This window comes from Acetobacter tropicalis, assembly GCF_001580915.1.
Taxonomy (GTDB): domain Bacteria; phylum Pseudomonadota; class Alphaproteobacteria; order Acetobacterales; family Acetobacteraceae; genus Acetobacter; species Acetobacter tropicalis.
On the sequence record NZ_LHZQ01000220.1, the window covers coordinates 57,049 to 114,719 of the forward strand.

The 57,671-nt window shown below is 58.0% G+C and carries 47 protein-coding genes (1 of these 47 running past the window's edge); 22 read left to right on the forward strand and 25 right to left on the reverse strand.

All coding sequences use genetic code 11. The annotated features are described in order from the left end of the window. Positions 1 to 268 precede the first annotated feature (268 nt). Complete coding sequence (mfd, locus tag AD944_RS13805; RefSeq protein WP_045541898.1) at positions 269 to 3,751, reverse strand: transcription-repair coupling factor; 3,483 nt, start codon at positions 3,749 to 3,751, stop codon at positions 269 to 271. Then, the gene (locus AD944_RS13810; protein WP_035381754.1) at positions 3,748 to 4,071 is read right to left on the reverse strand and encodes an FAD assembly factor SdhE; all 324 of its coding nucleotides are present in this window, start codon (positions 4,069 to 4,071) and stop codon (positions 3,748 to 3,750) included. Before AD944_RS13810 ends, mfd begins: the two co-directional genes overlap by 4 nt. A 68-nt stretch (positions 4,072 to 4,139) precedes the next feature. Between AD944_RS13810 and recG the strand changes: the two genes are divergently transcribed. Then, positions 4,140 to 6,281, forward strand: a complete 2,142-nt coding sequence (recG, locus tag AD944_RS13815; protein WP_045541985.1) for an ATP-dependent DNA helicase RecG — start codon at positions 4,140 to 4,142, stop codon at positions 6,279 to 6,281. 298 nt (positions 6,282 to 6,579) lie between these two features. Here recG and AD944_RS13820 read toward each other — a convergent pair whose 3' ends face one another. The 5 genes from AD944_RS13820 to AD944_RS13840 all read right to left on the reverse strand — a co-directional run bounded on the left by AD944_RS13820 (position 6,580) and on the right by AD944_RS13840 (position 9,970). After that, positions 6,580 to 7,203, reverse strand: coding sequence for a thiamine phosphate synthase (locus AD944_RS13820; RefSeq protein WP_045541897.1), 624 nt, complete (start codon positions 7,201 to 7,203; stop codon positions 6,580 to 6,582). Then, on the reverse strand, positions 7,200 to 7,976 hold the full coding sequence (locus AD944_RS13825) for a thiazole synthase (RefSeq protein ID WP_035381749.1): 777 nt from the start codon (positions 7,974 to 7,976) through the stop codon (positions 7,200 to 7,202). Before AD944_RS13825 ends, AD944_RS13820 begins: the two co-directional genes overlap by 4 nt. Positions 7,977 to 7,979: 3 nt before the next feature. Further along, complete coding sequence (gene thiS, locus AD944_RS13830; protein WP_006559437.1) at positions 7,980 to 8,177, reverse strand: sulfur carrier protein ThiS; 198 nt, start codon at positions 8,175 to 8,177, stop codon at positions 7,980 to 7,982. Between the two features lie 207 nt (positions 8,178 to 8,384). Then, entirely contained in the window at positions 8,385 to 9,377 is a 993-nt protein-coding gene (gene thiO / locus AD944_RS13835) for a glycine oxidase ThiO (protein WP_045541896.1), read from the reverse strand. A 116-nt stretch (positions 9,378 to 9,493) separates the two neighbouring features. Further along, a complete protein-coding gene (locus AD944_RS13840; protein ID WP_045541984.1) occupies positions 9,494 to 9,970 on the reverse strand; it encodes a DUF3429 domain-containing protein in 477 nt (158 codons plus the stop codon). A 182-nt stretch (positions 9,971 to 10,152) separates the two neighbouring features. On the opposite strand from AD944_RS13840, the gene eno reads away from it, so the two are divergent. After that, a complete protein-coding gene (gene eno / locus AD944_RS13845) occupies positions 10,153 to 11,430 on the forward strand; it encodes a phosphopyruvate hydratase (protein ID WP_045541983.1) in 1,278 nt (425 codons plus the stop codon). A 170-nt stretch (positions 11,431 to 11,600) separates the two neighbouring features. Beyond that, positions 11,601 to 11,930 carry an FtsB family cell division protein gene (locus AD944_RS13850; RefSeq protein WP_045541982.1) on the forward strand — a complete coding sequence of 110 codons (330 nt, stop codon included), beginning with the start codon at positions 11,601 to 11,603 and terminating at the stop codon, positions 11,928 to 11,930. A 52-nt stretch (positions 11,931 to 11,982) separates the two neighbouring features. On the opposite strand, the gene AD944_RS13855 is transcribed toward AD944_RS13850, so the two are convergent. Together AD944_RS13855 and rpmG are read right to left on the reverse strand one after the other, a co-directional pair. Then, positions 11,983 to 12,873 (reverse strand): AraC family transcriptional regulator, encoded by an 891-nt coding sequence (locus tag AD944_RS13855; protein ID WP_236709168.1) that lies wholly within the window; start codon positions 12,871 to 12,873, stop codon positions 11,983 to 11,985. Positions 12,874 to 13,312: 439 nt separating this feature from the next. After that, complete coding sequence (gene rpmG / locus AD944_RS13860; protein WP_003623017.1) at positions 13,313 to 13,480, reverse strand: 50S ribosomal protein L33; 168 nt, start codon at positions 13,478 to 13,480, stop codon at positions 13,313 to 13,315. A 141-nt stretch (positions 13,481 to 13,621) separates the two neighbouring features. Here rpmG and AD944_RS13865 point away from each other — a divergent pair, with 141 nt between their 5' ends. Further along, positions 13,622 to 14,821, forward strand: coding sequence for a molybdopterin molybdotransferase MoeA (locus tag AD944_RS13865; protein WP_045541894.1), 1,200 nt, complete (start codon positions 13,622 to 13,624; stop codon positions 14,819 to 14,821). A gap of 20 nt (positions 14,822 to 14,841) precedes the next feature. On the opposite strand, the gene AD944_RS13870 is transcribed toward AD944_RS13865, so the two are convergent. Then, positions 14,842 to 16,008 (reverse strand): carbohydrate porin, encoded by a 1,167-nt coding sequence (locus tag AD944_RS13870; RefSeq protein WP_248845822.1) that lies wholly within the window; start codon positions 16,006 to 16,008, stop codon positions 14,842 to 14,844. Positions 16,009 to 16,462: 454 nt separating this feature from the next. Here AD944_RS13870 and lexA point away from each other — a divergent pair, with 454 nt between their 5' ends. Next, positions 16,463 to 17,134 carry a transcriptional repressor LexA gene (lexA, locus tag AD944_RS13875; protein WP_045541892.1) on the forward strand — a complete coding sequence of 224 codons (672 nt, stop codon included), beginning with the start codon at positions 16,463 to 16,465 and terminating at the stop codon, positions 17,132 to 17,134. A gap of 215 nt (positions 17,135 to 17,349) precedes the next feature. Here the strand turns inward: lexA and bioD are convergent, their stop codons facing one another. Genes bioD through AD944_RS13890 form a run of 3 tightly spaced genes read right to left on the reverse strand, consistent with a single transcriptional unit; the run spans position 17,350 to position 20,634 of the window. Then, complete coding sequence (gene bioD / locus AD944_RS13880) at positions 17,350 to 18,759, reverse strand: dethiobiotin synthase (protein WP_045541891.1); 1,410 nt, start codon at positions 18,757 to 18,759, stop codon at positions 17,350 to 17,352. Position 18,760: 1 nt separating this feature from the next. Beyond that, positions 18,761 to 19,450, reverse strand: a complete 690-nt coding sequence (locus AD944_RS13885; RefSeq protein WP_045541890.1) for an alpha/beta fold hydrolase — start codon at positions 19,448 to 19,450, stop codon at positions 18,761 to 18,763. After that, positions 19,447 to 20,634 (reverse strand): aminotransferase class I/II-fold pyridoxal phosphate-dependent enzyme, encoded by a 1,188-nt coding sequence (locus AD944_RS13890; RefSeq protein ID WP_045541981.1) that lies wholly within the window; start codon positions 20,632 to 20,634, stop codon positions 19,447 to 19,449. The genes AD944_RS13885 and AD944_RS13890 overlap by 4 nt, the downstream gene beginning before the upstream one ends. A 60-nt stretch (positions 20,635 to 20,694) precedes the next feature. On the opposite strand from AD944_RS13890, the gene AD944_RS13895 reads away from it, so the two are divergent. Beyond that, complete coding sequence (locus AD944_RS13895) at positions 20,695 to 21,990, forward strand: adenosylmethionine--8-amino-7-oxononanoate transaminase (RefSeq protein WP_236709167.1); 1,296 nt, start codon at positions 20,695 to 20,697, stop codon at positions 21,988 to 21,990. Positions 21,991 to 22,438: 448 nt separating this feature from the next. Here the strand turns inward: AD944_RS13895 and AD944_RS13900 are convergent, their stop codons facing one another. From AD944_RS13900 to AD944_RS13925, 6 genes are all read right to left on the reverse strand, one after another. Then, complete coding sequence (locus AD944_RS13900) at positions 22,439 to 22,891, reverse strand: molybdenum cofactor biosynthesis protein MoaE (protein WP_045541889.1); 453 nt, start codon at positions 22,889 to 22,891, stop codon at positions 22,439 to 22,441. Between the two features lie 3 nt (positions 22,892 to 22,894). Further along, positions 22,895 to 23,155, reverse strand: a complete 261-nt coding sequence (gene moaD, locus AD944_RS13905; RefSeq protein WP_035381733.1) for a molybdopterin converting factor subunit 1 — start codon at positions 23,153 to 23,155, stop codon at positions 22,895 to 22,897. 46 nt (positions 23,156 to 23,201) lie between these two features. Beyond that, complete coding sequence (locus AD944_RS13910) at positions 23,202 to 23,729, reverse strand: hypothetical protein (protein ID WP_045541979.1); 528 nt, start codon at positions 23,727 to 23,729, stop codon at positions 23,202 to 23,204. A 180-nt stretch (positions 23,730 to 23,909) separates the two neighbouring features. Beyond that, entirely contained in the window at positions 23,910 to 24,479 is a 570-nt protein-coding gene (gene pgsA / locus AD944_RS13915) for a CDP-diacylglycerol--glycerol-3-phosphate 3-phosphatidyltransferase (RefSeq protein WP_006558424.1), read from the reverse strand. Between the two features lie 98 nt (positions 24,480 to 24,577). Further along, entirely contained in the window at positions 24,578 to 26,500 is a 1,923-nt protein-coding gene (gene uvrC, locus AD944_RS13920; RefSeq protein ID WP_081473554.1) for an excinuclease ABC subunit UvrC, read from the reverse strand. 265 nt (positions 26,501 to 26,765) lie between these two features. Next, entirely contained in the window at positions 26,766 to 27,848 is a 1,083-nt protein-coding gene (locus AD944_RS13925; protein ID WP_045541888.1) for a dipeptidase, read from the reverse strand. Between the two features lie 269 nt (positions 27,849 to 28,117). Between AD944_RS13925 and AD944_RS13930 the strand changes: the two genes are divergently transcribed. After that, complete coding sequence (locus tag AD944_RS13930; protein ID WP_045541887.1) at positions 28,118 to 28,924, forward strand: exodeoxyribonuclease III; 807 nt, start codon at positions 28,118 to 28,120, stop codon at positions 28,922 to 28,924. Between the two features lie 435 nt (positions 28,925 to 29,359). On the opposite strand, the gene AD944_RS13935 is transcribed toward AD944_RS13930, so the two are convergent. Together AD944_RS13935 and AD944_RS13940 are read right to left on the reverse strand one after the other, a co-directional pair. Then, positions 29,360 to 33,733 carry a translocation/assembly module TamB domain-containing protein gene (locus AD944_RS13935; protein WP_236709166.1) on the reverse strand — a complete coding sequence of 1,458 codons (4,374 nt, stop codon included), beginning with the start codon at positions 33,731 to 33,733 and terminating at the stop codon, positions 29,360 to 29,362. 20 nt (positions 33,734 to 33,753) lie between these two features. Beyond that, positions 33,754 to 35,679, reverse strand: a complete 1,926-nt coding sequence (locus AD944_RS13940) for an autotransporter assembly complex protein TamA (protein WP_045541978.1) — start codon at positions 35,677 to 35,679, stop codon at positions 33,754 to 33,756. A gap of 295 nt (positions 35,680 to 35,974) precedes the next feature. On the opposite strand from AD944_RS13940, the gene AD944_RS13945 reads away from it, so the two are divergent. The 8 genes from AD944_RS13945 to AD944_RS13980 all read left to right on the forward strand — a co-directional run bounded on the left by AD944_RS13945 (position 35,975) and on the right by AD944_RS13980 (position 47,245). Beyond that, positions 35,975 to 37,054: a lysophospholipid acyltransferase family protein gene (locus AD944_RS13945; protein ID WP_045541885.1), complete on the forward strand. Its 1,080-nt coding sequence runs from the start codon at positions 35,975 to 35,977 to the stop codon at positions 37,052 to 37,054. Between the two features lie 163 nt (positions 37,055 to 37,217). Then, positions 37,218 to 38,639, forward strand: a complete 1,422-nt coding sequence (miaB, locus tag AD944_RS13950; protein ID WP_045541884.1) for a tRNA (N6-isopentenyl adenosine(37)-C2)-methylthiotransferase MiaB — start codon at positions 37,218 to 37,220, stop codon at positions 38,637 to 38,639. Next, the gene (locus AD944_RS13955) at positions 38,636 to 39,745 is read left to right on the forward strand and encodes a PhoH family protein (RefSeq protein WP_006558436.1); all 1,110 of its coding nucleotides are present in this window, start codon (positions 38,636 to 38,638) and stop codon (positions 39,743 to 39,745) included. The genes miaB and AD944_RS13955 overlap by 4 nt, the downstream gene beginning before the upstream one ends. Continuing rightward, positions 39,729 to 40,268, forward strand: a complete 540-nt coding sequence (ybeY, locus tag AD944_RS13960) for an rRNA maturation RNase YbeY (RefSeq protein WP_045541883.1) — start codon at positions 39,729 to 39,731, stop codon at positions 40,266 to 40,268. Before AD944_RS13955 ends, ybeY begins: the two co-directional genes overlap by 17 nt. Continuing rightward, positions 40,265 to 41,197, forward strand: a complete 933-nt coding sequence (locus AD944_RS13965; protein WP_045541882.1) for a hemolysin family protein — start codon at positions 40,265 to 40,267, stop codon at positions 41,195 to 41,197. Before ybeY ends, AD944_RS13965 begins: the two co-directional genes overlap by 4 nt. Positions 41,198 to 41,281: 84 nt before the next feature. Next, a complete protein-coding gene (locus tag AD944_RS13970; RefSeq protein WP_039904184.1) occupies positions 41,282 to 41,905 on the forward strand; it encodes a thioredoxin domain-containing protein in 624 nt (207 codons plus the stop codon). Positions 41,906 to 41,946: 41 nt separating this feature from the next. Then, positions 41,947 to 46,500, forward strand: a complete 4,554-nt coding sequence (locus AD944_RS13975) for an AAA family ATPase (RefSeq protein WP_045541881.1) — start codon at positions 41,947 to 41,949, stop codon at positions 46,498 to 46,500. Next, a complete protein-coding gene (locus AD944_RS13980; protein ID WP_045541880.1) occupies positions 46,487 to 47,245 on the forward strand; it encodes a hypothetical protein in 759 nt (252 codons plus the stop codon). The genes AD944_RS13975 and AD944_RS13980 overlap by 14 nt, the downstream gene beginning before the upstream one ends. 449 nt (positions 47,246 to 47,694) lie before the next feature. Here AD944_RS13980 and AD944_RS13985 read toward each other — a convergent pair whose 3' ends face one another. Further along, complete coding sequence (locus AD944_RS13985) at positions 47,695 to 49,212, reverse strand: acetyl-CoA hydrolase/transferase family protein (protein ID WP_045541879.1); 1,518 nt, start codon at positions 49,210 to 49,212, stop codon at positions 47,695 to 47,697. Positions 49,213 to 49,498: 286 nt separating this feature from the next. Here AD944_RS13985 and AD944_RS13990 point away from each other — a divergent pair, with 286 nt between their 5' ends. The 4 genes from AD944_RS13990 to gltA all read left to right on the forward strand — a co-directional run bounded on the left by AD944_RS13990 (position 49,499) and on the right by gltA (position 52,599). Continuing rightward, a complete protein-coding gene (locus tag AD944_RS13990; protein WP_045541977.1) occupies positions 49,499 to 50,227 on the forward strand; it encodes a metallophosphoesterase in 729 nt (242 codons plus the stop codon). A 69-nt stretch (positions 50,228 to 50,296) separates the two neighbouring features. Next, complete coding sequence (locus AD944_RS13995; protein WP_006558973.1) at positions 50,297 to 50,614, forward strand: chorismate mutase; 318 nt, start codon at positions 50,297 to 50,299, stop codon at positions 50,612 to 50,614. After that, positions 50,611 to 51,138 carry a SixA phosphatase family protein gene (locus AD944_RS14000; protein WP_045541878.1) on the forward strand — a complete coding sequence of 176 codons (528 nt, stop codon included), beginning with the start codon at positions 50,611 to 50,613 and terminating at the stop codon, positions 51,136 to 51,138. The genes AD944_RS13995 and AD944_RS14000 overlap by 4 nt, the downstream gene beginning before the upstream one ends. 150 nt (positions 51,139 to 51,288) lie before the next feature. Further along, positions 51,289 to 52,599 (forward strand): citrate synthase, encoded by a 1,311-nt coding sequence (gene gltA, locus AD944_RS14005; protein ID WP_006558971.1) that lies wholly within the window; start codon positions 51,289 to 51,291, stop codon positions 52,597 to 52,599. Positions 52,600 to 52,783: 184 nt separating this feature from the next. On the opposite strand, the gene AD944_RS14010 is transcribed toward gltA, so the two are convergent. The 3 genes from AD944_RS14010 to AD944_RS14020 all read right to left on the reverse strand — a co-directional run bounded on the left by AD944_RS14010 (position 52,784) and on the right by AD944_RS14020 (position 54,553). Next, positions 52,784 to 53,182 carry a hypothetical protein gene (locus AD944_RS14010; RefSeq protein WP_045541877.1) on the reverse strand — a complete coding sequence of 133 codons (399 nt, stop codon included), beginning with the start codon at positions 53,180 to 53,182 and terminating at the stop codon, positions 52,784 to 52,786. Between the two features lie 94 nt (positions 53,183 to 53,276). Next, on the reverse strand, positions 53,277 to 53,513 hold the full coding sequence (locus tag AD944_RS14015) for a hypothetical protein (protein WP_035381706.1): 237 nt from the start codon (positions 53,511 to 53,513) through the stop codon (positions 53,277 to 53,279). Positions 53,514 to 53,629: 116 nt separating this feature from the next. Beyond that, positions 53,630 to 54,553 (reverse strand): ELM1/GtrOC1 family putative glycosyltransferase, encoded by a 924-nt coding sequence (locus AD944_RS14020; RefSeq protein ID WP_157765210.1) that lies wholly within the window; start codon positions 54,551 to 54,553, stop codon positions 53,630 to 53,632. A 101-nt stretch (positions 54,554 to 54,654) separates the two neighbouring features. Here AD944_RS14020 and AD944_RS14025 point away from each other — a divergent pair, with 101 nt between their 5' ends. The 3 genes from AD944_RS14025 to AD944_RS14035 all read left to right on the forward strand — a co-directional run. Continuing rightward, a complete protein-coding gene (locus AD944_RS14025) occupies positions 54,655 to 55,407 on the forward strand; it encodes an orotate phosphoribosyltransferase (RefSeq protein WP_006558967.1) in 753 nt (250 codons plus the stop codon). Between the two features lie 13 nt (positions 55,408 to 55,420). Next, a complete protein-coding gene (locus tag AD944_RS14030) occupies positions 55,421 to 56,272 on the forward strand; it encodes a glutamate racemase (protein WP_045541876.1) in 852 nt (283 codons plus the stop codon). Between the two features lie 563 nt (positions 56,273 to 56,835). Continuing rightward, positions 56,836 to 57,671 carry the 5' portion of an MFS transporter gene (locus AD944_RS14035; protein ID WP_045541875.1) on the forward strand. Its footprint extends 397 nt past the window's final position, so only the first 836 of its 1,233 coding nucleotides appear in the window; its start codon is at positions 56,836 to 56,838; its stop codon lies beyond the right edge, outside the window.

Consider the following 57,671-nt stretch of genomic DNA (forward strand, 5'->3'; position numbering starts at 1 on the left):
TGTTTCCTTTTCCTTTGGCAGACCAGAAAGGATCTGACAAAGCTGCCCCCCCCTTTCCCCACATCTAAAGACGGAAATGAGCCCCTGTGATGCAGGCAGGAAGGCAGCATGGTCGTCTGGCGGCCTCTTTATGCCTAACAGCCCCCTGCTTTTGTGCCAGAAAACTCTTTTTTAAAGATGGTTTGAAGCAATCAACACGTCAGCCCCATCAAGCCATCCAGCAGCTTCTCCTGTTTCCCCGCCCAAACCTTGCCGGAGCAGAGAGGACTCAAGCCCTCTCTGCTACAGGTGCTCTCTCCACCAGCTTGACCAGATCACGCAATACCCGGCGGGCCAGATCAATACGCTGCACATTGGTTAATTCGCGCACCACCGCCAGTTTGTGGTCAGGCCGTAATCTGACAGCACCGTCTTTCCAGCGGCCCATCCATTGCACCAACCCAGCGGGGTTCTTGAAGCTATTCTGACGGAACTGAAGCACCATTCCTTTTGGCCCAGCTTCCAGACGCTCAATGCCCGCAGCCCGACACAATCTTTTAAGATCAACAATATCCAGAAGGTTTTTCACCTCTGGCGGCACTGCGCCAAAGCGATCCACCAGTTCGGCTTCCATGGCTTCCAGCTCCGCATCGGAAGCAAGCCCGCTGATACGCCGGTACAGTCCCAGCCGCACCGGCAGGTCCGGCACATAATCAACGGGGATAAGTACAGGCAATCCGACAATGATGTTGGGGGTCCAGTCCCTGTCCTCGGCACGTCGACGGCTGGCGTCCGCACGCAGATCAGCCACGGCGTCTTCCAGCATCTGCTGGTACAGTTCAATGCCAACTTCGCGCACATGGCCAGACTGCTGATCTCCCAGCAGGTTACCCGCCCCGCGCAGATCAAGATCATGAGACGCCAGCGTAAAGCCAGCGCCAAGCGTATCCAGAGTCTGCATGACTTCCAGCCGCTTTTCGGCTGAGGCCGAGAGAACGTGGGTTTGCGGCCATGTCAGGTAGGCGTAACCACGTTGCTTTCCACGGCCAACGCGCCCGCGTAGCTGATACAACTGCCCCAGCCCGAACATGTCAGCCCGATGGATGATCAGCGTGTTCACGGCAGGCATATCCAACCCGCTTTCCACAATATTGGTGGAGAGCAGGATGTCATATTTCCCGTCAGAAAACTCGGTCATAACCCGTTCAAGTTCTGTGGGAGTAAGCCTGCCGTGAGCCTGGATCAGCTTGGCGTCCGGCACAATGGCTGTCAGCCTTTCCGCCAGCCGGTCCAGATCTTCAATACGCGGGGCCACACAGAAAATCTGCCCACCCCGGAAGCGTTCACGCTGAATGGCCTCCCGAATCACAACGCTGTCAAACGGCATGATGAATGTCCGTACTGCTAGCCGGTCCGTCGGCGGCGTGGCAATCAGGCTCATCTCCCGCACACCGGAGAGAGAAAGCTGCAACGTTCTGGGCAACGGCGTTGCAGAAAGCGTGAGCACATGCACATCATCGCGCAGCGCTTTCAGTTTTTCCTTATGCGCCACACCAAAATGCTGCTCTTCATCAATAATCAGCAGTTCAAGGGCCGCGAACTGGACCGTCTTGGCCAGCAACGCGTGCGTGCCGATCACCACATTGATAGACCCATCAGCCAGCCCTTTGCGCACGGCTGTGGCATCCTTGCCCGTTACCATGCGGGAAAGCTGGGCTACCTTGATGGGGAAGCCCTCAAACCGGGCAGCAAAAGTGCGGTAGTGCTGGCGCGCCAGCAAAGTAGTCGGCACCACCACGGCCACCTGCCCGCCAGACATGGCGGCAACAAACGCAGCCCGCAGCGCCACTTCCGTCTTGCCGAAGCCTACATCCCCGCACACAAGCCGATCCATCGGGCGGCCTGAACCCATATCCTCAAGCACATCAGCGATGGCGCGGGCCTGATCATCCGTTTCCACAAACGGGAAGCGGGCACAGAATTCATCCCACAAGCCCTCCGCCGGGGCCAGCACTGGTGCTTCCTTCAGCGCACGGGCCGCAGCCGTCTTGATCAGGTCGGACGCCATATCGCGGATGCGCTGTTTCATCCGGGCCTTACGGCCCTGCCACGCAACACCGCCCAGCTTATCCAGCGGCACCCCGGCCTGATCCGAGCCAAAGCGGCTCAGCAATTCAATGTTTTCAACCGGCAGGTAAAGCTTTTCATTCCCGTCATACAACAGGCGAAGGCAGTCATGCGGCGCCACGCCAACACTGACGGTTTCCAGCCCATCATACCGGCCAATGCCGTAATCCTGATGCACCACTAGATCGCCCGCCGTAATTTCTCCGGCCTCGGCAATCAGTTCATCGGCACGGCGGCGGCGGCGTGGTGGGCGGCCAATACGCTCCCCAAGCAGATCCTGCTCAGAAACAAACGCCATGTCCTCCGCAACAAAGCCGCGTTCCAGACCCAGCGTCAGCAAGCCAACAGAACCGGGCTTGGCCTTTTTCGCCTGCTCCCAGTTTTCATAGCTCTGGGTCACCACCCCATGTTCGCGCAGCAGGGTGCCAATGCGCTCGCGTGAGCCCTTGCTCCACGCCGTCACATACGCGCGGCGATTGACCTGCACCCAATCCCGCACCTGCTCGCCCAGCAGAGTGAAAACCTTTTCACGCTCGGCATTGGGCACGATCTTGGCGAACATCTTGCCGGGGCGTCCGCCCACATCCATACCGCGGGCCCCATCGGGCTTGGCATAGGGGCTAAACGCCACAACCGGCAGACGGCTGAGGATGGCATTCCATCCTTTGGAATCCAGATACAGAAGATGCGGCGGCAGAGCCCGATATGGCGTTTCTCCCTCCCGCGGCGGCTGACGACGCGCCTGATAGTGATCGTCAATCATTTCCAGCCGGGTTTTGAGCACCTCTTCCGCCTGATAATCGAGCGAGACCGACACGCCGGGCAGATAGTCAAATACCGTTTCCATCTCGGTATGAAAAAGCGGCAACCAGTGTTCCAGCCCCGGATACCGGCGGCCGTCGCTTACATGTTCATAAAGCGGGTCCGCTGCAGCGGCAGGCCCAAACACGTCCCGCCAGCCCGTGCGGAAACGGGAGATACTTTCGGGATCAAGCGAAAACTCGGAAACGGGCCGCAGGGTCAGTTCCTGCAGGCGCGATGTAGACCGCTGGCTACCCGGATCAAAGGCCCGGATATTTTCAACTTCATCACCGAACAGATCCAGTCGCACAGGTTCTGCTGCCCCGGCGGGATAAAGATCAAAAATCCCCCCACGGCTGGCAAATTCACCGGCTTCCATCACCGTATCTGTACGGGTGTAGCCATTGGCCACCAGAAGTTCGATCAGAAATTCCTGATCAAGGCTTTCTCCCTGCCGAATGGTCAGGGACTGGCCTTTAAACGTGCTGCGGGGGGCCACGCGCTGCACAACCGCAGCCACCGTTGTCAGAATCAGGCGCGGCTTGCCATTGGCTGGCTCCAGAAGCCGGGTGAGAGTCGCCACACGTTCGGCCACAATGGTCGGGTTGGGAGAAACCCGATCATACGGCAGGCAATCCCAGGCGGGAAAGCGAAGTGTCTCAACATCAGCCCCCATATAGGCCAGCAGATCAGCCAACCGTGCGGTAGAGGCATCATCCCGGGCAATATGCAGCACCGGTCCCTTGTGCTCACGTGCTCTGCGCGCCAGCAGGAAGGCATCATACCCCTCCGCAACCCCCCATATGGAGGCTATGCGGTCCTCGACACTCGCTTCTGCCGTCATTCCGTCTTCCCGGCTCCTTTGGCGCGGCTGGCTTCCACCATCCGGCGTAACATGGGGGTGGCTTTTTCCTCGGGCAATGGCAGGCGGCCAAACAGCCAGTCTGTCAGTTCCGGGTCCGGCATCTGCATGATGGCTTCCATATCCGCCAGATCAGCCTCGCTCATGGTCGCCACGTTGGCCTCCACAAACCCGCCGATCAGAATATCGGTCTCAAATGTACCACGATGATTGGCGCGGAACACCAGCCTGCGGCGGCGGGCGGCAAGCGGATCATCCTCGGATACGGCGGAAGCGGGGGCACTACTAAAATTGTCTTGCATGGCGTTACTGTCCTATAGCCTTGGCATTCCTGTCTGTCAGCCGCCAAACAGAGGCTTATGCATCTTCGGTGTCCAGTCCCTTTTCCATCACATCCTCTCCGGTTACGGAGCAGACGGATCTTTCTCCCCTTTCCGCAGTGCTGGCCCCACTTGACAGCCTGCCCGGCGTCAGCGCCGCGCGTGCAAAGCTGCTCAGCCGCATAGCGGGCGGCTCCCGCGTGCTGGACCTGCTGTTCTGCCTGCCGGAAAGTGTAACAGACCGCCGCGCCCGCCCGCCGCTTGCGCAACTCAGCCCTGACAGCATTGCGACAGTCGCAGGCACGGTTCTGGATATCCGGGCCCCTGCCCCCCGCACGCGCCAGCCGTGGCGTGTCACCATTGAAGATTCGACCGGACGCCTCGAACTGGCTTTTTTCTCCCCGTGGCAGGCCAAGCAGGTCGTGGTTGGCGAATCTATTGTGGCCTCTGGCAAGGTCGAGCGGTTTCATGACAGGCTGACCATGACCAGCCCGGACTATCTGCTCCCCGCCCGCTCGGCAGACCGCATTCCACGTCTGGACCCGGTCTGGCCCCTTACCGCCGGACTGTTCACCGGGCAGGTAAGACAGGCCATGACCGCCGCACTGGAGCGCCTGCCTGCCACCCTGCCTGAATGGCACGCGCCTTCCATTCTCAAGCGCAGACGCTGGCCTGATTTTGTCACCGCCCTGACCTGGATGCAGTTTCCTGACCGTATTCCCGGCAGCGAATCAGGCGAGGAATGGCGGAGCGAACAAACCCGAGCCCAGGCGCGGCTGGCCGGTGACGAACTGCTGGCAGATCAGCTTGCCACCCGCATTGCCCAACGTGCCTCCCGCAGTCGGCCCGGCCGTTCATTGAGCGGGGATGGCCACCTGCAACAACAGGCACTTGCCACGTTTGGCCATACGCCCACGCCCGGCCAGAAAAAAGCCCTGTATGAAATTGAAGCCGACATGGCCGCTCCTTACCGGATGAGCCGCCTGTTGCAGGGCGATGTCGGCGCGGGCAAGACGTTGGTTGCCCTGCTGGCCATGCTACGGGCAACAGAAGCTGGCGCACAGGCGGCCATCATGGCCCCTACGGAAATTCTGGCCCGCCAGCACGCCCTGACATTTGAACGCCTCTCCCCCGTGCCGGTGGTCTATCTCTCCAGCTCCGTAAAGGGAAAAGCCCGCAAGCAGGTGCTTCAGGCCATTGCGGATGGCTCTGCTCCTCTGGTGGTGGGAACACACGCACTGGTTCAGGAAACCGTGCAGTTTGCAGACCTCGGCCTCGCCGTAATTGATGAGCAGCACCGCTTTGGGGTGGAGCAACGTCTGGCGCTGGTTGAAAAAGGCCATAACGCGGACATGCTGGTCATGACCGCCACACCGATCCCACGCACCCTTTTGCTTACCCGCTTTGGGGACATGCAGATCAGCAAACTGGAAGGCAAACCAGCAGGGCGCAAACCGGTGCGCACATCCCTGCACAGCATTGGCACAATGGACGACGTGCTCGCCGGCCTTGACCGTGCCCTTGCCAAAGGCGCGCAGATCTTCTGGGTCTGCCCTCTGGTGTCTGAAAGCGAAGCACTGGACATCGCGGCCGCTGAAGCCCGCCATGCAGACCTGACAGAACGATTCGGCCCCATAGCCGGACTGGCCCATGGGCGGCAGGACGCCGCAGTGCGGGAAGAAGCGCTTCAATCCTTTGCGCAAGGCAAAACCCGCATGCTGGTGGCAACCACGGTGATTGAAGTGGGGGTGGATGTGCCAACCGCCACTATCATGGTGATTGAACATGCAGAACGCTTCGGCCTTGCGCAGTTGCACCAGCTACGCGGCCGCGTCGGGCGAGGCGCAAAGGACTCGTTCTGCCTCATGCTGCATGATGACGGGCTGGGCCACACAGCCCGTCGCCGCCTCACCTGCCTGCGCGAAACCGAAGATGGCTTTCTGATTGCCGATGAAGATTTCCGCCTTCGTGGCGGCGGAGACGTAACGGGCCGCAGGCAGTCCGGTCTTCCGGATTATCGTATGGCCTCGGAGATCCTCGTGGATATGCTGCTGGATGCCGCGCACGAGGAAGCGGAACAGATCCTGCCCGACACGGCCCCAGATCAGAATGCGCCATTGCCCCCGGCAGCGCAGGTATTGCTGGCTCTGTTCAACAAGACCGATGCCGCCCGTATCTTTGCTGGCGGCTAGATGTTTCGTTCCGAAGTTTGAGAACGCACTGCCTTTTCACGGGAGCAGAAGGATGCGCCATGCGCCAGCTTCACCACAGGAGCCGGAGCGCCCACGCGAACACATTCCTACCCAGCCCTCCGTCCAGTCGCCATTTGAGAAGACGGCAGGAGAGCGGGCTGGCTCGAAATTTTGGAGAAGTGAAACACCCACATTTTAAGAACGGAAGAGAGCCGCCCTGCCCCCAGAATTTTTTCAACAACATTCTGGGGGGCGGTTTCAGATGATCCCTTCGTGACGGCGCGTTACAAGACGTGCCTCAGACGACAGCGCGTGCCTCGGCGTCCGCTTCCGCCAGCCAGCGCTTCACCTGCCCTTCCGGATCAGCATGCAGCGTAAAGTCAGAGACCGCGGCCACGCTATCCGCACCGGCGTCCAGACAGGCCCGTAGCCGCTCAAACGTGATGCCGCCGATCGCCACCAGAGGCAGATCACCGATCAGCTTTTTCCATTCTGTCAGTTTTTCCACACCCTGCGGGCCAAAGGCCATCTTTTTCAGGCGCGTGGGCCAGATGGGGCCAAGGGCAACATAATCCGGTGCGCAGGCCAACGCCCTGTCCAGCTCTTCATGACAATGCGTGCTGATACCCAGCCGGACACCAGCCTTCCGGATTGCGGCCAGATCTGCCGTATCCAGATCTTCCTGCCCCAGATGCAGATAATCAATGCCTTCATCCAGCGCGATCTGCCAGTAATCGTTCAGCACCAGACACACGCCATGCCGCTTGGCGTAAGTGTGAGCCTGACGAATTTCAGCTACCAATTTCTCAGGCGAATAATTTTTTATTCTCAACTGGATAAAGCGTGCGCCAGCCCCGCCGAGCCTGTTGACCCATTCTGCTGTATCGACAACCGGATAAATTTTCTGAGGGAGCGCACTCATGCCAGCATGGCCTTTCCTGCAACAGGGGTGGAGGGAACAGCCATATCGCGCTCTTCCATAGGGTCAGCCACGCGGGCCAGCACGCCAGCTTCTACAGCCAGCCGGAACGCCCGCGCCATCACGGCAGGATCACCCGCCTTGGCAACTGCGGTGTTTATCAGAACAGCATCATAGCCCAGTTCAAGGGCCTGCGCCGCATGTGATGGCACACCGATCCCTGCATCCACCACCAGCGGCACATCTGGAAAATGCGCACGCAGGGCCCGCAGCCCGAAAATATTGTTCAGCCCTTTGCCGGAGCCAATAGGCGCCCCCCAAGGCATCAGCACGTCACACCCCGCCGCAAGCAGCCGCTCAGCCACCACCAGATCTTCCGTGGTGTAGGGAAAAACCTTGAATCCGTCCTCACTGAGAATACGGGCTGCTTCCACCAATCCGAAGACGTCAGGCTGAAGCGTATCAAGCTCCCCGATCACTTCCAGCTTAACCCACTCGGTACCGAAGACCTCACGCGCCATATGCGCCGTTGTCACGGCCTCCTTGACCGTATGGCAACCAGCCGTATTCGGCAGCACCGGCACGCCCAATTCGCGAATAAGGGACCAGAATGCCTGCCCGGCCCGCTCACCTGCAGATTCGCGCCGCAGGGAAACCGTCACCACTCCCGGCTGGGCTGCCTGAACCGCATCCCGCAAAATATCAGGGGACGGATACTGCGCCGTTCCCAACATAAGGGGAGAGGAAAGTTCAACCCCATAAAAGCGTGCTGTCATACGTCAGCCTCCCTGCATCGGGGCAACAATTTCCACCTGCGCACCATCATTCAGCGCAGTTTTATCGCGTAGCGGCACGGGCACAAAGCTACCATTCATTGCCGTGGCAATGCGGGCACCACCGTAGCCGAGTTCATCAATCAGCGCCGCCAAGGTGGTGGCGGATACTTCATGAACTTCATCATTGACCACGATCTTCATGCGGGCGTTCTCCCTGTTTCTCTTCGGCACGTAAGCACAGCATCCCGATCACGCAACCTCTTCAAGGCTGTCAAAAAGCTCTCTGCATCACCCGGCCCTGAGAAAGCACGGGCTTTTCTGCTCCGTTTTTTCCGGAGGGATAGTGTGGTCAATTCTCTCAGAGCCACTTGGCCCTCACTGCCTTACCTCTCCGCTTGTGAAGCGGCCCTAATTACCCAGCATTTTTCCCACGGAATTACCAAAAATCATGTCCGCAGCTTCCCGCGCGCGTGCCGGGGAAAGGAGGAAGCCGTGACGGTACATACCGTTCACAAACACATGGTTCCCCTCTCGCACCACACAGGGCATGTTGTCCGGGTAGGACGGACGCAAGCCGGTTCCCATCTCCAGAATTTCCGCTTCCGCAAAGCCGGGATGCAGCACCCATGCCGCATTCAACAGTTCCGTCATGGAGCGCACAGTCATGCCGCCTGCGTTTTCGCTCTCGATCATGGTGGCCCCGACCATGAACACGTGGTCCGCACGCGGCACAATATAAATGGGAATACGCGGATGCAGCATCCGCACGGGGCGATGCAGCACAACATCCGGGCAACGGAGCAGCAGCATTTCTCCACGCACCCCACGCAGAGTAGGCAGTTCCTGCCGCACATTCAGGCCCGTACAGTCAACAATCCAGTCAAATGCAGCGTCATCGGGCGCATCTACGGCTGAAAAGACAGCTTTGCCCCCCAGACTTTCCAAGCGGGCCAGCAAGGCAACCAGCGCCTTACGCGGGTCGACATGGCCTTCATCTGCAAAGAACAGACCTTTATGAAAACGGCCAGCCAGATCAGGCTCCAACCGGGCAATTTCCGCACCGTCCACGGTCTCGAAATGCGTGGTGCGACGGCCAAAGCGGGCAATTTCCCCACTGTCACGCGGCGGAGCCAGAACAAGGCTGCCTGCCCGCACCACATTGGGCACGTGCGCTTCCCACCAGTCAACCGAATCTACGGATTGCGCAGTCACTTCTGGTGGAGCGGATTCCGCCTCACACCACGGGGCAAGCATTCCCCCAGCCATCCATGATGCGCCAGCCCCCACACGGCCGCCGGGCTCATAAAGCGTGACCACGCCGCCACGCTCCGCCAGCGTAACTGCGGCCGTCATGCCTGCAACACCAGCCCCTTTTACCAATATGCGGGGAGTATGGGTCATGATGTGTTGGCCTCCTGCCACCCGATCCTGTGTATGCTGCCGGGCGTCTCGAATTCTGAAGATATGTTATAACGCACGCAGCAGCCGCGGCCACCCCTCGTCCGGTCACCAGCCCGTCAGAAAGCGCGCGCCAGAAGCACCACCACCAGACAACATTCCATCACCGCCGTGGCAATCCAGCGCAGCCCCATATAGCCACTGGGCAACGCGCCGCGCCGCCAGCCTTCGCGCTCAACCAAAGCCAGAATGGGCACAGCCACGGCCAAAGCCGCCACGCCAGCAACAGGCTGCCATGCAAAAGCCAGATAGGCCGCCAGCCAGCCAGCCAAGGCAGGCACCACACCCAGAAGCAGCCGAAAAACATCCATACGGTCTGCGCCAGCCGTAATAATGGAGGGCGAAGGGTCCAGCGCCAGGCCCCATTGCACCGCCCCCCAGAAGCTGAGGGTCACTGCACCATAAAACACAAACGCCATAAGCAGATTGGGAACGGGCACGCCCGAAGAGAAGAATACGATACAGCACGCGCCGAACAAAAAGGGCAGTAATCCGGCCATTGTCAGCACCACGGCTACAAATGGAAGTCTTTTCATGAGCGTTCGGCGTGCCTCCTTTGCACGGTTTCCTGCAATAGATTGGTTGACAGAAAAGCCCAAGAGGCTGCCACTAGCAACCACACGGAACATTGGCTTCGATGTTTCGTTACGCTCGAAAACAAGAACAAGACACCGCTGCCGGACGCATAGCCGGCGCCAGAAACGGGAATGAAAAAAGTATGAGTGCCATTGTCGATATCATCGCGCGCGAAATCCTCGACAGCCGCGGCAACCCAACGGTTGAAGTGGATGTAGAGCTGGCTTCTGGCGCAAAAGGCCGGGCAGCCGTTCCGTCCGGTGCGTCCACAGGCGCGCATGAGGCAGTGGAACTGCGTGACAAAGACCCCAAGCGCTACAACGGCAAGGGCGTGCTGCACGCTGTTGAAAATATCGAAAACGAGATTCTCCCCACCCTGCAGGGAGCCGAATCCTCCGATCAGATTGATATCGACAACGCGATGATCGATCTGGATGGCACCCCTAACAAAAGCCGTATGGGCGCCAACGCCATTCTTGGTGTCTCGCTTGCGGTGGCCAAGGCCACGGCAGCAGAACTTCAGGTGCCGCTCTATCGCTATGTTGGCGGTGTTTTTGCCCACACGCTTCCCGTCCCCATGATGAACATCGTGAACGGGGGCGAACATGCAGATAACCCCATCGACATTCAGGAATTCATGATCCAGCCGGTCGGCGCGCCCACCGTGGCCGATGCCATCCGCTGGGGAAGCGAAATCTTCGCGCATCTGAAAAAAGCGCTACAGGCTGCGGGCCTCAACACCAATGTTGGGGATGAAGGCGGATTCGCTCCGGCCCTGAAATCTGCTGATGAAGCTCTGAGCTTTATTTCCCGTGCCGTCGAATCCGCAGGTTACCGTCTGGGAGAAGACATCACCTACGCTCTGGATTGCGCTTCCACCGAATTTTATCACGATGGCAAGTATGATCTGAAAGGCGAAGGCAAGGTTTTTGATGCAGGCGAAATGGTTGCCTACCTTGAAGATCTGACCAAACGGTACCCCATTGTCTCCATTGAAGACGGCCTTGCGGAAGATGACTGGGAAGGCTGGAGCCTTTTGACCGAAACCCTTGGCCGCAAGGTCCAGTTGGTTGGGGATGATCTGTTCGTCACCAATCCCGAACGTCTGCGCCGTGGCATTCAGGCGAGCGTTGGCAACTCCCTGCTGGTGAAAGTCAACCAGATCGGCACGCTGACGGAAACGCTGCAGGCCATCGAACTGGCTCACAAGGCTGGTTATACCGCCGTCATGAGCCACCGCTCTGGTGAGACGGAAGATTCCACCATTGCGGATCTGGCCGTCGCCACCAACTGCGGGCAGATCAAGACAGGCTCCCTCTCCCGCTCTGACCGTACCGCCAAATACAACCAGCTCATCCGGATTGAACAGGAACTGGCAACGGCTGCCCAATATGCGGGCCGCACCATCCTGAAAGTCTGATCCCGCACTCAGCCTTTCCTGAAACAGGAAAACCAGAGCCGCATGGGGGAACCGTGCGGCTCTTTTTTTACATTATCGGGCCGCCTTATGCTTTTCTGTCCGGGTGTTCATGGTTTAGACATACTGTTCTGGGAAAATTCATTTCTGATGGCAAAAAGGACAAGAACAACGTGCAGATAGGCCGCATGATCAGACGCGCAGTACGAGCCGTTGTTCCCCCCATGATTTTTCTTGGTATCGCAGGTTATTTTGGCTGGAACGCGACCCAGGGCGATCATGGCATGAAAGCCTACCAGCAACAGCTTCTTCTGCTTGGTCAGGCCAAACAGTCCCAGCAGGACGCCATTGCCGAGCAGGCAGCATGGCGTCGCCGCGTTAATGGCCTGCGTGAACAGTCTCTGGATACAGATACGCTGGATGAGCGGGCGCGTGCCATGCTCAATCTGGCCGACAAAAACGATATCGTCGTCCCCTATGATCGGCGTGATCCGCTTTACTAAAAGGTTGTTTGATCAGGCAGCAACTTGCAGGTATGCCCTGCGCTTCCCCCCCCTATTTCAGGGGCAAATAAAGATCCGTAATCGCTTCATGCTCTGGCACGTCGGGAAAAAATTTCACACGTTGGGCATAGAACGGAAAATCTCTTAGCTCCTCGCCACTGTCAGGCAACCATTGGCCATAGAGAAATTGCGCCGCATGCCGCAGGTTCTCACTCTCGCCAACAAGACGAAGCACCGCACAGCGTCCCGCCGGAATCTGCCCTGCCTCCACGCCCTCATCGGCAAGCGTAATCTTACGGGTAGTGGCTGCAGCCAAATCGATTCGATAGTCCTGCTCCGGCACATGATCCGGGTCTGTATGGAAGATTGTATAAGTTGCATGTGTGGCAGCCCTTACATCGTTCGCCTTCCGCCAAGATATGAAGCGCCGAATTGTTTCACCCAGCCTTTCGGGCGCACCACGATGCGTCATAAACGCAACAGGAATGGCCACTTCCTCACGTATCGTCACATCATCTAAAGAAAAATTCTGTGTCATGATCCGGTTCCTTGCTTCGGCCAGCGGCCCAAGTGCCGCAGCCCACGCCACCCAGTCAGGATTTTCCCGAAAAGCCTTTGGAGCCTGCCCAATTCTCTGATGAAAAGCCCGAGCAAAGCCATCCGGGGTTTCATAACCTGCATCAAGAGCAATCTCCGTAACCGAAGCATCACCGCGATAGGCAAGCCGCCACAAAGCGCGCTTCATCCTGATCAATTGGACATAGCGATGCAGAGAAAGACCAAAAACAGCGCTAAATTGTCTGTGAAAATGGCAGGGTGAAAACGCAGCCACGGCGCTCAATGCTCTCAGGCAAAGATCCCCATCCAGATTTTGGTCGATATACGTCAGAACACGCTGCATCCGTGCCTGATAGTGCCTATAATCAGCAGACCGCTTTGACACGAGAACGTGGTCCTTGTTTGGTGGCTCCCACAACCTAAACCACTGGACCCACGATACGCTCGGCCAATCTTGCTGTTTGCAGCCCTACCTCTGGCAACCAAACAGGACAGCAAAGTGTGCGGATGGAATAGGGTAAAAGCAGGCGGCTCCTGAGGGCCAATTTCCCTCAAGTCTGCACTATCCCAGATGAAGGGGGTGTTCCCCGTTTCATGAATGAATAAGCAACTCCCCCGGTCAGACCGGCGAGAAATGCTGCGCGCCATATTGCCGGGGAAACCATTTTATAGCGCCCAGCAAACCCTGATCAGGGAAGCCCTTCCGATACGCCCCGAAAGCGTTGCTCCCACCAGAGAGCCAACTACAGAGTGAAGGCAAACGCCACAAACAAAAAACGGCGCCCTGAGGCGCCGCATTTGCATCATCCACACAGGGCAGATGATTATTTGATCTTTGCTTCGCGGAACACAACGTGCTTGCGGGCAACGGGATCATACTTTTTCAGTTCCATTTTACCGGTATGCGCACGAGCGTTCTTCTTCGTGACGTAGAAATAACCAGTGTCCGCCGTGGAAACGAGACGGATCTTGATAACATTGGTCTTGGCCATGGCTTCCTCAGCAGAGCATCATGAGTCCGGACAGAAGGCCCGGGTGGTGTTCAAGTGGGCGCAAAATGCGCATACAAGAGCCAAAGGTCAAGTATTCTTCCATCAATCAGGCGTGGTAAAAGCCAAAAGGAGTAAAAAAACATGCTGGATGTGGCTGTTGCGCGCGCCCGAATCCTGGAAAAACTCTCTCCGTGCGGTCTGGAAACAGTTTCCGTGGCACACGCCTGTGGCCGCGTGGTCGCCGCTCCCGTGGTCGCCCGTCTCTCAAATCCACCCGTTTCCGTGTCATCAATGGATGGATACGCCGTCAGAATAGACGATGTGCAGGAAGGAGCCACACTCGATATTATCGGCGAAGCACCCGCAGGCCACCCATCCAGCCTGACGGTAAAGAAAGGCCAGTGCATCCGTCTGTTTACCGGCAGCCAGATTCCGGCAGGTGCGGATACGGTGCTTATTCAGGAAAACATGCGGCGAGACGGGAACGCCGTAACGTTGCTTTCCGGCGGCAAGGCAGGACAGTTCATCCGCAAACAGGGTCAGGACTTCCAAAAAGGGGAAACGCTTCTTCCGGCAGGAAAGGTTCTGACAGCACGGGATATTGGGCTGGCCGCCGCCGCAGGGCATGTCTGGCTGACAGTCAGCCGTCGTCCCCGCGTTGGTATTCTCGCAACAGGAGATGAGATCGTGCTGCCGGGAGACCCGGCCCAACCTGATTCCATTGTGAATTCCGGCGCATTCATGGTGACGGCGTTCCTGCGCTCCATAGGCGCCGAAGCCGTTTTATTGCCGGTAGCCCGCGATAATGTGGAGTCTCTTTCTGCCGCCATCACGCAAGCCGATCATCTTGATCTTCTGGTTACGATCGGCGGAGCCAGTGTAGGCACGTATGATCTGGTGCGCGAAGCCTTCAAGCCCCATGGCCTCAATCTGGATTTCTGGAAAATTGCCATGCGACCCGGCCGCCCCCTGATGTCTGGTCAGCTTGGCAAAACACCCATGATCGGCCTGCCAGGCAACCCCGTGGCCGCCATGGTGTGCTCCGTGGTGTTTGTTGCAGCCGCGGTGCGCACACTCATGGGTCTTCCCCAAGCCGCTGAGCTTGAAACAGAAACAGCCATTCTCGGCGCTGACCTGAAGGAGAATGACCAACGGCAGGATTTCCTGCGCAGCACTCTGCGTTCTCAGCCCGATGGGCAGCCACCCATCGCCACGCCCTTCGCCTCGCAGGATTCTGCTCAGATGAACATTCTGGCGCAAAGTGACGCTCTGATTATCCGCGCGCCCCATGCCCCCCCCCAGAAGGCGGGTACACTTTGCCGCATTCTGCGCCTTCCATGAAAATACTTTAAAATCAGAGACTAAAAGTCCACGCTTGAATGCAGACCAAAGATCGCTTCATCTTTCACGCGGCGGCCATTATCCCCCACCACGCCGCCGCTGGGGGAGAGGATGCCCTGAATATCGGGCTGAACCAGCAACCAAGGGTATGCCTGCCATTGGTATGTCAGTTCCAGATGATATTCGTTCCCCTGTGCAATTTCATGAGACCGACGTTCTGAGCGCGCCAGAATTTTACTGGGGGCACCCACACCAAAGCCTAGACCGAGAGAATCATCGGCGCGCTGAAAAGGGGCATTAAGAACAAGCCCTGCATCTACGGAATACACAATCTGGTTGCGATCAGCCTCCGCCGTGCCGGTGCCTCGCGCAAAGGCGGAGAGAGTTTCACGCCCTGGCAGCTTTGCTATCACCTGATCCGCCACGGCATAGAGGGCCCAGTTCCCCTTGTGCCGCATTTCAAGAGTCGCCTGATCCGGAAAACGGCCGGTATCGCCATATCCCCCCAGCTTGAAAGTGCCCGCATAAACCGGAGCCTGCGTGCGGTACTGGGCCTCCAGAAACATCAGCGCCCCCGTCCCGAAATGAAAGCGTGTGCCCCCCGGGTCCTGATTCTGGTTCCATGGATCATTTTCGTTAATGAACCCAGCGCCAATAGGGTTGTCATCCCCTACGGACGCCAACACCGTCCAATGGTCATCCGGATGGTATTTCACCCTTACAGCGGGCGTGGCCAAAGGGGATGAAGGCCCTTGATCATAAAGGTTATTATCAGGCAGCATCGGCCAGGAAAAAGACGCGTTCAGGAACGTCTGGGCCGTATCGCTCCCCATAAAATCCCGGCTTAAATCCAGCTTACCAATGCGCACATCCACCCGATCATGATCGAACGTCTGATCATAGGCGAGTTCATACAGGCGCAGGTTATCGTCCGCCTCAATGCCGGAAACCTGATTGAACACGTAAAGCGGCTGGTTGCTGAACGGTCTGCCACGAATATCAACGCCGCTGATATTGAATGTACCCAACTTCAGCCCAGTCATACGGCGCAGATCAAGCAACAGCGTTGCCGTAGTCATGCCAATGTAATTATTGGACGGCTGGCTGCCACCAACGGGCACGCCCCAAAATTCGTTCTGGTCATTTACTTGAAAATCAATGCCATAGGATTGCACAGTTTCCCGCAATCCGCCCCACTGGCCTGTCAGCTTGTCCGCAAAAGCATTCCCCTCAGCGCGTACGGGCTCAGCCAGATATCCCTCTGCAACAGCAAGGACTGCAACCCCCAGAAAGCAGAGCCGCCGAAAAAGGATGCGGTCACAGGAAATGAAGTTTCTCCATCAAATATCCATCAGAGCACACAGGAAGCTAAAGCGTCTCTCAGCAGCGGCTCAGAACGTCACACCACCCCCATATGCTCTGCGCACCTATCCCGAAATAGACCGGATGAAAACTGACGGAACCCGGACCCAGCCCCTCAGACCATAGGGACGCAGCCAGCCCCTACCCGAGACCGCCAGCGTTTTTCAGAATATGGAGGAAGTGAAACAAAGGGGAATAACACCTTGACCAGAAAAGAGAACTTATATAGAACAAATCCTTTAAGTAAGGCCGTTTGATTTTGTTTTGAGGTGACCCAAGATGCTGACACGTAAACAGCACAAGCTTCTGCTTTTTATTGATGCACACCTCAAGCAGACCGGCTTTTCTCCTTCCTTTGATGAAATGAAGGAAGCCATGGGCCTCCGGTCCAAATCAGGCATTCACCGGCTTATTTCTGGGTTGGAAGAACGCGGCTTTCTCCGCCGCCATCATCATCGCGCACGGGCTTTGGAAGTCATTCAGCTTCCTGAAATGGCACCTGCGCCTGCGGCCACCCCTACCCCCACAAATGTGGTCCATGCCGATTTCTCACGCCCGACAGCACAAACCCTCAAGGTCCCCCTTTACGGACGCATTGCTGCTGGCCTGCCAATTGAAGCTATGGCGGAAACAGACTCTTTTCTCGATGTACCACTCACTCTGGTAGGCACCGGGGAATATTATGCGCTGGAAGTAACGGGGGATTCCATGATTGACGCAGGAATCATGGATGGGGACTTCGTTATCATTCGTCGTACAGAGAGTGTCGAAAACGGCCAGATTGTCGTGGCTCTCATTGATGATAATGACGTCACACTCAAACGCCTGCGCCGCAAAGGCAATGCCATTGCTTTGGAGCCTGCCAACCCGAATTATGAAACGCGCATTGTCCCTGCAGAACGCCTGAAAATTCAGGGCAAACTGGCTGGCTTGATCCGCCGATACCACTAATGCCTTGAAGCGACACCCCTCAAATATAAAAGAAGGCCTCTTCTTCTAAAGAGAAGAACCATCAGATCGGAGAGGCTTTTAAGCTCAGCCTGCCCGCCCAACCTCGCAGTGTTGGATTTTTAAGTTGGATTAAATTTTCATAATCATAAGATTATACGATCTTTTTAAGAGTTTGTCTGAGCTCTGATATTTTCATTTTAGCCGGACTTATTTTATCAGGCTCCGCCTCTCACATCCGCCCACGATGGTAACGTCTGGGCTATGCCCTCCACACTTTGCGCCGACACGTCTGCTTGAAACGGAATTTCCGCCAGAATACGAACCTTCCCCTTTTCGGTTATGGTCTCCCGGTTCGCCGGATTAAGGGGGCCGTTCAGCACCACGCCCGCCACGGCAATCCCCCGCTGACGGAGCGCTTCAAGACTCAAAAGGGTATGGTTCAGTGTGCCCAGCCCACTCCGTGCCACCAGCACAACAGGCAACCCCCATTGGGCGGCGAGATCACACATCATCAGTGTTTCCGTTGCAGGAACCATCAGGCCGCCCGCCCCTTCAACCACCATTGGCCGTTCAGGTTCCTGCATGCGGAGCGCCAGACTGGCAGGATCAATGGTCACACCCTCTGCTCGCGCCGCCGCTTCAGGCGATAAGGGGGCCTGAAAAGCTCCAGCAGGCGGCAGGCAGTCCTCAGGGGCACAATGCGTCAAAGACAGAATGGTTGGCGTATCACCAGCCTCTTCCGCCAATCCGCTCTGTAGCGGTTTCCAGTAGAGAGCCTCCCATGCCTTGACCAGACAGGCGGAAACAAAGGTTTTACCCACGCCGGTATCCGTGCCGGTGATAAACACACCCGCCCGCGGTGGCTTTTGAAAACACCCATAAGCCAGACGCCACGTCACCGCACTCCCCTGCGCATCAAAACGCGCCAGACTGCGCCGTAAAGCCGACAGTTGCATGGGACGGTACCCCGCACGAGGGACTGACGCCCCGGTCTCTTTCAAATGGCGCAGAAAAGCCCGTCCATTACTGAAAGTCTGCACACAGGCTTCAGTCTCCCATCCACCATTGAACAAGGAGGGATACCATTGCCCTATGCTCGCAGTTGAAGGGTAATCAGGCGTACCACTTTCCTCATGTTCCACAGCGCAGGCCATGCGCCACTCCTGAAAAGTACCATCCATCAAAGTGGAGAGAGCAAGAATTCCGCCCGGAGACAGCAAGCGCCCCAGCCTAGCAATGGCCTGCTGCGGGTGCTCCAGCCACTGAAACACCAGATTGCCGCAAACAATATCAAACGGCCCGCTTACGTCAGGCTCTCCGGCATCCATGATACGGTAACAAAGCCCTTCACCTACCCGCTGCTGCGCGCGTTCCAGCATGTGAGGCGCAATATCCGTGGCAACAATGTCCGCCTGAGGCCATGCATTGCGCAACTTTTCGGTCAGAAATCCGGTGCCACATCCTAATTCAAGAATACGCAGGGGCACTCTCCCCTCCATCCGCTCCTGAAGTTTTTCAAACAGGCGCCGGGCCGCCACCCGTTGCATGGTGGCCGCTCCCTCATATCCCACGGCCCTGTCAAAACGATCCCGAACCAAAGCACGCCGATCTGTATTCTGCCCCATTCTAACCAGCGTCCTTCATAAGCTTCTGGATGTGTGCTGCACAAAATTCAGGATGGGTCAGCGGTAGCATATGCCCCCCCTTCTCCTGCCATTCGATTTTTATATCCTGAGGAAAAGCGGCCTGCGTCATACTTGCGGATACAATAGGATCTTCTCCGCCCGCCAAGGCCACCATGCAGGAGGCGTCATGCGCGACAACACGCTCGATCTGCGCACGGACATCCCCCTTCGCCAGCAAGGATAATCCAGCCTGCAACGCTGAAACATGACATGAGGAAGACTCTACAGCCGCCATCCCGCAACGGGCCCGAAAGCTGTTCACAACAGTCCCTGCGTCCCGCGCCAGACCTGCCTGCATACGGGCGAGCACACGTGGCCCTACACCTTGAAGAAAATCCGCACCAGAGGCAAACCGGCCAAATGCATTGATCCCCACAAAGCGACTTCCTGGCGGCCAGTCCCGTTGAGAGAGCAGCCACATCAACCCCATTGAATGCCCCACGCCCAGAACAGGCCTGTCCGCTTCCAGCGCAGTCAGAATCTGCCCATCATCCTGTTCTCCGGCAGCCCCGGCAAAATACCCCAGATCAATCAGATGAGCGTGTGGCAGATTCAAGTGCGCCAATATGGGCAGCCAGATTTCCGGACCACAGGCCCACCCATGCACAAAAACCGGCTGCAACGCTGTCATGGATTTTTCTGCACCCCAGATAGAATCGCCTCCGCCAGCGCGTCCGCCTGTTCCAGTGTATGATGCGCATGCAGCACCACGCGCAGACGGCACGCGCCCGGCGGCACAGTTGGCGGACGGATGGCCACAGCCAGAAAACCCGCAGCCTCCACATAACGGGAAAGTGCGAGCGCGGTCTCTTCCTCTCCCACTACCACCGGCACAATCTGAGTGGAGGATGGCCCCGTATCCAGCCCGGCTTCCTGCATATGCTGCCGGAAATGCTCCGCTAGTCCCGCTACCCGGTTGCGGGCAACCACCATCTCCGGTTGAGGCAGCAATTCAAGTGCAGCCTCCACTGCACCCAGCACCATGGGCGATGGCGCTGTGGAGTAAATATAGCCAGACCCACTATTTTCCAGCCATCGGCACACAGCCGAAGAGGACGCGACAAACGCGCCCATTCCGCCCAGCGCCTTGCTGAACGTACCCATAATCAGATCAGCCTGACCGTCCGCCAGACCTTTCCCGCCTTCCCCCAGAATGCCAGTTGCGTGCGCCTCATCCACACAAAGAAACGCATCATTCTGGCGGCAGACTGCACCCAGAGCAGCGATATCCGCCCGATCTCCATCCATGCTAAACACGCTTTCTGTCAGCACAATCTTCAGACCGGGGCCTTCCACCTTGTGGAGCAGAGCTTCCAGATGACTGACATCATTGTGCCTGAACCGAACAGGCCGCACACCCGCCGCCGCACACCCATGATAGAGGCTGGCATGAATCAGCTTGTCCACCAGCACTGTGGGCGGCGAGCCTGTAACCGCCACAGAAAGACGCGCCAGCGCCGGAACCAGCGTAGCGTTGGCCTGCCACCCGGAAGAAAGAATACAGGCGGCCTCCATCCCCTTGAGGCTGGCCAGCCGATTTTCCAGGGCCTCCGTTCCAGAGCACGCTCCCGTCACCAGACGGGACGCGCCAGACCCCGTGCCAAAGCGCTGCCCCCACTGGGTTGCGCGCTCCTGAAGCAACGGATGCGTGCGCAAGCCGAGATAATCATTTGAGGAGAAATCAACCAGAACAGCACCGTCCGCCCGTTCCAGAAGGCCATGGCCTGCCGGATTCAGTGCACGTGGCGTGCGAAGACGCCCCTGCTCAGCCAATTTCTCCAGCCCCTGCTGGAAAAGATGATCAAACCGCGTCATGAGAAGACTGGTGCCGGAGGCCGGGCCGCCGGTCAATCACCCAGCAGGAGAAGAACCAGAATGTCTGCGTCCGCCAGCCGTCCCAGCCCGTCCACACAGCAGATGCCACAGTGGTACGAGGACGGCCTGCCCCACATCTGGCTCCCTTATTCCCAAATGAAGACAGCCTCAGCTCCGCTGGCTGCTGTCCGCACCCATGACACACGCATAGAACTTGCAGATGGCCGAGAACTGGTGGATGGCGTGGCAGCATGGTGGACGGCCTGCCACGGTTATAATCACCCCCATATTCGCGCTGCGGTTAGCGCTCAGCTTGCTGCCATGCCGCACATCATGTTCGGCGGCACGGTGCATGAACCCGCTCTCAGGCTTGCAGCGCGCCTCTGCGCCATGCTGCCGGGAGATCTGGAACGGGTTTTCTTTACCGATTCCGGGTCAGTCTCTGTTGAAGTCGCCATGAAAATGGCCATTCAGTATCGGCTGAACAAAGGCGAGACAGGCCGCACCAAACTGCTGGCCTTCAAGGGTGGCTACCATGGAGACACCTTGGCGACCATGGCGGTCTGTGACCCTGAAGAAGGCATGCACCACCTCTATGGCTCCGCGCTGGCCGAGCATATTATCGCTCCTCTGCCACAGGATGAGGCCAGCACCGCTGAATTTCTGCGCCTGCTGAAAGACCATGCTCACGAGCTAACAGCCATCATGACCGAACCCCTGGTGCAGGGAGCCGGAGGCATGCTGTTTCACAATCCGGAGGTATTGCGCACCCTACGCAAGGCCGCCGATGACCATGACCTCCTGCTGATTCTGGATGAAATCTTCACCGGGTTCGGCCGCACAGGCAGCATGTTCGCCTATGAGCAGGCCGGAATCGTGCCGGATATTGTCACCCTCTCCAAAGCGCTGACGGGTGGCACACTGGCGCTGGCCGCTACCGTGGCCCGCCGCCACGTGTTCGAGGCATTTTTGTCTGACAACCCGGAACATGCGCTGATGCATGGCCCCACCTTCATGGCCAACCCCCTTGCCTGCGCCTGCGCCAATGCGTCTCTTGACCTGTTTGAAACCGAGCCCCGACTGGAGCAGGTTCAGGCCATCAATGCGTTCCTGACGGACGCACTGGAACCCTGCCGCACCTTACCGGGGGTAAAGGACGTTCGTACATTGGGGGCTATTGGCGTGGTGGAACTCGAAAAAATTGCCAATCCAGATGCGCTGCGTCAGCGCTTTATTGCGGAAGGTGTATGGATACGTCCATTCCGTTCCATCATTTATCTCACCCCCGCCTTCACCATGACACAGGCAGACCTGAAAACCCTGACGGACGCCATCTACCGCGTCCTGTCCAGCTAGGAGAAAAACCCATGCGCCTCCTGCTTCCTGAGAAGCATCCGACCACCAGATGGAGCCATAGCGGAGCAGGACTGGGGCCTCTTGATCATACTGTGAAGGGGCGACCTGAAATCAGCAGCAGAGCTGCCGGTAAGGCTCAAGTTTTTTCGAACAGAAAAATAACTCGAATACCCGGCACGAGGGAAAAACAGGCAGAAAACCGTGCTCCAACTAACGCAAAAACGCACGCTCGAGAGCAGACTTGCAGCTTTCTCAAATCTGCCTTTTTATAAGACCCTAAAAACCAACAAAGACACTCAAAACACACTTGAATAGTCTGGCCTACAGGGCAAAGCTTTTTGCTTGGAAATTTTCCGCCTCTGCGGCTTCACTCCCCACTTTCTCTGCCGCAACTCGTCTCTTACGCAAAAATCTGGCCGAGCTTTACGTTCCCCTGCCTTCTTTCACGCTAATCCCAGAGGGCAGCAGCTTCATCATCCGTGTCACGCGCTTCGACCCACCTTTTGCGACCATCCGTAAACCGCTCACATTTCCAGAACGGTGCGCCGGTTTTCAGACGATCAATTAGAAACGAAGTGGCCTGAAGAGCCTCGGCGCGATGCCCGGACGCCGTGCCCACAAACACAATGGGTTCCCCCACGCGCATGGTGCCCACGCGATGAACAACCGTGCAGCCCAGTAAGCTGAAACGGGTTCCGGCCTCTTCCGCCAGCGTTGTCAGCACCTTTTCAGTCATGCCGGGGTAATGTTCCAAGGTCAGGCTTTCCAGCCCGTCCCCTTGCGCGCGCACCTGCCCCATGAACACGCTCATCCCGCCAACATTTTCAGATATCTGGGAAAGGCGCTCCATCTCTCCTGCCAAATCAAACGCAGCAGTCTGAACCACAACACGTATCATCAGAGATCATCCCCCCGTCATGGGTGGAAAAAACGCCAGTTCATCACCGGGTCTTACACTATCCTGAAAGCTGCCAAGCGCCTGATTGATCGCCACTCTAATCCGTGGGGTCTGCTCAAACAGATCATTCAATGCAGCATCCCGAGCACGGAGAGCCGAAAGGAGAGTGGCTACGCTCTCCCCCTCGGCAGAAACGGTCGCCGTTTCCTGCTCCCGGCCCAGTTGCTCGCGCAGGGAAGCAAAATAGAGAATGGTCACAGTGGCCACCCTGCTTTCTCCTTTTCTGCAATCCTCCGTCACACTCCTGAACGGTTTAGTGAGCAGGCGGGGATATCGTTTTTTTGGATTGAACGGTGCTAACCGACCCATCCGGGTGGATAAGTGTTACCGTTCCATCTCCGTTCGGAATTTCAATGGTCGAAGCCGTTCCGCGCTGCACGCCATATTTATCGGCGGCATCAGGTTCAGCATCAGGCAGTTTACCATGCGGCTCTTTAACCGGGGAACTTCCCTCGGGCACGCTGACACTCATTTCGCCGCCGTCCTGCAACTCCGGCCCGCTCTCGCCCATGCCACCACCAAGCACTGTGCCTATGCGGTCTTTTTCAACATCTTCAAGCGTGGGCAACGGAGCAGGAGGGCCCGGCCAGATATCACCACCCTGCGGCAAAATCGGGGTTTCAGCGGTGGAGTACCCATGTACCCGCCGCATGTTCAGATCTTCTCCCGCCGGAGAATTGGGGTTCTCTCCCGGCAGAGTCGCAGTATCGGAAATATATTTCCCAAACCCGGAACATCCGCTCAAAACCAGACAGGCTCCCAGTAGAGCAGCTTTCCGCATCATCTGACTCCGCTAACCATGACGTTGCACAGGCAAATCAGCGATGCCCGCTGTAGCGGCACTGTGCCAGAGAAAGGTAAATAACGGTTTGCGGAGGGGATACAAGCCAATGCCTTCATTTTGAGACAATTATGCAACAGGCCACCCTTGGTTGAACCAGGTATCACCCACAGTCACCCGTTACAGGTCCACATGCCGCAAACCTGTGGTGAGATAATCCCAGCCGGTGATCAGGGTCAGGGCTGCGGCAATCCAGAGCAGAACGGAGCCAATCAGCGCCACGTGCAGCCATGGCATACCAAGCAGCATACCCGTGCCATCCCCGGCCAGCAAAAAGCCGATGGCGGTCATCTGAAATCCGGTTTTCCATTTTGCCAGCCGCGTTACCGGCAGGCTGGCACGCCGCTCCGCCAGATACTCCCGCATGCCGGAGACCAGAATTTCCCGGCACAGAATCACAATGGCAGGCCAGAGGCTAAGGTAGGGAAGCCGGGCAAAGCCTGCCAGAACCATCAGGCAGGCCCCTACAAGAAGCTTATCGGCAATGGAATCAAACATTCTGCCGAAGTCTGAAAGCTGGTGCCGTGAACGCGCCAGCTTGCCGTCAAAATAATCCGTAATGCCTGCCAGAATAAACAGTACGCAGGCCGCAGCATCAGTCTGCGGCGTTCCCCATGCGGCAAAAACCACCACTATGGGAATCGCCACAATGCGCGATATCGTCAGAACATTCGGCAAATCTGTCAACATTGGCGGGAGACTAGCCTATTTCCCGCCCGGCTGAAATGGTTTCTGGCACCGCGTTCATGCCACTCACCCAGAAACGTAGCGCAGCCCTGCCCTTCACCTCAGTTTGGCGTCCAGTCCGGATGAAAATGCCCATACACGGCCCGCGCTGTTTCCCGATTGATACCGGGAGCCGATTCGAGTTCAGATAGCCCTGCCTGCTTTACGCCCCGGGCCGAACCAAAAACATTCAGCAGCATGCGTTTCCGCGCTGGCCCCACCCCCGGAATATCATCCAGCTCGGATGTCACCAGCGTTTTGGAACGTCCCGCCCTATGGGTTGTAATGGCAAAGCGATGCGCTTCATCGCGTAGCCTTTGCAGATAGTACAGAACCGGGTCTCGCGGATCGAGCTGAAACGGCTCGGCATCGCCAGTATGAAACCACTCGCGCCCGGCATCCCGGTCCGGCCCCTTGGCAATGCCCACCAGCTTCACCCCTGTCACGCCCAAATCATCCAGCACGGCTCTTACGGCAGAATACTGCCCGGCTCCGCCGTCAATCAGCAGCACGTCAGGCCAGTTGGATAGATCGCCCTCAGCGGCTTCCTTCAATGCACGGCCAAAGCGACGCTCCAGCACCTCACGCATCATCGCAAAGTCATCCCCCGGCGTTACCGGGCCTTTGATCAGGAATTTGCGATAGGCCCTGCGATCAAACCCTTCCGGGCCGCCCACAATCATGACCCCGTAAGCATGAGACCCCATGATGTGGCTGTTGTCGTACACCTCAATCCGCTGGGGCGGCGCATCCAGCCCGAAGACCGTCGCAACACCCTCCAGCAGTTTGGCCTGCCCTGCGGTTTCGGCCAGCTTGCGGTGCAAGGCATCCCGTGCGTTCGCCACAGCATGATCCAGCACCTGCTTTTTCTCGCCGCGCTGGGGAGAGAGGATTTCCACCTTCCGCCCCCGCTTGAGGGAGAGCGCCTCACTCAGCAGGAGTTCTTCCGGCAAGGGATGATTAACCAGCACCTGCGCCGGGCATGGCTTGTCATCATAAAACTGCGCAATAAAGGCAGAGAGCACATCTCCCGGCTCCTCATCCTTGGTGTGAGCCGGAAAGAACGAACGGTTTCCGTTGTTTCTGCCGCCCCGGATGAAGAACACCTGAATACAGGCCTGCCCCGCTTCCTGCCAGATGCCAAACACATCCGCATCATGCAGGGACGCCGGGTTAATCACGCTCGATTCCTGCATCTGCGCCAACGCCCGAATACGATCCCGCAGCATGGCAGCCCGTTCAAAGTCCAGCGCTTCCGCAGCCTTGTGCATCTCGTTGCTCATCTCTTCCCGCAAGGCCATATCCTTGCCGGAGAGAAACTCCCGCGCCTGTTCCACCAACCTGGCGTAGGAGGGCTGGTCAATACGATCCACACAAGGGCCGGAACAGCGTTTGATTTGATACAGCAGGCAGGGTCGCGTCCGGCTGTTGAACACCGCATCCGTGCAAGAGCGCAGCAGAAACACGCGCTGCAACAGGTTGAGCGTCTGGTTCACAGCCCAAGCCGAGGCAAATGGGCCCCACAGGCTCGCCCCCTTCACGGGCTTCCCCCGGTGCTTGGCCACCTGCGGAAAAGGATGGCCGTCTGTCAACATCAGCCACGGATAGCTTTTGTCATCCCGCAGCAGAATATTGAAGCGGGGCTTCATGCGCTTGATGTAGTTGGCCTCAAGCAGCAGGGCCTCGGCCTCGGTATGGGTGGTGACAATCTCCATGGAGGCTGTCTCGGACACCATACGCCGCAGCCGTTCAGGCAGACGCGCCACCTGAGTGTAAGACGTTACACGCTTTTTCAGCGCCAGCGCCTTACCCACGTAAAGCACATCCCCTTTCTCGCCCAGCATGCGATACACGCCCGGCGAAAGCGGCATGGTCTTCAGGGCGTTCCGGATCACCTCCACACCTTTGGGTCTGGCAGCCGACACCTCCACAGCCGCAGGCACGCCTACGGGCACATCATTTGAAGAAATGTCAGTTGTCATCAGGCGCTCTTCCGAGAAATCAATTTCATCCACCGTTTCTGTGGATAAGTTTGTGGAGTACCGGGCTCATCGCCCCTGAAACCCGCAGATTTCCAGCCCCCTCAACGCTTTGCATATTTTTTAGACACACAACCCAAACCCTTGATTTACAAAGGGTTTATAAAAGGACATTTGAGGAGGAAACGTGCGTTTCAGAGATTTTGTTGAAAATAAAGGAAGTCAAGGGAGGAAGTGGACAAATTGTGCAGAAATCTGTCCACCGTGCTTTTTACGCAGTGATCGCGCTTTGTTCCGCAACCTCTTCCGCCTTCTTCAGCAGCCGCATGAAGTTTCCACCCCAAAAAGCCGCGATCTCGCTGCGGTCATAGCCGCGACGCAGCAATTCTTCTGTCACGTTCACGCCCTGCGTGGCGTTTTGCCAGCCTTCAATTGCGCCACCACCGTCAAAATCGGAGGATATCCCCACATATTCCGGCCCAATGCGCTTCACCACATAGTCAATATGGTCCACAAAATCCGCAACATTGGCGGTACGCAGGCCATCCCCTTCCCGTGGCTTCAGGAACGCAGGCATAGCCGTGATCTGAATCACACCGCCGCTTTCCTTCAACGCATCAAGCTGCTCATCATCCAGATTGCGCGGATGATCACACAGCGTGCGTACGCATGAATGGCTGGCCACCACCGGCACCGCAGACACCTGCACCGCCTGCAACATGGTGGATTTGGCAGAATGTGACACATCCACCAGCATACCCAGCCGGTTCATGTGGGCGATGGCGTCCCGCCCTACAGCAGAGAGGCCACCGTGCCGCTCCAGCTTGTCGCCCAGACTGGGGCGATGCACGGCAGCATCGGCCAGCGCATTATGCCCATTATGCGTAAGCGTAACGTAACGTGCGCCCTTCGCGCGGAACTGTGCCAGTAGCGCGGGATCGTCTCCCATCGCGTAGCCGTTTTCCACGGCAGGCACCACCGCCAGCGCGCCCGCTGCCTGCGCCGCAAGCATGTCCGCCACAGTCGCGCAGACACGCGCTGTCACACCATTCTGCGTGCCCTGCATACGGTTGATGGCATCCAGCATGGCCAGGCATTGCGCCTGAGCCTCGGCGTGACCTTTTTCCGTCACCGGCCCCTGCCCGATATAGGCCACAAAACACCCGGCAGACATGCCGCCCTGCTGCATTTTTGGAAGATCAACCCTGCGGGTTTCCGTGTCCACAAAGGCATCACCCTGATCCGGCCACGGAATATCAATGTGGCTGTCCAGCGTGAAAAGCGCGTTATGAAGCGCACGCGCAGCAGAAGAAGCGGAAGGTTGGCTCACCGGAGCCGAAGAAGGAAGCGTCATGCTGCAGAAATGGTCCCATATGCGATAAATGCAAGGCGCACGCCCTGCCGGTTTTGTTTCCAAAGGCTGTTTGAAAGTTCAGCAGCACAACGGCTGGCGCGGAACGATACAACCCAGAGCCCGGTGGTTTTGAAGGCCCGATACGGCGGCATCGGGGGCATCATCACCCTGTTCTGGCGCAAACCTCCGCCAGAGAGACCTGACAGACTTTTCAAACACCTTCCCTACTATGTGCCGAATTTCACTTGCCCCGCAAACCGGGATGCGCAATGCCGTTGGGCATGCGACTTGTAACCTGGAACATCAACTCCCTCCGCCTCCGCCTGCCAGTGCTGGAAAAGCTGGGCGCCACCCTCGCGCCAGACATCATCTGCCTGCAGGAAACCAAGGTGCCAGACCCTCTTTTTCCGGCAGATGCGTTGCGGAACATGGGGTTTGAGCACCTCCACTACAAAGGGATGAAAAGCTACAATGGCGTGGCCATCCTCTCGCGCCATCCCATTACGCCGCTTGAAAAACTGCCGGACTGGCATGGCAAGGAAGACTGCCGCCACATAGGCGCGCAGGTGCACCTGCCAAGCGGCCCTGTCGAACTGCACGATTTTTACGTGCCGGCAGGCGGCGATATTCCTGATCCCGAAACCAATCCGAAATTTGCCCACAAGCTCGCCTTTGTGGAGGAAGTAACCGAGTGGTTCACCACCCGCAAACGGGACCGGACTGTGCTGGTTGGGGATTTCAATATTGCCCCACTGGAGCATGACGTCTGGAGTCACAAGCAGCTTCTGAATGTGGTCAGTCACACACCCCCAGAAACGGAACGCCTGAATGCGTGGCTGAATGTGGGCTTTGTTGACGCCATGCGCCACTTTGTCCCTGCCAGCGAGAAGCTGTACACATGGTGGTCCTACCGTAACCGGGACTGGAAGAAATCCAACCGTGGCCGCAGGCTGGACCATGTCTGGATTACGCCTGACCTTGTGCCAGACCTCACCGGCATGACCGTCGTGCGTGAAGCCCGAGACTGGGATACCCCGTCTGACCATGTGCCTGTGGTTGTCGATTTCAGTCTGTAGCCATTGCTTGAACGCCTGCTGATGGGGATTGGTGCAGGATTTCGAGGGTGACAAAGCGGACATAAAGGACACGGGCCAAATCTGCCGGGAGGGAAACCTCGCGCAATTTTAACGGCCAAACGCATTCAGCAGTCCAAAAGACCCACCACGCCGCCTGATGGGTCTTTCAAGCAGTCATTTACGAGACACGTTAAAAAGTCAGACGTTGAAAGAGCGTGTTCCTGTGCACGTCTGACTATGTTGTCTTTAGCCATCCCCGTCACACGCTACCTCGCGGCGAAAAGCCCGCTCTTGTTTTATCCTAAAGTGCCGTGGCAGCCTTTATCTGCATACTTTTGAAACAGGCTCCAAAAAGAAAACAGGGCTGCTGGCAATTAAGCCACGAGATAAAACTTCCATGCCAGTTTCGCTCTGCTTTCCGAGCAACTGCCGCGGTTAATAACGATACTGCCAGAGCAGACCCACGCTGCTGCCCGGATCATTTTCCGGCGTGGTAAAGCCCGTTACGTTTCCGCCCGTGCCGACGGTGGTGTTTAGCTTGAGATGTTTTGTCAGATCCACCTGCACCTGCGCCTGCGTGCCTGAGCCAGAGGTTGCCTGCTTGGCCCCCACATAAACACCCTTCATGACGTATTTCCCGGCTTCCACCGTTGTTCCGCCGTTGCCCACACCAGACCCGCCGCCAATAGCCAGACGGTCCAGATGCAGGGTTTTCCGTAATGTGCCCATCGGATCAAATGAGGTCATGCCGGTCAGCGTCGCCAGCGCCGTTCCCAGTTCCACCATCTGCGTGGAAGAAAGGGAGTGGGCATCCGTGCCAAACAGCAGCATGGCCAGTACCTGATCCTGAGGCAGCGGCGGGTTGGAGACAAAGCTGATCTTGGGGGCGCTGGCATATCCCCCCACCTTGAGCATGGCGGTCTCGCCATTCACCACACGGTCGGCTTCAAAATCCAGAGTGGGGTCAAGCTTGTGGCTCACGCCACTCCCGTTGAAAGCCACGCGCCCTTTGGTGAAGTTAAGAGAGATCCCGGCAAGGTCAAAGTTACCGCGCTTCAGGTCAAACCCGCCGGTAACCTGCGGTGCCTGCGCTGTGCCATTGACTTTGAGCTTACCTGCCATTTCGGCATCAAGCCCATGCCCGCGAACGAAGAATTTACCCGGCGATGTGACTGTCAGGTCCAGCCCGATGACGGCTGCCTTGGTGTTGGCTGTAGCCTCCTTGGGTTCCGGCGGTTTGTCACCCGGGCGAACCACATCAAGACGCGCCACGGAAGACGGCAGGGAGTTGGGGATGTTAATTTCCACCCGTGGCAGCGATATACCTCCCACAACATCCATACGGGTACTTACCTGCCCGCGTATGGCGATATCCGCGTTCATGACGGCTGTCAGCAGATCGCTGGAAATGGGCCGTGCGTTCTTGGCCGTAATATGCATGTCAATCGGCATGCCCGGCGCCATGACACCCACAGACCCTGTAACGCCAAGCGTGCCTTCACCCGCCTTGGCTGTCAGGTTCTGGATGACGACGTTCTCGTGCGAGCCGACAACCCGGCCATTGATCTCCGCCAAATGAACGCCCTGAGCAAAATCCTGAAAATCCGCATTATGCAGATCAACTGTGCCCGTCACGTTGGGGGACGCCATGGTGCCAGCCACCTGCATGGCAAGCTGCACATCGCCTTTGGCCTGCCGTGCCTGCGCACCCAGCACACCGTTGGCAATGGCCAGATCAAGATGCCCGTCAGACCGCAGATTGATCGGCCCTGTTTTGGAAAGCGGAGCCGTGCCAGCCACAGTCAGCGCCAGCTTCGGCCCCGCCGCTGCCTTTACGTTCACCTTCGCTGCTGTCCCGGCCAGATCAGCCTGCGCATCCACACTTAACGCCGGAATGGAAGCTGCTGCACTGCTGCCGTCCATTCTCAACCCGCGCCCGGTCAGATGCACCTGTCCTGTCGGCCGATCCATGCTGCCCGCAACCTTGGCCTGAAGGGAAAGATCACCCTGCGCATGCACATCTGGCGCAAATGGACGCGCCAAAGCAGGCGTCACGTGCTGGATATCTGCCGTAACGGACAGTGTGGGCTTAATGCGCCCTGCCACATCCAAGGTGGCTGGTTCGGCCCCACGCGTGCTGAGAGTAGCACGCAGACGGTCCACCCCCATTGTGTCGCCAAAGGAAACCAGCGCGGGCGCCAGCAGCTTGAGGGATTCTTCCTTGGCGGTTGCCGCCAGTTTCTGCACCTTCACCTGCTTTGCAGGCAGATTAAGCAGTGCCGCCGTATCCAGAGACAACGGACTCCCTGACCAGCTTGCCGGACCAATCTGCGCTGTCAGCGCCATGGCGTTGTCTGGCCCTTTGGCCGTTACCCGCGCCTGCCCTGTAACACCCGCAGCAGAAAGACCGCCCAGCTTCAACGTCAGATCCGCATCCGGATGCGCGGCAGGGTCACGCACCGTGCCCGCCAGCGCCAGAGACCCGATTTTAGCCTGAGCGGTTGAGACATTGCCGTCCAGCTTCAGCGCTACCTGAGGTTTCTCGCCCACCTGCGTAGTCTGAACAGACGCCGCCAGTGCCCCGGCAATCTGCTGACCAATCAGGTTTCTGAAATCTGCCAACCGCCCGATTTTGAGGGTTAAATTCCCTAACGGCACAACCTCGCCCTGTGGCAGCGAGAGGTCACCCGCCCCTTGCAGGCTGTTCCAGGAGAGTTTTTTCAGATCAAGCTGGCGCGCGCCTTTTTCATCCTGCGCAAAGGCCGCATCCAACAGCAGAGGCGCTTTATCAACTGAGCCATTTGCCGTCAGCGTGCCTGTGGGCGCGGAGGGAAGATGCGTCAATGCCGCATCCAGCACGACGGGGCCACGCGGCATGGTGGCAGTGCCGGGATCACCTTCCATATGGAGGGTGGCGGCAAAATCCTGCATCAGCCCCTTGGCGTTCAATGCAAGGGTCAGTCCGCCACGCAGTGAGGGCAGCGCCTTGCTCAGGTCCGGCAACGCCAACGTGGAGGCAACATCCATGTCATGGCCAGTATTCACCCGCCCATGCGCTGCCAGATGCAACGCCTGCCCGTCCACAGCCAGCTTGGTAATATCGACCTGTTGCCCGCCAGAACTTTCTGCCTTTTCTGCCTTCGCTGTGGCTTTGTCTGTTTCAGGCTTATGAGGCGTCTCGACAGCACCCTTGCCAGCCCCATGATCCGTTGCCGCTGGCTTCACACCGTTCTGCGGCACAGCCAGTTCCGGGCCATTATCCTTCTTGGGAGCAGCCGTTTTTTCTGAGCTCCCTTCCGGCTGTACCATTCCGGGTTCCAACGGGCGAAGCGTTGTGACAAGCGAGAACGTCCCCTTCGGGCCGATCAGCCCGACTGCCTGTGGCTGGCCACCCGTAATGGCCAAGGTGCCATCCGCACTGACATGCGTATCACCCGTCGCTTTGGCAGGAAGATCAAACGCGGCTTTCATGCCCATCTGCCCCTGCAGGGGCGTATTGCCCATCTGCCCGAAAGGACGCAGATCAGGGAGCGCCAGTTCCAGCGTGCCGCGCTGTGGCGCGGCTGTCATCACATTGCCGGTCAGATGCAACAGCGGGTGCGACACATCCAGCACCAACGGCCTGCCATCCGCCTGCGGAGAAATTGTCGCATCCAGTTGCACCGGGGCACTGGCCAGCAAGGTGGGAGCAGAACCCGGAAGCCTTACACCATCCGCCGTCATGACCAGATGCATCTGGTCCGCCGCGCCGGGGTGACCGCTCTGCCCGGTAAAGGCAGCCTTCAACGTGCCGACTCCCGCGCCAGATGCCACAAGCCGGTCTATCTGAAGGGAGCCGGTCCCATCCGGCTGGCTCATCTTGCCTTTTAGCTGTGTCACCAGATGAATGGCGTCCCACCCCAGATCAGGACGCAAGGCCAGCTTGGGCGCATCCAGTTGCGCCCTAAGGCTGCCCAGTTTTTCACCCAGCAGATCAAGCACGCCATCCGCCTTGGCTGTAATCGGCCCTGCTCCGGCAGAAAATGCCAGAACCGCAGCGTTTGTTGGCCCCTTGATATCCAGAGAGAGCGCAAGCGGGGTCAGTTGCGGCATTTGCAGTTTGGTGGCTGCAAAGCCATCTTTTCCTTCCTTGGCGTCCAGATGCAGGCCCAGCTTGCCGCCGCCCGTAGTGGTGGCCAGATCAATCTGCCCTTCTGCATCAAGCCGCTTCACACTCAGCGCAATGTCCGATCTGGGCAAGGATGGCAGCGTCAGCCCATTCAGCACCGGATCAATGGACGATAACCGACCGTGTCCTCCCAGCGAGAAACTGGCTGCGGTTCCCGCCAGTGGGGCACCCACGTTGATCCGCCGCACGGCAAGATCCTGAATATCGATCCCCAACCCCAGACTGGATTTACTGGTGGATGGCTTGGCAGGGGCTGCCTGTGTGTCAGACACCGGCAGACGCGGGATATCCAGTTGATCCGCCTTGATCGCGTAAATGCGGGCCGTACGCCCAACCAGACTTAAAGGAGACCAGTTAAGGTCAATATTCTTCAGCGACAGCCACACGCCCTGCTTATCGCGCAGCGCAATGGAATCCAGATGGAAATTATCAGGAAACCGGCCTGAAAGCCCGGAAAGCGCCACCATTCCCCCTGTGAGGGAAGTTGTCTGCTGCATCAGCAGTCGTCTGCCCGGCCCGGTATTGGCGCCAACCAGAATAACCCCAACCGCCAGACCTGCCACGCCAGCCAGAACGCCAACTGTCAGCCCGGCAATGCGCCCTGCACGCCGCAAAGCACTGCGGCGCGGCGGCGCGGGCATATCCCCATCCTGCCCCGCCATCAGAACGTTTCTCCCAGCCCGATATAAAGGTCCCACTTGTCCCCACGATGCGGACGGTTGAGCGGAACCGCCACATCCACGCGCACCGGGCCAATAGGCGTGTAATACCGAACGCCACCGCCCGCGCCCACGCGCAGAGTACCTGTAAAGGGAGAACTGCTGCTGCCCACCTGCCCGGCATCCACAAACCCGGCCATACCAAAACTCTTGAACAGCCGCTGCCGGTATTCAACCGTGCCTGCATCCAGCGAAGTACCGCCGATAGCGTAGCGAGTACGGCCATATTGCGGCCCCACGCCCTGCCAGCGATACCCGCGCACGGTGGCGCTGCCACCTGCATACATGCGCTGGTCTGGTGGAATATCGTAGGTTCCAGCCCCCTGAATACTGCCAATGGTCCCGCGAATGGCCAGAATACTGCGCCCCGGCTTGCTGATCCCCAGATGTTTGAGGTCAAAATAATATGAGGCAGACGCATTCATGATCGTGAAGAAAGACGTGCCACTCCCCTTGCTCCCCAAGGAGATGGAAGGCGAAATATTCACGTTGGCACGCACGCCATGAGTGGCAGGTTCAATAGGGTTCCCAACTTCCGTATTATCAAAGGTCGCGCCCAGAGGCAGAGAACCGATGGTGTAATCACGCGTCACGCCAAACTGTTCAATCTGCTCCTGCTCTCCGGCCACCCCGAAATTGACATTCCAGTAGCGGTCAATCTGGCGCGTAATCCCGGCGCGCACCAGAAAAGCCGTCTGCCGGTAGGACCAGAACAACTGCCGCAAGGCCTCAACACGCACGCTCAGATTCTGCTTGCGGCTGTAAAAACCGGGTTTGAAGAAATCTGCATACACATCATACCCCAGCCCCTGCTGGGCCGACCCACCCAGACCGGTAACCAGTGCCGTCAGCTTCAGCCGTTCCGCGTTGCCCAGCAGATTGTAGTGGGTCCATGTCACGCCGCCACGCACCCCCAGATCTGTTGAATACCCGGCTTCCGCCCCAACAGAACGGCGCTTGGCTTCCTGAAATGTAAAATCAAGCGGCATGGTGCCATTGACTGGCTGCGTTGCCCCATCCTTGACCGCCACGTTGGAAAACACACCCAGAGAGGTCAGATCCTGTCGGGCTGCATCAATTTTGGATGGCTGGTAAAGCTGGCCTTCTTTCAGCGTCAGTTGTCGCCGTACAAAAGGCTCCCGCACCCGTTTGAGGCCAGACACATCAATCCGGCCCACATTCAGCACCGGCCCGGGTGAGACAGGATACACAACATCCAGCGTGCGAGTTTGCGGGCGCAAATAAGCCTGCGGCTTGTCCACCTGCGCCAGCGCATGGCCATCTTCCCGCAGGGCATCCAACAGCGTGCCTCCGGCCCCCAGCACCGTTTCCGCTTCGGCCGCATCCCCTGTTTTCAGGGTGAACGCGGCTTTCTGCTCAGGCGTCAGCTCCGCCGGACCATTGGTTTTTTCGTCAACCAGCTTGACCGAACCCAGATGGTAAAGAGGGCCTTTTTCTACCGAGATATCGGCAGTCACCTTCTCATTGGCGGGAACCGATTCAATCCAGTTAGAAAGTGCTGGAGACTGGCCATCCATCACCACTGCGTCTTTGTCCTTGGCGCGGTGAAGGGTGATTTTTACCGTTCCTTCGTAATACCCGTAGCTTTCCAGCGCGGATTTCAGGCGGTCATACTCATTGCGCACACGCCCGGCGAGAGCAAAAGGCCCCACGGCATGCGTGCCCTGAAGGCCCAGCAGATCAGAAGATGATTTTAGCGCCGCATCCAGATCAGCCTGCCCGGTGGGCTTCAGGTTGGTCACATAAGCCTGCGTTTCCGCTGCCCAGGACCAGCCGCCCGCCGCCACACCCCACAGGGAAAAACCAACAACCACACGATTCGCCGTCAGCACGAGTCCGTTCAGGATGCCTCTACCGCTCATCCTCACCCGTTTCTTTCCGCCTGCCGTTGCACCGTTGCCGCCACTTTCTCATCTGTGTTTTTTCAAGGTCTGCATTGCTCCATGCCGTATCACCATGACGAAAATACGGTCAGCCGCACAGCACAGTCCAACAGAATGGGTCTTTTCGCCTTTGTGCCATCTCTGACACGGATTGCGAAGCACGATTGTCCACCTCCATAAGTTCGCGTTATGAAAGCCGCATGGTTTTTCATTCCTGTTGCCTGAGCAAAACCTGCCACGCTGTGGCAGGGGCAAGAACATGACCCGCGCTCGCCCTGCGCCAAAGCGCTCTTCTGCTCCTTCCGGCCCTACCGATCCCGCCGCTCTTTCGCCCCTTCCTGTCTGGGCGGAACGGCTCTGCACGCTCTCTGCCAACATCCGTGGCAGCCTGCGTCTGGGCGGGATCGTGTTCTGGGTGCCGCTTTCAGTCGGGTTTGAAGCGTGCCTGCTTCTTGTTCCGGGCACGGCAAAAATCAGATGGACACGCGTCATCTGGGGCGTGTTGTGCAAACTGCTGGGTGTGCGTATCCGGGTGGTCGGCAAACGGGCGGGCACGGTTGGCGGCCTACGCGCCCGCAAAAGGGGTGAGCGACCCGTCATTTACATCTCCAACCATTCTTCATGGCTGGATGTGCCCATTCTAGGGACGATTCTGCCTTCCGTCTTCGTTGCCAAAGGCGACATTGAAAACTGGCCCATCATGGGGCTGGTCTCCAAAATCGGGCGTACCATTTTTGTCAGCCGCCAGCGCAGCACAACAGGCCGCGAACGCGATGAGATGATTCGTCGCATGGTGGATGGTGACAATCTGGTGCTGTTCCCAGAGGGCACATCGTCTGATGGCTCACGCGTGCTGCCCTTCATGTCCGCCTTCTTTGCCATCGCCAAACTGCCCAAACTGCGTGATGGCATGGACAAGTCACTCCTGCCCATCACGTATGAACCGGGCATGACACCCATTATCCAGCCCGTGTCCGTGGTGTATGACAGGCTAGAGGGTTTGCCCGTCCAGCGCCTGCGTCGGCCTGTGTTTGCATGGTATGGAGACATGGACCTCGGCCCGCACCTCTGGCAGATGGTGCAATGGAAATCCCTTCAGGCCAGCGTGATCCTGCACGAACCGCTAGACCCGGAACTGTTCCCCAGCCGCAAGGCTCTAGCTCAGGCCGCGTGGCATGCAGTGGCCAATGGCGCGGCAGAACTCCGCCAGAATGAAGAAGGCAGCACGCAACCCGGTCGCTGTGATCCTGCCGAGCTTCCGTGCAATAAAACAGGATTTCTCAAACGTCAGCTTGACAGAGTGGCCTCCAGTTTTGCTTCATACAGAAACAGGCACTGAGCAGACGGAAAAAACGGCTGCTCCACATGCAGGAATACCCTGCGGAAGGAGGTCTCTCCTGTCGGTTTCAGAACACAGAACTCTGGCACGGATATCCTTGATGTGAGAAAAGAGGCTTGACCTCGGACGCTGTCCGCCTGATTTCCTCCCCCTGCCGTATGGAATGGGCCTGCGGCACGCCGGAGCCCCTGTTGTCATGACTGGATCGACCACCGCCCTGTCCCCCTCTCGCCGCGGCCTGCATGTCATCACATGGGGCTGCCAGATGAATGTGTATGACAGCGCCCGCATGAGCGATGTGCTGCGCCCGCTGGGTTACCAATCCGTGGACGCGCCTGAAGCTGCGGACATGATTATCCTCAATACCTGCCACATCCGTGACAAAGCTGCGGAAAAGGTATTTTCCGAGCTTGGCCGCCTGCGCAAAATCAAGGAAGCCCGCAAGGAAGAAGGCGCGCAGACCATCATTGCCGTGGCTGGCTGTGTGGCACAGGCCGAAGGGCAGGAAATTCTGACCCGTGCCCCTTACGTGGATATCGTGCTCGGCCCGCAGACCTACCACCGCCTGCCGGAAATGGTGGCCCGAGCCGCCCGTGCTGGCGGTGCGGTCATTGATACCGATTTCCCGGCAGAACAGAAGTTTGACTTCCTGCCAGATGCAGCCGCACCGCAGACACTGGGTAACTACACTGCTTTCCTCACCATTCAGGAAGGGTGTGACAAATTCTGTTCCTTCTGCGTGGTGCCTTACACCCGGGGTGCTGAAAGCAGCCGCTCCGTGGCCTCCGTTCTGGCGGAAGCCCGCCGCATGGCGGAAAGCGGCGTGAAGGAAATCAGCCTGCTGGGCCAGAACGTGAACGCCTATCATGGGGAAGGACCGGATGGGACTGTCTGGGGGCTGGCACAACTTGCAAACGCCCTTGCAACCATTCCGGGCCTCTCGCGTCTTCGGTACACAACATCGCACCCGCGTGACATGGATGACGCCCTGATCAACGCCCATCGTGATCTGCCTGCGCTCATGCCGTTCCTGCACCTGCCAGTGCAGTCCGGCTCCGACCGCATCCTGCGGGCGATGAACCGTGGCCACACGGCTGACGAGTATCGGGACATTGTCCGCAGGCTGCGTGACGCCCGGCCAGATCTGGCCCTTTCCTCAGATTTCATTGTCGGTCATCCGGGTGAAACGGATGAAGATTTTGAAGCCACCATGCAACTGGTGCGGGATGTCACGTTTGCGCAGGCCTATTCCTTCAAATACTCCCCGCGCCCCGGCACGCCGGCAGCCGGTGCGCCGCTACAGGTGCCAGAGGATGTGAAGGACGCCCGCCTGCAGGCACTTCAGGCCCTGCTTCGCCAACAGCAGGATGCCTTCAACGCTGCTTTGGTCGGGCAGACCATTCCCGTGCTCTTTACCGGGGAAGGCCGCAAGCCGGGCCAGATTGCAGGGCGTTCCCCCTGGCTTCAGCCCGTTCATGTTTCTGGCCCGCGTCATCTGATCGGTCAGGAACTGCCTGTCAGAATTACCGAGCGCCTGACCAATTCACTGGGGGGCACTTTGGTAGAGGAGACCGTGTACGCTTGAACACAACGCACCAGCCCCTTTCAGCCCCGCCCCCTGTTTCCGGCTCTGGTGAACCGGAAAAACCGCTAACGCTGTTGTTTGAAGACAACACGCTACTGGCAAGACTGGTGGGAGATCATGACCGCCACCTGCGGCATCTGGAAGAAGGGCTGGATGTGCAGGTGGCACGGCGCGGCAACCGAATCTCCATAAAAGGCGCCGCACCCCACACAGCATTGGCCCGCACAACGCTCAGCACCCTGTATCAGAAACTCGCCTCCGGTGGTGCTGTAGACGTTAGCGCAATAGATGCGGTTATCCGCATGACCCGCCTGCATGAAACCATAAGGCAATCTCCTATGCGGCCATCCGATACAGAAACCATTGCCCCTGCATTCCTCCCCACTGAAGGGCTGCCAGCTCTTAAAATGCGGCATGGGGTGATCGAACCCCGCTCCGCCGGGCAGGCCACCTACATGAAGGCGCTTGCCAACAAGGAACTAGTGTTCGGCATCGGCCCGGCGGGAACCGGCAAAACCTATCTGGCCGTTGCGCAGGCTGTGGCCATGCTTCAGGCTGGCTCGGTCGATCGCATCATTCTCTCCCGCCCTGCGGTAGAGGCTGGTGAACGTCTTGGCTTTCTGCCCGGAGACATGAAAGACAAGATCGACCCGTATCTGCGCCCGCTTTATGACGCCCTGCACGATATGCTGCCGGGTGATCAGGTCATGCGCCGCATGGCGGCGGGTGACATCGAGGTCGCCCCCCTCGCCTTCATGCGCGGCCGCACGCTCTCCCACGCTTTTGTTATTCTGGATGAAGCACAGAACACCACCATCGCGCAGATGAAGATGTTCCTCACCCGCCTTGGCCCAGGCTCCCGCATGGTTGTGACCGGAGATCTGACCCAGATTGATCTACCCTCCGGCACCACTTCCGGGCTGAAAGACGCCATTGAAACACTGGCGCATGTGCGGGGTGTGACCATATCTCGCTTTGAAGCAGCAGATGTTGTGCGGCACAGACTGGTCGCCCGCATTGTTGAAGCGTATGATGCGAAAGCGACGGCTAACAGGGAGACCTCCCGCAATAAGGGCCGTCAGGAGAACAATGGAACCGCCCAGTAGCAGCAGTCACGTCCAGCCTCAAGACGTGACTTATAGGGAAAACTCTGTTTTTGCAGAGTCTTTCCCCTCCTCCGCCTTTGAAGACGCGCCTGAAGTCCTTGTTGAGGACAGGCGCTGGCGGAGTTATATCGCCTCCCCCGAAAAACTGGTCTGGCGCGCCCTTGCCGCCTGCACGGATTACGGCAAGCAGCCTAGCAGTGTGGTTTTATCCACAGATCGGGTGGTCAAACGCCTGAATGGGGAGCATCGCGGCAAGCATCGCCCAACAAATGTGCTCACCTTTGAACCGCCACCCGGCATTCCGGGCGGGGATATCATCCTTGCGCTGGAAACCGTGGTGCGGGAAGCGCACAAGGCAGGCAAACCAGTCAGTCACCATCTGGCGCATTTGATCGTGCATGGCAGCCTGCATCTGGCAGGGTACGACCATCACCATGCGGGGGAAGCCCGCGAAATGGAAATGCTGGAATCCCGCCTGCTATCCCGGCTGGGTGTTCCCAATCCGTGGAAACCCCGATCATGAGCGAATACGAGTCCACGCAGGACCCCCAGCAGGGGCGCGGCGGCCTGTTTTCCTTCTTCAGCCGCAAGAAGAATGCCCCCGGCCTGCGCAGTTCCATCGCAGCCCTCGTGCAGCAGGCCGCAGATGAATCCGAAGAAGAAACGGCAGATGGCGAAAAACCAGAACTGGACCGCCAGGAACGCGCGCTGATTGCCAACATTCTGCGCCTGCGCAACATCTCCGCCGATGATGTGATGGTCCCGCGCCCTGATATTGTAGCCATGTCCGTTTCCATCAGTCTGGACGATGCGCTGGCCATGATGCGGCGTGAAAACCATTCCCGCATGCCCGTCTATCGGGACCAGTTGGATGACATTGTGGGCATGATCCATGTGAAGGATCTGATTGCCTATGTAGGCACCAGTGAAGCCTTCAATCTGGAAGCCCTGCTACGCCAGCCCCTTATGGTCGCGCCGCAGATTCCTGTGCTGGACCTGATGTTGCAGATGCGCCAGCGGCAGACCCATATGGCGCTGGTGATTGATGAATATGGCGGCATTGATGGTCTGGTCACCATTGAAGACCTGATTGAAACCATTGTGGGCGACATTTCGGACGAGCATGACGAACCCGCCGCCACCTTGATTGTGGAACGGCCCGATGGGTCATTCGATGTGGACGCCCGCTGCCCGGTGGAAGAGTTTGAACGCCAGATTGGCCCGATTCTCACGCCATCGGAAAAAGAAGCCGAGATCGAAACCATTGGTGGCCTCGTGTTCCGTATGGCGGGGCATGTGCCCACTCGCGGCGAAGTTCTGACGCACGAGAACGGCTATGTTTTCCGCGTTCTTGATGCGGACGCCCGCCATATCCGCCGTGTAAGGCTGCGCAAGCTGCCAAATGCGCCGGAAAAGCCCGCTGGCAACACCCAGAACACAGCGCAAGAATAAAGAACGGGTTGACGGCAGCATGGTTCTGCCGTCATGCCTATTTTTCTGGATCAGTCCCAACTAGTTCACGGAGCCCGGATTTCCATGGCCTTTTCTCGCCGCTCACTTCTTGTCACAGCAGGTACCGCACTCGTTGCAGGTGCAACTGGCGGTCTGGCGCGCGCTCAGGGCACAACCACGGACACCCGGATAACCCCCCGTGAACTGGGTGACCCCAAAGCCAAGATCGTGGTGGAGGAATGGTTCTCCCTCACCTGCATTCACTGCGCCCATTTCGCAGAAAACACCTTCCCGCTGGTGAAGAAGAACCTGATCGACACGGGCAAGATCCGCTACGTGTTCCATGATTTCCCCACGGATCAACTGGCTACGGTTGCCGCCATGGTGGCCCGCACCCTGCCGCCGGAACGGTACGAAGCCTTCGCCATTTCCCTCCTTTCCAGCCTTGACCGCTGGGCATATGTGCAGGATGGCAGCCCGCTTGAGGCCCTGAAGAAAATGGCGGCCTTTGCTGGCATGCCGGGCGAAACGTTTGATAAAACGGTGGCAGACCAGCAGCTGATGCAGTTCATCCTGGCTCAGCAGACGGAAGCGCAGGACAAATATCATTTTGATTCCACCCCCACCTTCCGCTTCAACAACAAAATTCAGGTTTCAAACGATATGGACTATGAAACCTTTGCCAAGAACGTGACGGACGCAAGCTGAGCATCCGCACGGCACACGTGTTCGTGCAGGCCCGTTCTTAAATGACCGTCCGTTTTGTTCGTCTGCGGATTGCCGGTTTCAAGAGCTTTGCTGATCCCGTAACGGTGGAAATCCTGCCCGGTCTCACCGGTATTGTGGGGCCAAACGGCTGCGGAAAATCCAACGTTGTGGAAGCTCTACGATGGGTCATGGGGGAATCCTCCGCGCGCTCCCTGCGTGGTGGAGAACTGGATGACCTGATTTTTGCTGGCACAACGGGCCGGGCTGCCCGGTCTCTGGCGGAAGTCACCGTAACGCTTGAAGGTACAAAAGGCCTTGGGCCTGCCGCCTTTACTGACCTTGATGAACTCCAGATCAGCCGCCGGGCCGAGCGTGGCTCCGGCAGTGATTACCGTATCAACGGCAAACCCGTGCGTGCGCGTGATGTGCAAACCCTGTTTGCCGATCTCGCCTCCGGCGCACGATCTTCCGCCATGGTCAGTCAGGGCCGTGTGGCCATGCTGGTGGGTGCCCGCCCGGAAGAGCGCCGCACCATTCTGGAAGAAGCCGCAGGAATCACCGGCCTGCATGCCCGTCGGCACGAAGCCGAACTCAAGCTGCGGGCAACTGAAAATAATCTGACGCGCGCAGAAGACCTTCGCCAGCAGCTTTCTACCCGGCTGGATGGTCTGGCCGAACAATCGAAAGAAGCAAGCCGCTACCGGGAACTTGCATCCGCCCTGCGTGAAGCTGAGACAGAATTGCTGGCCGTGCTGCACGCCCGCGCCCGTCTGGCGGTAGAACGCGCCATTGATCTGGCCGCCCGCGCCCGCACAGCGCTGACCGAGCATGAAGAAGCTGCCGAAACAGCGGTTATTGTTGAATTTGAAGCCAATCAGGCGCTTCCGGCCATTCGGGAAAAAGCCGACACGGCCCGCACGCTTCTGGAGCGGTGCCGCGTCACGGCTGAAGGCATGGCGCGAGAAGAACAGCGCGCCACGGCACAGGCACAGGCTGCCACAGAACGCCTGAACCAGCACGAAGCCGATTTTGCCGCCGCGCAGACCCGTGCGGACGATGCCGCCGCCACGCTGGAACGCCTGCAAACAGAACAGGCAGAAGCACAGGCTACCATAACCTCCCTGCCCACGCGTATGGCGGAAGCCGAGGCACGGCAGGCACAGCTCACCGCAGATCTGGCTCAGGCTGAACAGACCCTTACCCGACTGACGGAAACCCTGACCGCTGCCCGCACCCGGCGAGACCGGGCTACGGAAGAACTTGAAACAGCCAAGGCGCTACATGCCCGCACCTGCGAGGCCGTAGCAGCACTTCAGACCGAACTGGACAGCCTGCAAACCCGCATGCCGTCCGAAGAGGTACGGGCAACAGCCGCCTCCGCGCTGGAAGCAGCGATCAAGGCACAGGCGGATGCGCGGACGGCACTGGAAGAGGCTGAACGCACACGGTCTCAGGCCAGCGTGGCGCTCTCGATCGCCCGCAATGATGCGGAAAACGCACGGCAGACACAGGCCGAAACCAGCAAGGCGCTGGACCGTGCACGAAGCCGCCTTCAGACATTGCGCAATGATCTGGCAAACCTTGAAAAGCGGCATGCGGATACACAAACCGCTTTGCTGGCTGACTCCGCACTTCAGACCTTGCGCGATCAGGCAGCCCACGCCAGCCAGACCCATCAGGCTGCTGCCCGTACTCTTGAAGAAAGTGAATCGACACGCCGCACAACCAGCGCGGCCCTGACGGACGCCAGCCGTCGCTTTCAGGCAGATGAGGCACAACGTAAAAGTGTCACGGAAGCCCGGCGCACGGCAGAAACCGCCCTGCAACGCGCCAGACAGGAAGAAGAAGCCCTCACCCGTGGCCTTGAACAAGCCATGAAGGAGGCGTTACCGGATACCGTTTTGCTCGAAGCTCAGCAAAAACGCGGTGCGCTGGAAGAGGACCTTCAGAAAGTCGGCACGGCCCTCACGCAGGCCGATACGCACCTTACGGACCTGAAAGCAGCGCAGACCGAAGCCTTCCGCAATCATGATACGCTGCGCACGGAACTCACGCGGTTAAAGGCGCAGGCGGATGGTTTGGCACAGGCTCTTGGTCAGGATGAGACAACGAGTGCTGAGCCCGTCTCAGCCCAGATTGATGTGCCAGAAGGGTACGAGGCTGCTCTGGCCGCTGCGCTGGCAGAAGGCCTGGACGCACCCGCCGCTGATAACCAGCCGCGCGGCTGGCATCTGCTGACAGGCGCGGAGGGTACCGCCCCCACACTGCCCGGCAATGCCACGCCGCTTAAAACACATATCAAGGCTCCGGCGGTGCTGGACAGGCTTCTCGGTTTTATCGGCCTGTTGCCTGATGGAATTGATGGCGCAGCATATCAGGCTTTGCTTCTGCCCGGGCAAAGTCTTGTCTCACTCAAGGGTGATCTATGGCGGTGGGACGGGTTCTATACGCGCGCAGGCGAGCCGGATGCCGCAACGCGACGCCTCGGCCAGCGCCGTATTCTAAAAGAGACCGAACAGCGTATCACTCTGCTGGAACAGGATGCGCCTACCGTCGAACAGGCTGCCAAAGCGGCAGTGGAAGCCGTGCAGACGGTGGAACGACAGGTCGCAGAATACCGCACCCAGCGGGCGCGGCTGGAGCAGGCACTGCAACAGGCCCGCGCGCAGGAAGCTGATATTGAACGCCGCCATGCTGCTTCCCGTGCACGGCTGGATGGCTTGCGCCCCCAGCAGGAACGTGCGGCTGGTGCCCGCACGGATGCAGAAACCGCCCTCGCTGCCGCCCAAGCCGCAAGCGAAGCTCTGCCCTCCGCCGAATCGCTCCGCGCCGCACTAGAAGACGCACGGCAGCAGGACACCACGGCACAGAATGCCGAGCAAAAAGCCCGCTCGGCCCTCAAAGCCGCCGAACAGGCCCTGCGTACCGCCAACGATGCCCTTACCCGAGCCGAAAATCAGCAGGCTGCGGCCAATGCCCGCATGGAAACCCTGCTGCCTGAACGGGAACGTCTGCGGCAGAACGTAGCGACGGAAGAAAACACACTGGCTGAACTGGAAGCCCGTGTAAGCGCGGGGGCAGCCAACAAACAGTTTGAAGACGCCCTGCGCGCAGCGCAGACCCATCAGACAGAAGCGGAAGCCGCTTTCCGTAAAGCAGAGCAGGATGCCGCCGCTGCCGAAAAAGCGGCACAGGAAGCCAGTATTGCGCACCAGCAACTGCAACAGCAGGCACTGGAACTTCGCTCCCGTCTGGAAGCCCTGACGCCGCGCCTTCAGGAACTCACAGCAGAAAAAGCTGAGCGGGAAGATCTGTTGGCCCGTGCGACGGCCGCGCTGGAAGAGGCCTCTGCCTCCGTGCCGGAAAATGCGGATGCCGAAGTCATCCAGCTTCAGGATCAAAAAACCACGCTGGCCACCCAGCTTGAACAGATACGCGACTTACGCGCTGCGCTGCTGGCTGAAAAAGCCACACTCGCCACCCGTCAGACCACTCTGGCCGCTGGCATTGAAGAATGGACCACCCGCGCCGCCACAGCCCGTACGGATCTGGATCACGCCCGCCTGCGCCTAGAAACAGCCCAATCAGAACACCAGACCGTTTCTGAACTGCCGGCAGAAGCCGAACGCCAGAAAAAAGAGACGTTGCGGGCGCTGACCGAATCTGAAGAACAGTATGCCGCGGCTGATAAAGCCCGCGCGGATGCAGAAGCCGCCCTAGCCGCGGCCAACGAGCAACGCCGCAAGACCGAAGGCGAACTGACCACCGCACGCGAAAACCTCCTGAAAGCCGAGGCCAAGAGCGAACAGGCCCAAGCCATTCTGGACCAGTTGCTAACGGAAACGCCTGCCCCACCCCGCCCTCCGATGGGGGAGCTGACAGAAGCCGCTGAAACCTCCTTGCGGCGCAAGATCGCCCGACTGACTCGGGAGCGGGACGATATGGGGCCAGTCAACCTGCGCGCGGAAATTGAAGCGGAAGAAGCATCCACTCAAGCGAATACCTTGGCTGCTGAAATTGCAGACCTTGAAGCGGCCATTGCCCGCCTGCGCGGGTCTATCGGCGCGCTCAACAAGGAAGGTAGAGAGCGGTTAATGGCCGTTTTCACGCAGGTCGATCACCATTTTCAGTCGCTCTTTTCACGCATGTTTGGCGGTGGCCGTGCGCATCTGGGGCTGGTTGGCAGTGATGATCCGCTTGAAGCAGGCTTGGAAATCTACGCGCAGCCCCCAGGTAAGAAGCTGGCAACACTCTCCCTGCTTTCCGGGGGTGAACAAGCTTTAACCGCTCTTTCATTGATTTTTGCCGTCTTTCGCTGTAACCCAGCCCCCGTTTGCGTCCTCGACGAAGTTGATGCACCTCTTGACGATGCCAATGTCGGGCGCTTCAGTGCTCTGCTTGGTGACATGGTAACAGAAGCAGGGACTCGCTTTCTGGTTGTGACACATCATCAATTGACAATGGCCCATATGGACCATCTGTTTGGCGTGACCATGCAGGAACGTGGGGTGAGCCGCGTACTGTCTGTTGATCTTGCGCGTGCGGCAGCTATGGCTGGCCAGCAAGACAGGGAAACCACACATGTCTCATCGTGAAATGACGGTGGACGCCCCTAAACTTGAGGGGAACCCACTCAAACGATGCCTGGGCAAGGCCGCACTGGCTATTGGCGTCTGTGCGCTGGCCGGGTTCGGGTTGGCGCTCCATCATTCAAAAGCCTATGGGCTGATGGCCCGCATTCATCATGGACTTGTTATCTGCACGCCGGGCACCGGGCTGAGCATGACTCCGGCCTCTACTGGGCTGCTCAGCGGCGCAACCTCCCCAGCCATGATTCGCTTGGCGCTTGCCACGCAGGATGATGGCCGCGTCATTGTGGTGCCAGGCTCCAATCAGTTGAGCGATGTTCTGGCCTCTTCCCGCCGGGCACATACTCTGTTGATGCTCGATCTGAACGATACCAACCCGGTAGATGTGGCAAAACTGGTCCGCAAAGCCAGAATGCGTGACCGCGTGGTGCTGGTGGCTCCCAATCATGACGGTATTGAAGCTGCTCTACAGGCAGATTCGGCCATGATGGTGGCTATTCCCATCAATTCCACACGGGATGCCTACGCAGCGCATAAGCTGGCTAGACACCATCCTTACGCAGCCTATCTCTCTCCCACGGCATCACCGGGCCTCTTCACCTTGGTGCATCGTGATGCCGAAGCGATCATCACGGAAAATCCTGCCACCCCCTCTTTCTCGGCTTCCCAGTTTCTCTCGGAACGCCCAGTTGATATCGTGGTGACAAAGCAGCCAGCGCAACTCACACAAGACCTGACACTGCACAACTAACAGGCCTCTCCCCCCGTTCGCTGTGTGCTGCATCTGTTTGGAAAGCCGACACCAGCTACTGATGGGAAAAGTTTGGAACATGAGCATGGGTGTGCCGGTCTAATTCATAGGCCACATACCCAAAAATGGCGGTAATTGAGAAAAAACTCTCGCCAGAGCGCTGTCATGCTTTTCCACGCGGCTTCTGACTCTAAAACAACAGTTTCAAAAGTACCCCGCTCAATCGGGCAGTCTTTTTTGCCTGAGCACTGTTGTCTTTATTGTCCTACGCTACCGTTTCGGGCCGCCTGAGTCGTTACCTCCAGCTTTTCGACGCGCTCGGAACGCCCTGATCAAGGCGCGGCCTTGTACCCAACGCTGATACCTGCTTTCATGGTGAAACAACAAAAGGCCGGGCGACAGAGATTTCCCCTCTGCGCCCGGCCTTTTTCTGTCTGCTCAAAGCCAGATCAGGCTTTGAGCATGCTGCCCGTTTCAACAAAACGCTGATGCCATGCCAGCGCTTCATCAAGCAGATGCGGCGTGTGCTTACCAAACGAGTCTTTCAGCGCACGACCCAGATAATCCTGAAGCATCGGCTTATAATCAGGATGCGCACATTTGGAGATAATCTCCTGCGCGCGCTTGACCGGAGACAGTCCACGCAGATCAGCCAGCCCCTGTTCGGTCACAAAAATCTGGGTGTCCTGCATAATGTGGTCAACATGCGCGGCCATCGGCACAATGGCGGAAATCTTGCCACCCTTGGCTGTGGACGGAGACAGGAAGATGGACAGATAGGAACTACGGGCAAAGTCGCCTGAGCCGCCGATCCCGTTCATCATCTTGGACCCCATCACGCGGGTGGAGTTCACGTTGCCGTAAATATCCGCCTCAATCATGCCGTTCATGGCAATACAGCCAAGACGACGGATCACGCCGGGGCTGTTGCTCACGTCCTGCTGGCGCAGAATGATCTTGTTGCGGAAGAAATCCATCCGGTTGTTGATTTCTTCGGCAGCATCCGGGCTCAGTGAGAAAGACGTGGCCGAGGCAATACGCATCTTGCCGGAATCCAGCATGGACAGCATGCCATCCTGAATGACCTCGCTGTACCCAACCAGATTTTCAAACGGCCCTTCATTCAGTCCGTCCAGCACCGCGTTGGCCACGTTGCCCACTCCGGACTGAAGCGGCAGCAGGGACGGTGGCAGGCGGCCTTGTTTGACTTCATGCTCAAAGAAATCAAGCAGATGCTTGGCAATGGCCTTTGCCGTATCATCCGGCGCGGCAAACGGCGCATTCCGGTCCCGATCGTTGGAGCGCACAATCGCCACGATCTTATTGGGGTCCACTTTCAGGGAGTGGCCACCAATGCGCCCATCAGCTTTGGTCAGGGGGATGATGTCACGCGGCGGAATCCCGCTGATATTGCCATCCCAGATGTCATGAATGCCTTCCAGACCCGGATGCTGCCATTCATTGACTTCGATGATGACCTTCTCGGCAATATCGAGAAATGTCTGGGAGTTACCAACAGAAGATGTTGGCACAATGCCGCCGTCTTCCGTAATGGCAGTGGCTTCCACCACGGCAACATCAAACTTGCCGTAGTTGCCCTGTATGGCCCGGCCAGCAACCTGCCCCAGATGGTTATCAAAATAATCTGTCTCACCCGCGTTGATACGGTTGCGCATGCCAGCATCCGTATTGAAGGGTGAGCGGAAATAAACGCCATTCACCTTGGCCAGCGCGCCATCAAGCTGCGGGCCGGTGGAAGCGCCGGTAATCAGGCTGATACGATACTCTTCTCCCTTGCCGTGCGCTGTTTCCATCAACTGGGCCAGTGCTTCCGGCACCGCCTTGGGGTAACCAGCCCCGGTAAAACCGCTGGTACCAACCACATCGCCCGGACGAATCAGTTCTGCTGCGGCTTCTGCCGGGCGGACCTTGCTGCGCAGGGAGGCATTACGAATGCGCTCTGTCATGAGAGGCTTTCCTGTTCCTGTTTTTACTGTTCTGAAAAAAGGCCGAACGAAGAAAGGGGACACATATACTGCATGGGGGCATGCAGCTACCGCCCTCTATATCCAGCCTTTTTCCCACCGACACCGTCCCGGCGCCGGGTAATGGCGTAACCTAGGCAGAAAAACTTCTCTCTGGCGTGTCACATGGTTGTGCACAAAAAGCGGAATGCAAAAAAATATCGCCATCCCCTTCCCTGTCCAGACCAGTGAAGCCTACATGGAAGGAAGGAATGGTGGACAAACGCGGATGGACAAAGGCTTCTTCCTTGACGAAAACGTGAAAAAAGCAATGCGGAAAGGACTCCGCGTTGTGGGAGATGTGCACGGTGATCTTGACGCTTTCCGACACGCCGTCGCCACAGAACGTTTCATCATCCAGTTGGGAGATCTTGTCGATTACGGGCCAGACAGCGCAGGTGTTCTGCGACTGATGATGGAGGTCATGCAACAGAAGCGTGGCCTGTTTCTCATCGGGAATCATGACCGCAAGCTGGGGCGGGCGCTGCTGGGCCGTAAAGTGCGGCCGGACCCGCCGCTTGAGGCAACGCTTTCACAGCTTGCCCAGCCCGAAAATGCCGATATCGCCCGCGCCGCACTCTCGTGTCTGGAATCAGCCCCGGCATGGCTGGTGCTGGACCGCAAGATTTTTGTACATGGCGCCTTTGATGTCCGCATGCTTATGGAACCGCCACCACCACCGTTGGAACGGGTGACATTCCTGCTCTCACGCGCATTGTTCGGTGAAACCACCAACCGCATGCAGAAAGATGGTTACCCCGAACGGTGCCTGAACTGGGTCAACCATATCCCCGGCGGTTACACTGTTTACTGTGGGCATGATCAACGCTCCACCAACGGATGCCCTCTTACCATTCCCGGCCGCGCAGGGGGGCAAGCCATCTTTACAGATACCGGTGCCGGCAAAGGCGGCCATCTTGCATGGCTGGACCTGCCACCGGTTTCGATGGAAAACTGAACCGGAGCCGTATAAAAAAGCGCTGAAACCCGGCCTCTTTGACCTTCAACCAAGAGATACCATACCACCGTGACAGACCAGACTTCTCCCGCAGATGCTCTTCAGGACCTCCGCCGCAGCATTGACAATATTGACGCAGCCCTTGTTGCCATTCTGGCAGAGCGCTTTCGTTGCACAAAAGCTGTTGGAGCCCTCAAGGCCCGCTATGGCATGCCGCCTGCTGACCCCGCGCGTGAAAGCCGGCAGATCGCACGGCTGCGTACCCTTGCGGAAGAAGCTCATCTGGACCCGGATTTTGCTGAAAAATTCCTGAACTTCATTATTCACGAAGTCATCCGGCATCATGAAGCGATTGCCAGACAGTCTTCAGACTCGGCAAACACATGACACGCCGCCTGCTGCTGCTAAGGCATGCGGAGGCTGCCCCGCCCCCTGCAGGTGACTTCAGTGAAACGGCTGATCTCGCCCGCCCCCTGACGGCAGCAGGCCGCGCCGCCGCCCAAAGATGCGGTGTCTGGCTGCGGCAGCATACGCTCTCGCCAGACCTTGTGCTGTGCAGCCCCTCCGTTCGCACCCGCCAGACGCTGGAAGGGTTACTTCCCTTTCAGCAGCCATCAGCTTTCCCTACCCGCTTCTGCCCCGAAATTTATGAAGCGCCACCAGAAGCACTGCTTGCCCAGATTCGTACCGCACCTGTTCAGGCACGCACCGTTCTTCTGATCGGCCATAATCCGGGCATCTCCGCGCTTGCCCGCCTGCTGGATCAGCAGGCCATTGCACTTGATCAGGGATTCGCAACTGCGTCTCTCGCAGTCTTCAGTATGTGGGGGTCAGACACAGGAACCGACACACCAGACTGGGCGCAATGTGACGGACAAAGCCTGACTTTGGACACATTCGCGCGACCCTAGCGCGGAAAAACAGCGGTTTTCCGGCGGAGAGCTCCCAAGATAACGCGCGGTTTATCGGCACACTTCTTCCTGTTTCTCACGGGATCGGAGACAACACTCAAACAGCAGGCCGCAACAGGGCTGCGGTCCCTAAATGCAGAAGGAAACATCATGAGCGCGTCGCAGAACGAAGGTAAGCAGAACACCGCCAGCCTTTCGCTGGGTGGAAAAACTGCCGAATTCCCTGTTCTTTCCGGCACCCTGGGGCCGGATGTTGTCGATATTCGCAAGCTTCCGGCTCAGCTGGGCGTTTTCACCTTTGATCCCGGATACGGTGAAACAGCATCCTGCAACAGCAAGATCACCTTTATTGATGGGGATAATGGTGTCCTTCTGCATCGGGGTTATCCGATCGCCCAACTGGCAGAACAGGCATCTTACGAAGAAGTCATTTACCTTCTGCTGAATGGCGAACTGCCGAGTGATGCTGAATACAAGAAATTCACGCATACCCTGACAAACCATACGCTGCTCCATGAGCAGATCCGCAATTTCTTCAATGGCTTCCGGCGTGATGCTCACCCCATGGCCATTCTGTGCGGCACCGTTGGGGCGCTGTCCGCGTTCTACCCGGACGCCAATGACATCGCCGTTCAGGCCAACCGTGATCTGGCCGCCATGCGGTTGATTGCCAAGATCCCGACCATCGCCGCATGGGCTTACAAATATACGCAGGGTGAAGCCTTCATCTACCCGCGGAATGATCTGAACTACGCCGAAAACTTCCTCTCCATGATGTTCGCGCGCGTTTCAGAGCCATACAAGATCAACCCTGTTCTGGCTCGCGCCATGAACCGTATCCTGATCCTGCATGCGGATCATGAGCAGAACGCCTCCACCTCCACCGTTCGTCTGGCAGGGTCCACGGGCGCCAATCCGTTCGCATGTATTGCCGCTGGCATTGCCGCCCTTTGGGGACCGGCTCATGGTGGCGCGAACGAAGCCGTTCTGAAAATGCTGGCTGCCATTGGCAAGAAGGAAAATATTCCTGACTTCATTGCCAAGGTGAAAGACAAATCCAGCGGCGTAAAGCTGATGGGCTTTGGCCACCGCGTGTACAAGAACTTTGATCCGCGCGCCAAGATCATGCAGCAGACATGCCATGAAGTGCTGACCGAACTGGGCATCAAGGATGATCCGCTGCTGGATCTGGCGATCGAGCTTGAAAAAATCGCTATCAATGATGAGTACTTCGTGCAGCGGAAGCTGTATCCGAATGTGGATTTCTATTCAGGCATCATTCTGAAAGCCATGGGCATTCCCACCAGCATGTTCACCGTGCTGTTCGCTGTGGCCCGCACCACCGGCTGGGTCAGCCAGTGGAAAGAAATGATCGAAGAACCTGGCCAGCGCATCAGCCGCCCCCGCCAGCTTTACACTGGTTCTGCAAAGCGGGATTTTGTTCCGTTCGACAAGCGGTAATCACCAGCTTCGGGGAAGGTTTTTCTGCCTTCCCCGGCTTTCCTCTCCAGACGTTCTCAAAACGAGTCAGCGCAGCGTTTCTAGCGCGCCCTCTCGTTTCTAATGCACCGTCTGGAAGCAACTGTTTCTTTATTAAGCGAACAGACTTTCCTCAGCATTTCTGTCTGATGAACAGATCCAGCTTTCAGATCTCGGCTTCTACCAGAAGCGCCTCGTCCTGCGTGGCCTGTCCTTCCCGAATCATCAGAAACTGGCCAGACCAGTTTCCCGATATGGACCATGTTCCACTTATTTCCGTCGCATCGTCATTGACCGTGCCGCTGTAATGCACATCATGCGCACGGACTGTGCCTTCATAGGTTTTCACAAACACAACCTGCCGCCCTGTATGATGACCGCTCAGCACAGCATACAGAATGGAATGGTCAGGTGTTGTTTCAGTCGCCTTTTCCGTAATGGCACCAGACAGCACGCCTGCTTGATCAAGTAGAGATGCCGTGAAAAATTCTGGTGCGTACCCGCGCGGATACGTGAACTGTCCCTGCCATAACCCCGTCAGGGAGGATGTATCATGCTGTGTCATGATGCCTCTGAACAAACAAAAAGCCAGACCGGAATACCCGATCTGGCTCACACTCTTCCACAGAAGAATTTGAAACCTCGATAGACCTCAGCCGTTAGCAGTCACAGCCTTTGGTCGGTCCTTCAGATTTACGCACAACGTGATGGTCAATCCATTCAGAGACCAAGCGGCGTGCTTCATTCAGAGACGCTTCAGGATGATGAATGCGATAAAGCGTGGTGCAAGCATGAAACGCGGTTACGTCTTCAGTGCCCACCTCACGCAGCTCCTGATACGCCGTGATAACAGCACGCTCACATTTACGTGCGATCCGACTTAGTTCAACAGCCACAGCACCATCCTTAAGTTAATAATCAATCTCAACAAGTTCAGATTAAACGCCTCTTCCCTCCCCTACGCAAGCAGGAATGTCCTTTCTCCTGATCACAAGTTTTTTCAGTGACATTTTTACAAGGCCCAACGCGCCTTCATAATGTCCGCCACACGGCCTGCTTCATCCAGCACAGAGCGGGGCCACGGCACAAAATCATCTTTCAGAATCCGCAGATGCCTGTCTTCAATCAGCCTCAGGGCTATCCTGCCGCGGGCTCCACGCAGGTCCTGCTCCCGCTCCATCAAAAAAACCGGCACATCCACAACGCAGGCTTCCACCAACATCGGGCTCTCGCCTCCGGCCACCACAACGCAGTCAGAGCAGGCCATAAACCCCAAGGTCGGGTCCTCGTCCGGCTCGCCCTTGCGCCAGACGAGCATGAATGCGGACGAAAGGCCTGTAATAAAGGCATCCGTCAGGCTCCTGCGGTTTTCCCCCCGCACACTCAGCAGAACGGAACCCCCGTAGCGGTTCACCATCATGGCCAGTTTCTTGCCACTCAGCAGGGCTTCTTCCTCGGTGCGAAACGCGCCTTCGCCCACGGCAACGGCAACCCGCGGATGAGGCAGATGCTCCAGCCGCTCCTGCCAGGCTTTACCAGCACGCGCCACAAGATGAGGCGATACAATACTCAAGGGCCCCAATGTCGGGCAGAATCGGGGGGCAACCGCTGCGGCAGAAGACGCCACCACCAGATCAAACGGCAGAGAACGGAGCATGGGGGCTGTACGGGCCTCTCCCCGCACACACCAGACCACCGGGCATTCTGCTTTTCGGGCCGCCCGCAGGGCCGCGTAGCCGCTCCGCACGCCCGATGTCAGAATAAGCCCCGGTGCGCGCCTTCCCTTAAGGTCCGAATCGAGTGCCAGATCATCCACACTGATGCGCCTGAACAAACACCCAAGCCGGGACGCCAGAATATAGGCGGGCCCAGCTTCTCCTGCTGCGGCCTTCTCCACCACCCATACCGGGGCCAACTGCGTCACAGACAACATCATTTTTTCATTCCGCCGCCGAAGACTGAGATGAAGCATAGATTTTCAGGCTGCCTGAGGCTATTGCAAAGCAAATTCCAACCGCCAATTCAAGGAAACGCTTCATGACGTCACCCGCAAACCTGGCCGCCCCCCATTCTGGCGAGACCAGCGATTGGGACCGCGATGCGGCTCTGAGCACGGCACGTCTGTTGCTGGAAATCAAAGCTGTCAATTTCCGCCCGGAAGAACCCTATACCCTGACCTCCGGCTGGAAATCCCCGGTCTATATTGATTGCCGCCGCATTATTTTCTTCCCGCGCGCCCGCCAGAAAATTGTGGAACTGGGTGTGGAAAAAATCGGCCGGCACGTCGGGTATGAAAGCCTGGATGCCGTGGTTGGCGGAGAAACAGCCGGTATTCCCTTTGCAGCATGGATGGCGGATCGCATGCTGCTGCCCATGGCTTATGTGCGCAAGAAGCCCAAAGGCTTTGGCCGTAATGCCCAGATTGAAGGTGATGTGCCCGAAGGCATGCGCACCCTGCTGGTGGAAGACCTCACCACGGATGGCGCATCCAAAGTACGCTTCGCCAACGCCCTGCGGGATGCTGGCGCGCTTGTGAACCACGCGTTCGTGGTCTTTTACTACGGTGTGTTCCCCGGTGCGCAGCGCACGCTGTCTGAAATGAATGTTGCCCTGCATTCGCTCTGCACCTGGTGGGACGTTCTGGAAGCCTGCTCAACCCGTCCTTATTTCTCGGAGTCTGCTGCGGCAGAAGTCAGGCGCTTCCTTGAAGATCCGTGCGCATGGTCTGCCCGCCACGGCGGTGTTGGCAGCCTGGAAGAAGCCGCAGAATACAAAGCCAAACAAGGCTGATCTTCGCAGAAAAATGACTGGTCCCGCACATTCAGGCACACACCATCTTCTGGCGTTTGATTCCGGAATAGGTGGGCTTGGCATTGTGCGGGCCTTACGCACGCTTAATCCTGCACTGGCCATAGAGTATCTGGCTGATACAGCCGTCTTTCCTTATGGTGAGCAGGATGACGCGTTTCTGGTTGAGCGTGTTCTCACCCTCGTTTCCGAGGCCATCAGCAGGCTACGCCCACAGGCTGTTGTGATTGCCTGCAACACAGCCAGCACACTTGCGCTGGATGCGTTGCGCGCAGCATGGCCAGAGATACCCTTTATCGGGTGCGTGCCCCCCATCCGCTGGGCCGCCCGTCTCACCCGCTCCCACGTTATTGGCCTGCTGGCCACCCGCGCCACCATCCGGCGGCCTTATCTGAACCGCCTGCAGGCCCTGTATGCACCGGATTGCACCCTGATCGCCCATGCGGCACCGGGTCTGGCCGCCTGCGCGGAGCATCTTTTCCGTGGCGAAGACGTGCCGCCAAGCGCTATTCAGCGGGAAATTGCGGGCCTGTTTGATCGCGATACCACGGACAAACTGGATGCCGTAGGCCTGGGATGCACGCATTATACATTCGTGCTGGAGCAACTCCGGGCTCTTTCTCCGCCTCGTATCACATGGCTGGACCCAGCAAATGCCGTGGCGCGCCACACGCTCACCCTTCTTCAGAACCAGCAGGAAGTGACCTCTCCTTCGGTCCAGCCTCGTGCCTGGTTTACCTCGATGCCTCCTGAGGCAGAGGCACTGCGGCGAAAACTGCCCGATTTCGGGTTTGATGAGATAACGCTCTGGCCAAGCCTGCCCGCATCACAAAAAATAACGGCCTAGCCCAAACCAAGCAGCGCAGAGGCTCGGGACAAAATACGTCTCAAGGGTGGCAGACGTAAAAGCACACCCAGAACGACAGCGCGGCAAAAAATTATCGGCAGTTTCCTCGTTCACGCCCTGCGCCTCCTCTTCCAAACCCGGTTAGCATCTTTTTCAGGGCTAACCTGACTGGCCGCATCGTACGGCAGCAGGGCGGCATCTGAATGGCTTTTTCCAAAATCACTCGGGCCAATCTGTGGTTCTTTTTTGCCTGAATGTGGTGCCTCTTTGCCCAACACAGCCACCATCCTAACGGCAAACCAGCCTTTTCAGCCATAAAGTGATCTGGCCGCCTTAACCTCCAAATTTTTGAAACCACCTCATCCTTTCGGGGTAAGGCTTCACCGCCTCGTTATAACAAGAGCGCGTGACAAAGCCCGATCCGCGGAGCTAGGCTTCTGTCAAATGGGCCAGCGGTACCAACAACGGCCCACTTCTTTTCCGAAAGACGCACAAAAGGCTGTTTCAGGCTCCCTATCAGGAAGACCTCCAACAGCTTTAAGAAAAATAACAAGGATCGTCTCGTGAGCCAGTCTGTCGTCGGCCGCCCCGTCCGCACCGCGTCCACCGTGTTTCCGGTGTTGGGGGCTATCAGTTTCTGCCATTTTCTCAACGACACAATGCAATCGCTTCTTCCAGCGCTCTATCCGGTTCTGAAAGGACATTTTGCGCTGAATTTCGGGCAGATCGGCTTCCTGACCCTTACCTACCAGATTACCGCCTCCCTACTTCAGCCGCTTGTCGGGTTAGTGAGTGATCGCAAACCGCGCCCTTATTCTCTTCCCTGTGGGATGGGCTTTACCCTGATCGGGTTGATTACGCTCGCCTTTGCACCGTCCTACGTGCTTCTGGTCTGTGGGGCAGCGCTGCTTGGCATTGGCTCGTCCATCTTTCACCCCGAATCGTCTCGGATCGCACGTCAGGCATCAGGCGGCGCACACGGGCTGGCACAATCCCTGTTTCAGGTGGGCGGTAACTTCGGCACCGCCATGGGGCCGCTTCTTGCCGCCTATTTTGTCGTGCCTCGGGGGCGGGAAAGTCTTGCCTGGTTCGCACTGGTCGCTTTGGGTGGCATGGCCCTGCTGGGCATTCTGGGGCGCTGGTATGAACACAACAGCCGAGCACAGGCTGGCAAACCCTCCCTCACCGCCATCCATGCCCATCTCAGCAGGGCTCAGGTCGGCAAGGCGCTCTTTATCCTCATCGCGCTGGTCTTTTCCAAATATTTCTATCTGGCAAGTATCACGAGCTATTACACCTTCTACCTGATGCACCATTTTGGTTTACCCGTCCGCACAGCACAGACCTATCTGTTTGTCTTTCTGGCCGCGGCCGCGGCAGGCACCATCATTGGCGGCCC

Coding starts and splice junctions, on each gene's coding strand:
- mfd (WP_045541898.1), bottom strand. CDS start 3,751: ATGACGGCAGAAGCGAGTGTCGAGGACCGCATAGCCTCCATATGGGGG.
- AD944_RS13810 (WP_035381754.1), bottom strand. CDS start 4,071: ATGCAAGACAATTTTAGTAGTGCCCCCGCTTCCGCCGTATCCGAGGAT.
- AD944_RS13820 (WP_045541897.1), bottom strand. CDS start 7,203: ATGAGTGCGCTCCCTCAGAAAATTTATCCGGTTGTCGATACAGCAGAA.
- AD944_RS13825 (WP_035381749.1), bottom strand. CDS start 7,976: ATGACAGCACGCTTTTATGGGGTTGAACTTTCCTCTCCCCTTATGTTG.
- thiS (WP_006559437.1), bottom strand. CDS start 8,177: ATGAAGATCGTGGTCAATGATGAAGTTCATGAAGTATCCGCCACCACC.
- thiO (WP_045541896.1), bottom strand. CDS start 9,377: ATGACCCATACTCCCCGCATATTGGTAAAAGGGGCTGGTGTTGCAGGC.
- AD944_RS13840 (WP_045541984.1), bottom strand. CDS start 9,970: ATGAAAAGACTTCCATTTGTAGCCGTGGTGCTGACAATGGCCGGATTA.
- eno (WP_045541983.1), top strand. CDS start 10,153: ATGAGTGCCATTGTCGATATCATCGCGCGCGAAATCCTCGACAGCCGC.
- rpmG (WP_003623017.1), bottom strand. CDS start 13,480: ATGGCCAAGACCAATGTTATCAAGATCCGTCTCGTTTCCACGGCGGAC.
- AD944_RS13865 (WP_045541894.1), top strand. CDS start 13,622: ATGCTGGATGTGGCTGTTGCGCGCGCCCGAATCCTGGAAAAACTCTCT.
- lexA (WP_045541892.1), top strand. CDS start 16,463: ATGCTGACACGTAAACAGCACAAGCTTCTGCTTTTTATTGATGCACAC.
- bioD (WP_045541891.1), bottom strand. CDS start 18,759: ATGGGGCAGAATACAGATCGGCGTGCTTTGGTTCGGGATCGTTTTGAC.
- AD944_RS13885 (WP_045541890.1), bottom strand. CDS start 19,450: ATGACAGCGTTGCAGCCGGTTTTTGTGCATGGGTGGGCCTGTGGTCCG.
- AD944_RS13890 (WP_045541981.1), bottom strand. CDS start 20,634: ATGACGCGGTTTGATCATCTTTTCCAGCAGGGGCTGGAGAAATTGGCT.
- AD944_RS13895 (WP_236709167.1), top strand. CDS start 20,695: ATGTCTGCGTCCGCCAGCCGTCCCAGCCCGTCCACACAGCAGATGCCA.
- AD944_RS13910 (WP_045541979.1), bottom strand. CDS start 23,729: ATGCGGAAAGCTGCTCTACTGGGAGCCTGTCTGGTTTTGAGCGGATGT.
- pgsA (WP_006558424.1), bottom strand. CDS start 24,479: ATGTTGACAGATTTGCCGAATGTTCTGACGATATCGCGCATTGTGGCG.
- AD944_RS13925 (WP_045541888.1), bottom strand. CDS start 27,848: ATGACGCTTCCTTCTTCGGCTCCGGTGAGCCAACCTTCCGCTTCTTCT.
- AD944_RS13930 (WP_045541887.1), top strand. CDS start 28,118: ATGCCGTTGGGCATGCGACTTGTAACCTGGAACATCAACTCCCTCCGC.
- AD944_RS13935 (WP_236709166.1), bottom strand. CDS start 33,733: ATGCCCGCGCCGCCGCGCCGCAGTGCTTTGCGGCGTGCAGGGCGCATT.
- AD944_RS13945 (WP_045541885.1), top strand. CDS start 35,975: ATGACCCGCGCTCGCCCTGCGCCAAAGCGCTCTTCTGCTCCTTCCGGC.
- miaB (WP_045541884.1), top strand. CDS start 37,218: ATGGGCCTGCGGCACGCCGGAGCCCCTGTTGTCATGACTGGATCGACC.
- ybeY (WP_045541883.1), top strand. CDS start 39,729: ATGGAACCGCCCAGTAGCAGCAGTCACGTCCAGCCTCAAGACGTGACT.
- AD944_RS13965 (WP_045541882.1), top strand. CDS start 40,265: ATGAGCGAATACGAGTCCACGCAGGACCCCCAGCAGGGGCGCGGCGGC.
- AD944_RS13970 (WP_039904184.1), top strand. CDS start 41,282: ATGGCCTTTTCTCGCCGCTCACTTCTTGTCACAGCAGGTACCGCACTC.
- AD944_RS13975 (WP_045541881.1), top strand. CDS start 41,947: ATGACCGTCCGTTTTGTTCGTCTGCGGATTGCCGGTTTCAAGAGCTTT.
- AD944_RS13980 (WP_045541880.1), top strand. CDS start 46,487: ATGTCTCATCGTGAAATGACGGTGGACGCCCCTAAACTTGAGGGGAAC.
- AD944_RS13985 (WP_045541879.1), bottom strand. CDS start 49,212: ATGACAGAGCGCATTCGTAATGCCTCCCTGCGCAGCAAGGTCCGCCCG.
- AD944_RS13990 (WP_045541977.1), top strand. CDS start 49,499: ATGGACAAAGGCTTCTTCCTTGACGAAAACGTGAAAAAAGCAATGCGG.
- AD944_RS14000 (WP_045541878.1), top strand. CDS start 50,611: ATGACACGCCGCCTGCTGCTGCTAAGGCATGCGGAGGCTGCCCCGCCC.
- gltA (WP_006558971.1), top strand. CDS start 51,289: ATGAGCGCGTCGCAGAACGAAGGTAAGCAGAACACCGCCAGCCTTTCG.
- AD944_RS14010 (WP_045541877.1), bottom strand. CDS start 53,182: ATGACACAGCATGATACATCCTCCCTGACGGGGTTATGGCAGGGACAG.
- AD944_RS14020 (WP_157765210.1), bottom strand. CDS start 54,553: ATGATGTTGTCTGTGACGCAGTTGGCCCCGGTATGGGTGGTGGAGAAG.
- AD944_RS14025 (WP_006558967.1), top strand. CDS start 54,655: ATGACGTCACCCGCAAACCTGGCCGCCCCCCATTCTGGCGAGACCAGC.
- AD944_RS14030 (WP_045541876.1), top strand. CDS start 55,421: ATGACTGGTCCCGCACATTCAGGCACACACCATCTTCTGGCGTTTGAT.